The organism is Plantactinospora endophytica (genome assembly GCF_016862915.1).
Lineage (GTDB): Bacteria > Actinomycetota > Actinomycetes > Mycobacteriales > Micromonosporaceae > Plantactinospora > Plantactinospora endophytica.
In genome coordinates, this window is record NZ_BONW01000003.1 from 1 (window position 1) to 57671 (window position 57671).

Sequence of the window (57671 nt, forward strand, 5' to 3'; positions counted from 1 at the left end):
TCTGACATGACGACGCTCCTTGGCCGTGGGGCGGAGACAGCGGGCAGACCGTACGACGGGTCAGCCCGGACGGGTGGGATCGGGCCGGCCGCCCCGACGACGGATCGCCGTCGCGGTATTGGCCAGGGTGGACTCGACGTGCCCGAGGTGCCGTCGCATCGCCACCTCGGCGGCGTCCGGGTCCCGAGCGGCGATCGCCTCGACGATCGCGGTGTGCTCCGCGAAGGACTTCGCCGGCCGGTCGGGTACGAGGATGGTGCGGTACTGGAACCGGACGAGCTGGGCCCGCAGCCCGGTGATCAGCCTGGCCGCGGTCTCGTGCCGGGCCGCCGCGATGATCGCCGCGTGCAGCTTGGCGTTGCCCTCCGAGTAGCCGAGCAGGTCGTCGGAGTCCAGCTTGCGGGCCATCCGGTCGAGCGCCCGGCGGATCATGGCGATTTCCCGGGCGGTGGCGTGCAGTGCCGCCTGCCGCGCGGTTAGCGCCTCCAGCACGGCCCGCACCTGGAGGATCTCGACCGCCTCCTCCTCGCTGACCAGCCTTACGTGCGCCCCCCGGTTCGGGGTGAGTACCACCAGGCCGTCCTGACCGAGCCGGACCAGCACGGTACGCACGACCGCCCGGGTTACCCCCAGCCGGTTCGCCAGCTCGATCTCGATCAGCCGCTCGTTGGGCATCAGCTCGCCCCGGTAGATCTCCTGCCGGAGTTGGTCGTACGCCTCGTCGGCGGAGCGGGCCGGCGCGCGCCGCCCGGTGGCGGGTGGGTCCGAAGTGGACGGCGCCGCTGGGCGGTCGGCGGGTACGGGCGGCGGCGGCGTGGAGTCAGTCATGATCTGGTCACCGACGGCACCCGTGCCCGGTCGGGAAGGGCGGAAATCTGTCCGAGGTCAGGCGTCGGTCAACATTTGGGCGATTTCGGCGGGAGCCGCGACGGAATCGATCGGGGCGGTGAGACTGGAGCGTCGGGTCCGCGGGGTCCACCGTGTCGACGGGGATATACACGCGTGGGACCTTAGCTGGCGTTTGCCCGCCAACGGAGTAGTCCGCCCGGACAGCACGACCCGGGTCGGTCGGGTCGGCCGAGTGCCGGAACCCCGCCAACGCCCAGCTCAGCATCGCTCCCCGCAACATTGCCTCCATGATTATCAACAATGTTGCCGACAGGTTGTCTGCTATGGATGTCGAATGTCAATCGCTGTGACCTGCTGATATCCCTGGTGCGGAAAGCGGTTGGCGGTTGGTTGCCAGAATCTTGACCGGATCTTGTCGATGACATATCGGACAGGGCTCATTTACGATTCTCGACCGAACGAGGGCCGGCGGGCCGGACGTGCGCCGAGGGGTCGCGGCGTGCTGTTTGCGCGGGAGGCGTCGATGCCCGTCCTCGGGTCCGATACCACATGCGGGAGGCATTTGATGATCAGACGTTCACGCCTGCTGTCGGCGGCGTTACTGGCGGCGGCGCTGGCGGTGACGAGCGGGTGCAGCGGCGACTCCGGGTCGGGAGCCGAGGCGTCCAAGAAGGACCCCGACAAGGTCGCCTACATCACCGCCTTCGGGGCGGTCGGCCGCGACGCGTTCGTGTGGGTGGCCAAGGAGAAGGGCTACTTCGCCGAGGCCGGCATCGAGGTCGACATCCAGAAGGGCGCCGGCAACGCGCCCAACCTGACGGCGCTGAAGTCCAACAAGGTGCAGTTCGCCGCCCTCGACTTCACCGGTGCGGTGATCCAGTCGGGCAAGGGCGAGTTCACCGACTGGCGGGCCGTCGCCGCCGTACACCAGCAGACGCTGGTCGCGGTGATGACCACCAAGGACACCAACATCGCCACCCCGAAGGACCTGGAAGGCAAGACGATGGCCACCGGCAAGGGGTCGGTCACCGAACTGCTCTTCCCGGCGTACGCGCGGCTGGCCGGGGTCGACGCCAAGAAGGTGACGATCCAGGGCGTGCAGGCCACCGCGCTGAACGGGCTGATGGCGTCCCGCAAGGTGGACGCGCTCGGCACCTTCCTGCTCAGCCGTACGGCGCTGGCGAACGCCTCGAAGAAGGAGGTGGTGGTGCTGCCGTACAGCGACTACCTCCGGGACCTGTTCGGCAACGCGGTGATCACCACTCCCGGCCTGATCGAGAAGAACCCCGAGCTGGTCCGCCGGTTCACCGGTGCGCTGCTGAAGGGGTTGCAGTACTCGATCGAACACCCCGAGGAGGCCGCGCAGATCCTCAACAAGGCGGAGCCGAGCTACGCCGTACCGTCGGGGGTCGGCGAGATCAAGGCGATGACCCCGTACGTGGCACCGGTCGGGGGTGCGCCGATCGGCTTCATGGACGAGCAGCGGGTGATGCGGACCATCGCGGTGATGCAGGGCGCCGGCCTGATCCCCGCCGGACTGACCCCGGACAAGGTCGTCGACTTCAGCTTCGTACCGAAGACCTGACGGCCGGACCGTCCTCGGAGCCGGACAGCACCGAGAGCCGGAACTGAACGGGCTGGGGCGGCGGTCGGTTTCGACCACCGTCCCAGCCGCCGTCCTTCGTCCTTCTCCGCCGCCGCCGAGATCCACCGTCCGGAGGACGTGATGACCAGTACCGCGACGAACACCCGCCCGGCCCGGGCGTGGGCGAACGCCGGGCTGCCCGCGCTGGGCGCGGTGCTGGCGATCGGCCTGTGGTGGCTGACCACCGAGGTCTTCGGCATCTCGTCGTTCTTCCTGCCGGCACCGCCGGACGTGGTCGACGCGTTCCTCCGGCTACCTGGCTACCTGCTCGCCGAGACCTGGGTGACCCTGCTGGAGACGGTCGTCGGGTTCGGCATCGCCGGCATCGCCGGGCTGCTCGTCGCCCTGCTGCTGGCGGCGTCCCGGACGGTCGAGCGGATGACCATGCCGCTGATGGCGGCGGTCAACGCCGTACCCAAGGTGGCGCTCGCGCCGCTGCTGCTGGTCTGGATGGGGTTCGGCTCGGAACCCAAGATCGTCATGGTGATCCTGGTCTGCTTCTTCCCGATCGTGGTCTCCGCGATGGCCGGGCTGACCTCGACCCCGACCGACCTGCGCGAGCTGGTGCACTCACTCTCCGCGTCGTGGTGGCAGACCTTCCTCAAGGTACGGCTCTCCTGGGCGCTGCCGCAGATCTTCGTCGGTCTGAAGGTGGCGATCTCGCTGGCGATCATCGGCGCGATCATCGGCGAGGTGGTCAACCCCGACCGTGGGCTCGGCGCGGTCATCGTCAATGCCGGTACCTCCGCCGACACGCCGCTGGCGTTCGCCGCGCTGACCCTGCTGGCGGTAATGGGGGCCGTGCTCTTCTACCTGGTGGAGGCGGTCGAGCGGCTGCTCGTACCGTGGGCCAGGGCGATCTCGTCGTAGCCGGAACCGCCCGTCGACCCCTGCCCCGCCGCCCGCCCGGATCGCCGCCCGCCAGGATCGCGGGCCGCCCCGATTCGCGGGGCTGCCCGAGTACGGTGTCGCTCGCTAGTGTTGCCGGGGCGGCTCCGACCGGTCCGGCAGGTGTCGCCGGGGCGGGTGCACCGGGGCGGCCCGGCGCGCTGGTGGTTGGTCGTTCGAGGGGACGAGCGGTGGTGGTTGGTGTGGTGTCGGGAAAGTTGCTCAGGTTCGACGAGGTACGCGGTTACGGGTTCATCGCCCCCGACAGCGGAGGTGAGGACGTCTTCGTGCACGCCAACGACTTCGGCGACGACAAGCATCTGATCCAGCCGGGGATGCGGCTGGAGTACGAGGTCGAGCAGGGCGAGCGGGGACTGAAGGCGGCCACCGTCACGATTGTCGACCGGCCGGCCGTCAAGCCGCGACCGGTCCGGGCGGCCGGCGAGGACGACGGGCTGTGCGACGTGCTCTCCGGTGCCGAGTTCAGTGGCGAGGTCACCGAGCTACTGATCGAGAAGGTGCCGTCGCTTACCGGCGCCCAGATCGGGGTGATCCGGCAGCAGCTCGTCGGTCTGGCCCGGTCGCACGGCTGGGTCGAGCCCTGACCCGTCGCACCCGGAGCCGTGGCGGGCCGGGCCGTCGGGTGCGGGGTCGGGCCGGCCGGTCCGGCGGTCCGGGCCGGTAGGATCGGCCGGTGGCCACCTCCCGTCCCGGCGGCGATCTGCTGGCCGTCAGCGACCTGCACGTCGGATACGCCGAGAACCGGAAGCTGGTCGAGAGCTACCGGCCGGGCTCGGATGACGACTGGCTGCTGGTCGCCGGTGACGTCGGTGAGCGGGTCGAGGACGTCTACTGGGCGCTGCGGCTGCTGAAGGAGCGCTTCCGCACGGTGGTCTGGGTGCCGGGCAACCACGAGCTGTGGACGCCCCGCCAGGACACCGTCCAACTGCGCGGCGTCGCCCGGTACGAGTTGCTGGTGGAGGTGTGCCGGCGGATCGGCGTACTCACCCCGGAGGATCCCTATCCGGTCTGGACCGGGGCGGGCGGCCCGGTCACGGTGGTGCCGCTCTTCCTGCTCTACGACTACACGTTCCGGCCGGAGGGTGCCAGCACCAAGGAGGCCGCGCTCGCCATGGCCCACGAGAGCGGCGTGGTCTGCACCGACGAGTACTTCCTGCACCCGGATCCGTACCCGAGCCGTGAGGACTGGTGCGCCGCCCGGCTGGAGCTGACCGAGCGCCGGCTGGCCGAACTCGCCCCGGGCACCCGTACGGTGCTGGTCAACCACTTTCCGCTGGTCCGGGAGGTGACCGACATTCTCCGCTATCCGGTCTTCGCGCAGTGGTGCGGCACCGTGCACACCGCCGACTGGCACCGGCGCTACCACGCCGCCGCCGTGGTCTACGGGCACCTGCACATCCCCAGGGTGAACTGGTTCGACGGGGTCCGCTTCGAGGAGGTGTCGCTCGGCTATCCGCGCGAGTGGCAGGAGCGGACCAACCCGCCGCGCGGACCCCGGCCGATCCTGCCGACCGGGGCGGAGACCGAGGCCCACCGTTTCCGTTGAGCCGCGCGTCCGCCGGACCGGACCCGGTCGGGGCGTACGCGGGTCAGTCGGTGTGGTCGGGGCGCTCGACGCGGCGCATCCAGAACGCGCCGGTCGGCAGGCCCCGGAGTTCGTCCGGCACCGCGTCCGGGTGGCGGGACCACAGCCACGAGGTGAAGAGCAGCACCTGCCACGCCGCGTTGTCGGTGAGGAAGGCCCGGAGCAGGTAGACCTCGGTCCAGTCCCGGCCCTCCCGGAGCCACCGCTCCGGATATTCGAAGGGCCAGTGGATGTCGTGGATGTGCACGATCACACCCGGGCGCAGTGTGGGCAGTACGTGCAGGAGTAGCCAGACGACGTCCGAGCCGGCCTTGGCGACGTGCGTCGAGTCGATCAGCAGGATGTCGCCGGAGTCGAGCCTGGCGAAGGTGGACAGGTCGACGTCCTGGACCCGGCGCTGGCACAGCTCGACCCGGTCACCGGGGCGCAGCCGGGACCGCAGCCGCTCCGGGTGCGGCTCGACGCAGGTGATCCGAAGCTCCGGCAGGTAGCGGTCGGCGACGTCGAGGGCGACCGCGGTGGAGTATCCGGAGCCGACCTCGATCAGCCGGGCCGGCCGGTGGTGCCGGAGCATCGCGTGCAGTACGGCGGCGTCGGCGCGGCCGTACATGCCGTTGTGGTCGTGCCAGCGGTCGCTGGGCAGTTCCCGCATGAACGGACCGAGTTCGGCGGCCAGCCGGAGCTGCTCCGGCTCGCGCAGGTCCACGCCGACCGGTGCCAGGTCGCGCCAGCCGACCGCCGTACTCCGGTCTGCAGGCGAGGTGGCCGGCGAGTAGAAGTGTCCGGGTTTCACGTACGGCGGTGTGCTGAGGGCGGCGCTGATCCCCCGGGCACGCCGGATGACCTGCGTCTGGAACTCTCCAACAGCCATGCGGGGAATTCTGTCCTTTATCGCGATACTTTCGCTAGTAGCCCGTGAAATCGGAGATTCCGTGCCTATCGGACGAACTGCGAATTGATCAAGTGCGAACTGATCGAGGAGGTCAGACCACCATGGACGACATCACCGCGCTGATCCTGGACGACCATGCCGCGTTCCGTCGGGGATTCGCCCGGCTCGACGACGCCCGGGACGAGGCGGAACTTCGGGCGGTCTGGGAACCGCTGGCGCTGCACCTCGACATCCACGCTGAGGCGGAGGAGGCGATCCTCTACCCGTACCTGGTGCGGCACGGGGGCGACGACGCGAGCGAGGAGACCGACGACGCGATCGGCGACCACAACAAGATCCGGGACGCGATCGCCGAGTCGAAACGGCACGTACCCGGCACCGACGGCTGGTGGGCGGCGATCTGGCAGGCCCGGCGGGAGAACAGCGAGCACCTGGCCGAGGAGGAGGACGGTGCGCTGGCCGACTTCCGGCGGCACGCCTCCACCGAACTGCGGGCCGAACTCGGCGCCCGTTGGCTCACCTTCTACGGCGAGCACCCCGGCGGGCGGAACCTGACCTTCCAGGACAAGGACCCGAAGGCCTACGTCGAGGAGCACCGCTGAGCGGAGTCCCCGATCCACCGGGACCGGCGGCAGGGCGGCGGCGAGGCAGAATGGCGGGGTGACGCTGCGGGCCGTACTGGCACCGCTGACCAGCGGGACGACCTACCGACGAGGGGTGTTCCTGCTGCTCGGCGGAGTGCTGCTGCTGCCGTACCTGCTGCTGGTGACGGTCTTCGCCGAGATGCTGCGGGATTCCGAGCTACCCCGGTCGGCCGTCCTGGTGCTGCTGGCGGTGACGGCGGTGATCGCCGCCCTGCCGCTCTTCCTGCGCGGCGCCCGGGCCCTGGAGATCGCCGCCGCCCGTGCCCTGCTCGGGGTCGAACTGCCCGAGCCGGCCGTCGGCGCCGCCGTCGACCGGGAGACCCGGCTCCGTTCCGCGCTCTGGATCGCCATCCACCTGATCTCCGGCGGCCTGGTCGGGTTCGCGCTGATCGCGGCCCTGCCGATGGCCCTGGTCTTCCTCCTCGCACAGGTCGGCGTCGGCACCGAGGCGCTCGCCGGCCTGCGGCTGGGCCCGCTCGACGAGTCCCACCAGGGCTGGCTCAGCCTGGTCGGGATCGGCATGCTGATGCTGCTCGGCTACGCCGTCGCCGGGCTGGGCGCGCTGGCCGGGCTGATGGCGCCGGTACTGCTCGGCCCGTCGCAGACCGAACGGATCGCCGCGCTGGAACGGCAGGCCGGCCGGCTCGCCGAACGCAACCGGCTGGCCCGGGAACTGCACGACTCGGTCGGACACGCGCTGACCGTCGCCACCCTCCAGGCGGCAGCCGCAGGGGAACTGCTGGACACCGACCGGGAGTTCGTCCGGCGGGCGCTGCGGGCGATCGAGGAGACCGGCCGGGCGGCCATGGCCGACCTGGACCACGTACTCGGGCTGCTCCGCGAGGGTGACGCCGAACGGTCCGGCACCGGTGACGGATCTGTCGGCGGGACGCTGTCGGGGGACGGCGGGCGGGCGCCGCAGCGTACCCTCGACGAACTGGACCGGCTGGTGGCCGACACCCGGGCGACGGGCCTGGCGGTCACCGTCGAGCTGGCCGGCGACCTCGGCGCGGTGCCGGCGGTGGTGGCCCGGGAGGGCTACCGGATCGTCCAGGAGGGACTGACCAACGCGGCCCGGTACGCGGGCCGACGCCCGGTGACGCTGCGCGTCGCGGCCGGCGCCGACGCCCTGGAGATCGAGTTGGTCAACGCGACCGGCGAACCGTCCGGTGCGGCCCGGGGCCGACCCGGTCCGGGGCGTTCGCCGGGGCAGCGGCAGGGACGCGGCCTGGCCGGCATCCGGGAGCGGGCCGTCCTGCTCGGCGGCCGGGTCACCGCCGGCCCCGAGGACGGCAACTGGCGGCTCGCGGTGTGGCTGCCGACCACGACGGTGGAGGGGACGTCTCGGGCGGTGGTCGCCGGGCCGGGCGCGGTGGTGGACGGGGCGCCTCGGGCGGTGGCCGGGCCGGGCGCGGTGGTGGAACAGCGACGGGGAACGGAGCGGACATCATGACCATCGGCGTGCTGGTCGTCGACGACGAGGAACTGATCCGGGTCGGGCTGCGGGCGATCATCGACGCGCAGCCGGACCTGACCGTCGTCGGCGAGGCCGCCGACGGGGCCGAGGTGCCGCCGTTGGTCGCCAAGCTGCGGCCCGACGTGGTGCTGATGGACGTCCGGATGCCCGCCATCGACGGCATCCAGGCGACCCGGCACCTGCTCGCCACGTCGGCCGACCCGCCCCGGATCCTGGTGGTCACCACGTTCGAGAACGACGAGTACGTCTACCAGGCGCTCCGCGCCGGCGCGCACGGCTTCCTGCTCAAACGGGCCCGACCGGCCGAGGTGCTGGACGCGATCCGGGTGGTGGCCCGGGGCGAGTCGCTGCTCTTCCCGGCGGCGATACGTCGACTCGTGGCGGCGTACGCGCCCGGGCCGACCGGGGACGGGCTGAGTCGGGCCCGGCTGACCGACCGGGAGGGGGAGGTGCTGCGGCTGATGGCCGCCGGCCTCTCCAACTCGGAGATCGCCGCCGAACTGGTGCTCGGCGTCGAGACCGTGAAGACGCACGTCGGCAACGTACTGGCCAAGCTCGGGGCACGGGACCGCACCCAGGCCGTGATCGCCGCCTACGAGGCGGGGTTCGTGGTGCCGTCCCCGAACGGCTGAGAATTCCTCGGACATCCGGGCAACCTGTTCCGTCGTCGCCGCGCACCTATCCGGTGAGAGGAGCGGGATGCGAAGCGACGACGAGGATCGGCGCGAGTTCAGCGAGTACTTCGCGGCGCGGCGGGACATGGTGCGGCGGTCCGCGTACCTGATGTGCGGGGACTGGCACTGGGCCGACGATCTGGCCCAGGCCGCGTTCATCCGGCTCGCGTCGGCGTGGCACCGGGTACGCGACCCGCAGGCGCTGGACGCGTTCGTGCGTACCTGCCTGGTCCGGTCGTACCTGGCCGAGACCCGACGGGTGTGGCGACGCCGCGAGCGGATGGTCGCCGATCCGCCGGAACTGGCCGGGGTGGACGACGACGCGGAGAGCGTCACCCGACGGGTGGTCTTTGCCCGGGCACTCCGGGAGGTACCGCCCCGACAGCGGGTGACGCTGATCTGCCGGTACTACCACGAACTGGACGTCGCCGAGACGGCTGCCGTACTCGGTTGCTCGGAGGGCACGGTGAAGAGCCAGACCGCCCGGGGACTGGCCACGCTGCGCCGGGTGCTCGGCGACGCCGTACCGCCGCTCGTCTCGGTGACCGGAGGCAAGGGTATGAGCCAGGAGACGACGATATGACTGAGCTGCGGGAACTCTTCGAAGACGCGACATCGGCACCGCCACCGACCCGGTTGCTCGCCGACGAGGTGTACGCGGCGGGCCGGCGTCGACTGCGCCGCCGACGTACCGCGATGTCCGGTACCGCGTTCGCGGTGACCGCCTGCGCGGTCGCGACCGCCGCGCTGGCGGCGGTACCCGGCACCGCCCCCGGCCCGGCGCCGGTCGACGAGAGGGTGGCGGCGACTGCGGCGCCGACCGACCGTCCGGGGGTGCTTCCGTATCCGGGGCGGATCCAGTGGATGCGGGCGGCCGACTCCCGGCACCTCTACCTGGCGCTGTCGACCTGTCCGGGCGGGCCCTGCAAGACCGACTGGCAACTGGTCGGCTCCGACGACGGCGGTCGGACCTGGACCGAGCGCGGCACCCCGGGCTGGTACGCCACCGCGCTGGTGCTCGGCCCCGAGTTGCTGCTCGTCGACCGGCCGACGCAGCCGCCGGGCGGCGGGGAGTGGCGATTGGCGGCCAGCCGGGACGGCGGACGGAGTTGGCAGCCGACGGGTACCGGTCCGGCGGTGGCGGCGCTGGCGGCCGGCAGCTTCGCCGTCTGCCGTCCCGCCCCGGAGAGGCCGCCGGTGATTCCCGGGGGCGAGCCGTGCCGGTTGCACGCCTTCGACCCGGCCACGAACCGGGTCTCACCGCTGGCCAAACAGCCCCCGCAGACGCTGATCGACCGTCAGGTGGTCGAGGAGTCGGCCGACCGGCTCTGGGTGTCGGGGTACGACCGGAACACCCGCCGTCCGGTGATCGCGACGAGTACCGACCGTGGGCGTAGCTGGTCCAGCCACAACTTCGCCGAGATGTCGGAGTGCGGGGCCGACGACTGTCCACTGGTGCAGCTCTCGGTAGGTCCCGGCGGGGTCGACTACGCGGTGATCACCGACGCGCGGAGCCGCACGGTGTACCGGCACAGCGCGACCGAGGGCTGGCAGCGGCGGCCCGGCGCGGGCGAGATCCCGTCCGGGTGGTCCGATCCGGGATCGTTCGTCACCCCGGACGGCAGCCACGTGATGTACGAGGCGAGCGCCGGTTCCCCCGGCCCGGGCAGCGGCGACTACCGGTTCCGGGCGGCCCGGCGGACCGGTACGAGTTACCAGCCGGTCGAGTTGCACGGGCTGCCGGCGATGTTCAGCCCGGTGCTGCGGGCCAGGGACGGCTGGCTCTACGCCCGGGGCGACGGCGACGTCAGCTACGGCTCGGCCGACGGATGGAACTGGGTACCACTGAACCGCCGCTGAACCGCCGCCGCACCGCCACAGTGCCCTACCGTCATACCGCCGCTGAACAGGGGATTCAAGGTTCTTACAGGCTATGCGCTAGGTCGGTACGGCACACTCGGCGCAGGACCGGTCGGGGGCACGACGACGTGCGACGGGGAACCCGACCGGATCGTAGGAGGGTCGAGCGGTGACGATGAGGCGACCGAGCATGTCGAGCGGACCGACCAACGCCCACGAGCGTGGTCAGGACCCTTGGTGACGTCGATCGGACTGACGGGGGATGGACGCGTCACCCCGTCTTCCCGAGATTGATTGGGGCGGTACGTCCGTCAGACATCGGCTCGCCCTCCGTCCACCGGAGGGCGAGCCGATGTGCGTCAGCCGACCGTGAGGTTCTGGATCGTGATCCCGACCTTCGGCACCCCGCCGCCGGCCGAGATGGAGTTGTCGTGGCCGCCGGCCGCCACCCGGTCCACGACCTCGATGCCGCTGGTGACCGTGCCGAACGGGGTGTAGAGCGGCTGGAGCCCGCTCGAACTGTCCTGGAAGATGATGAAGAACTGGCTGCCGTTGGTGCCCGGCTCCCCGGTGTTCGCCATCGCCACCACGCCCCGGCCGTACCGCGCGCCGGTCAGGTTCTCGTCGGCGAACTTGTAGTCCGGGCCACCCATTCCGGTGCCGGTCGGGTCGCCGCACTGGAGGACGAAGATCCCCTCGGTGACCAGCCGGTGGCAGGTGCTTCCGTCGAAGAACTTCCGTTGGGCGAGGTGCTGGAAGCTCGCCACCGTGCACGGGGTGCGGGCCCGGTCCATGGTGATCTCGATCTGACCGAGGTTGGTGGTCATCCGCATCGTGGCGGTGCCGGTGCCGGACGCACCGTCGAAGTCGGGCAGCCCGACTGCCCTGGTCTGGGCGTGCGCCGGGGTGATGCTGCCGGCACACTGCGCCGACAGGGCCCCCGGGGACAGGCCCGGTTGCGCGTCAGTGGTCGCGGACGGGCCGCCCTCGCTGTCGGATCGCAGGTAGAAGAACAGCACGCCGGCGAAGCCGACGCCGAGGCAGAGCACGACCGCCACGGCCGCCGCGACCAGGCCGATCACGAGCGGGCGCCGGTTCCGGGCCGGTTGCGTTCCCGGCTGGTACGGCGGAGCGGGCTGAACGGGTCCAGCCGGCTGCGGGCCGTACGGCTGCGGCCCGTGGGGTTGTGGCCCGTACGGCTGCTGTCCGGCCGACTGCCCTCCAGCCGAGTACGGTCCGGCCGGCGGTGGCGCGGCTGACGGTGGCCCGGAAGGCGGTGGCCCGGCCGGCATCGGCCCTGGTCGCGGCGGCTCGGACGGTGGCGGTTCGGCAGGTGGCTGACTCACGCGGTCAGCCTACCGACAGGGTTCGATGACCGCCCTGATCGGCAAACGCGTGGCACCGGCACTACCCCCGCGACAGCTCGCTGACAAACGCCCGCCAGGCGTTCGGCTCGAAGGCCAGCACCGGTCCGCCCTGATCCTTGCTGTCCCGTACGGCGACAACGCCCGGCAGGTTGTCGGCAACCTCGACACAGTTACCGCCGGTGCTGTTGCTCCGGCTGCTCTTGCGCCACGATGCCCTGGTCAGCTCCATGTCTCCGCCACCTCCGCGATCAGGTCGAGCGACTGCTGGTGCGGCAGCGCCACGCTTCGGACGGTCTCCCAGACATCGATCATATAGTTCACGTAGTCCGACCGGTCGTCCATCTGGCCGTGCCGGTGCCCGTCGAAGTAGACGACCGGCTCGCCGGCCGGCGGCGTGGCGAGCACGAACGAGCCGTCCAGCCCGGCGTAGGAGCCGGCCGAGGCCGGCACGACATGAATCTTGACCTGCGGCACGCCGCCGCCGACCTTCACCAGGTGCAGCAACTGTTCACGCATCACCGCCCGGTCGCCGATCTGCCGGCGGAGCACGTATTCGTCGAGGACGAACGTGAGCAGCGGCGGCTTCGCCCGGGTCAGAATCTCCTGCCGGTCGAGCCGGGCGGTCACCTGCTCCTCGACCTCCTCGGCGGAGAGCAGCCCCGGCCCGGAGAGGACCGCCCGCGCATACGCCTCGGTCTGCAACAATCCCGGAACGTAGGCCGGCTCGAACGAGCGCAGTGCCTTCGCTTCCTGTTCCACGCCGGCCCATTCCCGGAAGTACTGGACGACGATTTCGCGGCTGATCCGCTTCTGGATGCGTACGAACCTGCCGTCGGTGTTGAACACGGTGTCGCAGCGGCGGGCGAAGTCGAGGCTGGGCCGGCGTTCACAGCCCTCCACTTTGGCGATCATCGGCTGGGAGTAGTTGATTGCCTCGGCGAGAGCGGCCTGGGACATGCCGGTGGCGGCTCGGGCGAGTCGCAGTTCCTCGGCGAAGTGTTCGAGCATCGGTGACCGTTCCATATGACTCCTCCATGACGAAGGGCGTACCAGGCGGGATAAACGGGGATACGCACGGGTCGTACCGATCGAGAAGCTCCTCAGCGTAGTGCCATCCACAGCAGAGTGTCACTAGCGGAACCGCTCGGAGCCATGGCATCGGAAAGGACGGGCGGGACCGCGCGGGGGCCGCCCGGTTTTCTTTCCCCGGCCGATGCGGCCCCCGCTTCCAATCCAGTGGAGGTGGCAGCAGGTGGGCTGGTTTCGACGTACGCCGAGAATTCACCGCCGGGACTGGCGACGGCTCTGGCGGTACTGCCGGTGCGGGCACCGGTGGGGTTGTCTCGGCACGCTCCCGCCGCCGGTGCCGGCGTCGCCGCTGCCGCCCTCGCCGAGGCCGTCGGTGCGCGGACGGGTCCGACCGACGAACCGGGGCCACCTGCGCGACTGGAACTTTCGCTCGGGTGCGAGCGGTGATCGGGCCGGTCGACCCGCCGCCACCGCCGAGCGGGCGGGTGGCTTCCGCTGACGGCGCAGACCAAGGCGGGGAGAACCTGCCCGCCGACGAGCCTTTAGAGCTGGGTGCACAAACGGGGCACGCGGTGGTGTGGAGCGACTGGTCGCGGATGGGTGCACAAGCGGGGCAGCTCGACAGTCTCGCGAGCAGGGTGGCGCTGGCCGGCCCGGACACCCGGGTGATCGCCCAGGTGGCCGCCCTGTTCCCCGGCCAGACCGGTCGGGCCGAGCGTCAGTCGGTCTGAGGGTCAGTCGGGTAGCCGCGCTTCGGACAGGTTCGCCAGGATCTCGTCGACGGTCTCGTCCGGGGTCTGGTCGGAGTTGTCCAGCCAGAGGCCGAGCCGGGGCGTGTCGTCGCGTACCGCCGAGTCGAGCGACTCCACCGTCCAGTCGCCGTAGCCCTGCTTGGCCCGACCCTGTTCGCGCCGGTGGATCACCTCGGGGCGCGGCACGAGCACGACGGCGAAGCGCGGCCGGGCCGTGACCAGGTCGAGGTAGTTGGCCCACGCCGGGCCGAGGATGACGTCCTGGACCACCGCCGTGAAGCCGGCTCGGGCGTAGCCGTCGGCGGTCGCGGCCGAGAGTTGGTACCGGAGCCGCAGTTGCGCCGCCGCCTCGTCGGCCTCCTCGGGGGTGAACTCCTGGCACCCCGAGACGATCATGCGCCGGAACAGGTCGCCACGGACGTGAGCTGCGCGGGGCAGCCGCTCGGCGAGGCGTTGGGCCACGGTGGACTTCCCGGCGGCCATCGCCCCGGTGAGCACGAGGACGGCGGACGACAGATCGATCATCTCGGGATCGAAGGTACCCCACCTTCGTTCGACGGTGGGTGAACAACCACCCGCTCAGGGTGGCGAGGCCGTCCGGGAGCCGGTTAGCTGGTGCACACGAGCCAGCAACCAGGGAATATGCGGGAGGATCTGCCGCCGTGGCACCGTCCGAGGAGGTCATCGCCGGCCAGGCCGTCTACAACCGGGTGGTGCTCGCCGGCTACGACGTGTTCGTGCTCGGCTTCTCCTGCCAGTTCGTCTGGCGGTGCCCCAAACGGCACATGCTCGCCAACTACCAGCGCAACGTCGGCGCCCGACACGTGGAGTTCGGCGCCGGTACGGCGTACTTCCTGGACCGGTGCGACTTTCCGAGCGTGCCGCCGGAACTCACCCTGGTCGACCTGAACCCGACCGTACTGCGGGTCAGCGCGGCGCGGGTGGCCCGGCACTCCCCGGCGACCGTACGCGCCGACGTGCTCCAGCCGTTGCCGTTCGACGACGGCCGGCTCCGGGCCGGTCACTACGACTCGGTCGGGGCGAACTTTCTGCTGCACTGCCTGCCCGGCACCTGGGCGGAGAAGGGCGCCGTCCTCGACAACGCGGCGGCGGCGCTTCGCCCCGGCGGCAGGGTCTTCGGCAGCACCATCCTGTCGTCCGGCGTACCGGTCAGGGCCCCCGCGAGGCGGCTGATGAAGGTCTACAACGCCCGGGGCATCTTCCACAACGCCGACGACGACCTGGCCGGGCTGCGTTGGCAACTCGACCAGCGGTTCACCGACATCGAGATCACCGTACGCGGCTGCGTCGCCCTCTTCGAGGCCACAAAACCGGCGCCGGACCTAGGCCAAGCCGACTGACAGCAATCTGACTTGCCCTACCAGCCTGGAGCAGGGGACTCATAATCCCTCGGCTGCGGATTCGGACCCGTATGCCTCCGCTCGTGGTGTCCAGGTCAGTGTGCTGAAACCGTTCCGTGGCTGACCACGGATCCGTCCGCCCCTTGTACTAGCGTGAGAGATGTGACAGATCGCGCGGCCTACGAGCCCCTGACGGTGGAGCGCTTGGGCGTTCTACTTGGCGGGGCCGACGAAACGCGACGGTGGCGGTTGGTGGCGGAGTTCTTGGAGGAGTACCGCTGGGAACCGGTCGGGACGCGCATTCGTCTGTTGGCCACGGAACCCTCTCCCACTGGGGACGAGCACTGGGACGTGTTTCTCGCGGCTCTGGCGGAGCATCTGGCAGCCCGAGACGGGCAAGGTGCGCCGTCCTGGGTTGAGACGCGATCACTGCGGCGGTTCTGGTTTCCCTTCAATACCCGAGCCGCCCGCGTCGACGCGATGGTGCACGCACCGGCGGCGTTCCGGCGTCGCGGTGTCTACGTTGCTGCCCAGGAACTGAACGTCGCGTGAGCGCCGCCGATCCGCTGCTGGACCGGGCCGCGATCGAGAATGCTTTTCGTCGGCTCGGGGAACGGCTGGCCCGGCGAGGGGTGGTCGCCGTTCCTGGCCGGGCACGGCTCGTTCTCGACGACGTTTTCGACGCCCTGTAGCCCCGCCGTCTGTCGCCCGAGCCATAGCCCGACGTCGACGAGTCGGCCGCACGCGACCTGCCGGCTCGCCAGCATTCCTGCGGGCCGGTGAGTCTCCTCCTTACAACCCGTTTCCCTCCTGGAGGGGACTCGGTTCACCCCGGCACGTGAGGTTCGCGGCGCCGCGCGCCTGGATGGTGTGGGAAGCGGGCCGGCGCCGTACGCCGGGTCGAGGAGTCGAGGAGGGCAAGCGCGATGTCCCACACCCTGCCGGTCGAACGACCGGCTCCCCGTACCAGCACCGACCAGGGTCGGAGTGGCTATCTAGCGGCCGGCACGACCGCGCTGTTCGGTTCGCTGGCGCTGGTCTGGACGATCACCGGCCGGGGTTACCCGTTCGGCACCGCCGACCCGGACGGCTCCGCGAGCCTGCTCTGGCGGGTACCGGCCTGGGTCGGGGCGCCGACCTTCGCGGTACTGCTTCTCGGTGCGGCGGTCACCGCGCTCGCCATGGCCGGCCCGCACGCGGTACGCCTGCGCGGCGCACCCCGGCTCGCCCTGCTCGGCTACGGCTGGCTGGTGGTGGCCGGACTGCTGCTGGTCGTCCCGGACGTGCAGGTGCTCACCTATCTCGGGTACGCGCCGATGCTGCTCGGCGGGCTGCCGTTCGGCTGGCCGCCGGTCGACTACTCCGAACTGTTCACTCTCGCGCTCGGCTACAAGGTGTGCGCGGTCGTCGCCGGGGTGCTGCTGGCCCGGGCGGTACTCGCCTGGCAGTTCCGTACCGTCGGAGCCTGTGGCCGGTGCGGGCGCCGGGCCGGCGGCGACACCTGGACCTCGGCGGACTCGGCGGCCCGTTGGGGGCGCTGGGCGGTCGGGGTGGCGGCGGTGATCCCGGTGCTGTACGCGATCACCCGGCTCGCCTGGGCCGCCGGTATCCCGCTCGGGATCACCGACGAGTTCCTGCGCGAGATGCGGCGCACCGGCCTGGTCTGGGCCGGTGCCGGGCTGGCCGGGTTCGGGCTGCTCGGCGCGGTCCTCACGCTCGGGCTGGTGCAGCGCTGGGGTGAGCGGTTCCCGCGCTGGATGGTCGGGCTGGCCGGCCGGCGGGTGCCGATCAAGCTCGCCGTGGTCCCCGCCACCCTGGTCGCGATCTCGATCACCGCCGCCGGCCTGACCCTCTACGGCCAGCCCGAACTCTTCACCGAGTTGGGTGGCGGCAGCCTGACCGTGATCCCGATGGCGCTCTGGCCGCTCTGGGGGGCCGCCCTCGGTGCCGCCACCCTCGCCTACCACCTGCGCCGCCGGGGCGGCTGCGCCCACTGCGGGGGCGCACACTCCGGCCGCGCCGACTGCGACTGAGCGTCGTGACCCCGGTCACTCCTCCGGGGTGTGGTTGCCGCCTGTGCGGACGCCGGCAAGCGTCCCGAAGATCACCCCGGCCAGGATTCCGAAGGCGATCCCCAGCGCGATGTTGTCGATCACGATGCCGAAGACCACCCCGACGGCCACGCCGAGGGCGATCCCCAGGCTCAGGCTGATGCCCCGTTTCCGCTGGCTCTCCTGAGGTGTACCCGCGTTCTCCTGAGGCGTGCTCATGATCCTCCGATCTTCGGAAGTACGACGGTACGGCCACTGGATCTTGGCCGCACGTCGGCGACCCACGTTCGACACGATCGAGAGCTAGCGTAGGTGCGTGACGGAAACTTCCCAGGTCCCACCGACCCCGCCGGCCGAGCTGCCGGGCACCCTCGGCGAGCTGCGCGCCACCGGGCACCGGTACCGGACCGTCAAGCAGGAACTCCGGGACAACCTGCTGGCCCGGCTCCGGTCCGGCGAGCCCCGCTTTCCCGGCATCGTCGGCTACGACGAGACCGTGCTCCCCGAGGTCGAGCGGGCCCTGTTGGCCGGGCACGACATGGTGCTGCTCGGCGAGCGGGGCCAGGGCAAGACCCGACTGATCCGGGCCCTGGGCCAACTCCTCGACGAGTGGACCCCGGTGATCCGTGGCTCCGAGCTGAACGAGCATCCGATGCACCCGCTGACCCCGGCCTCCCGCCGATCGGTGGAGGAGGCCGGCGACGCGCTGCCGATCGGCTGGCTGCACCGGTCGATGCGGTACGGCGAGAAGCTCGCCACCCCGGACACCAGTGTCGGCGACCTGGTCGGTGACGTCGACCCGATCCGGGTGGCCCAGGGGCGTACCCTCGGCGACCCGGAGACGATCCACTTCGGGCTGGTACCCCGGACCAACCGGGGCATCTTCGCCGTCAACGAGCTGCCCGACCTGGCCGAGCGGATCCAGGTGGCGCTGCTCAACGTGCTGGAGGAACGGGACATCCAGGTACGCGGCTACCAGCTCCGGCTGCCGCTGGACCTGCTGCTGGTGGCGAGCGCCAACCCGGAGGACTACACCAACCGGGGGCGGATCATCACCCCGCTCAAGGACCGGTTCGGCGCCGAGATCCGTACCCACTACCCGCTCGACCTGGAGCTGGAGCTGGAGCTGATCCGGCAGGAGGCGGCGCTGGTCGCGGCCGTGCCGGAGCACGTACTGGAGGTGCTGGCCCGGTTCGCCCGGGCGGTACGCGAGTCCCCGGCCGTCGACCCGCGCTCGGGTGTCTCGGCGCGGTTCGCCATCGCCGCCGCCGAGACCGTCTCGGCCGCCGCGCTGCGCCGGGCTGGACTGCTCGGCGCCGGTGGCCCGGACGGGCAGTCGGCGGCACCGGCCGACACCGAGCCGGTGGCCCGGGTCGGTGACGCCGTCTCGGTGACCAGCACCCTGCGCGGCAAGGTCGAGTTCGAGAGCGGCGAGGAGGGCCGGGAGATCGAGATCCTCGGTCACCTGCTCCGGACCGCCACCGCCGAGACCTTCCGGGCCCGGCTGGCCGGGTTGGACGTCTCCGGCTTCACCGCACTGGTCGCCGACGGTGCGATCGTCGAGACCGGCGAACTGGTCGGCCCGACCGAGCTGCTCCGGCAGGTCGGCACCGTACCGGGGCTGGCCAAGGCACTGGACCGGCTCGGGCTCGGCGACGCGCCCACCCCGGCCGAGGCGGCGGCCGGGATCGAGTTCGTCCTCGAAGGGCTGCACCTGACCCGGCGGCTGGCCAAGGACGTGACCGACGAGGGACGTACCCGCTACGGCGGGCGCAGCCCCGACGGTGGCCGCGGCCCCGGTGAGCGCTCGGCCCGCGACGACGACCGGGCCTGATCGTGGCCGGCGGAAACCGCTTCCGGTACGGCTCCTGGCGCGGCGGCCCCGACCCGCTCGCCCCGCCGTACGACGTCCGGGCCGCGGTCGACTCGGTCGGCGCGGAGGTGCTGGCCGGCGGCAGCCTGCGGGAGGCGCTGCGCAACCTGCTGCGGCGCGGGCCGCAGGGGCGGCGCGGCCTGGACGACCTGGCCGCCCGGGCCCGGCGGATGCGCCGGGACGCGCTGCGCCGGGGTGACCTGGACGGTGCGGTGACCCGGGCTCGGGCCCTGCTCGACCAGGCGCTCGCCGCCGAGCGCGACGAGCTGCGCGGCCGGGACGACGACAACGCCCGGTTCGCCGAGGCGGTGCTGGACAACCTGCCGTCGTCGACCGCGCGGGCGGTGGAGGAACTCTCCGGCTACGAGTGGGCCAGCGACGAGGCGCGGGCCGCCTACCAGCAGATTCTCGACGGGCTGCGCCGGGACGTGCTGGAGCAGCGGTTCAGCGGGCTGCGCGACGCGATGCGGGGCGCTGCCGATCCGCGCGCCCAGCACCAGCTCTCGGAGATGCTGCGCGACCTGAACGACCTGCTGGCCCGGCACGACCGGGGCGAGGACACCACCGACGCGTTCGCCGAGTTCATGCGGCGGCACGGCGAGTTCTTCCCGGAGCAGCCGGAAACGGTGGAGGAGTTGGTCGACGCGCTGGCCCGGCGGGCCGCCGCCGGGGAGCGGCTGATGCGCTCGCTCTCCCCGGCCCAGCGCGAGGAGCTGTCCCGGCTGATGGAGTCGTCGCTCGGCCCGGAACTGGCCGGGCAGCTCTCCGCACTCGACGCCAACCTTCGCTCGCTCCGCCCCGACCTGGCCTGGGACCGCCGGGAGCGGGTCCGGGGCGACCAGCCGCTCGGCTACGGCGAGGCGGCCGGGGCGCTCGGCGAGATCGCCGACCTGGACGACCTGCTGGACCAGCTCGGCCAGGAGCATCCGGGGGCGACCCTGGACGACATCGACGTGGAGTCGGTGCAACGCAACCTGGGCCGGGACGCCGCCGACGACGTACGCCGGCTGCGCGAGCTGGAGCGGGAGCTGCGCCGGCAGGGCTGGGTCACCCGGGACGCCGAAGGGCTGACCCTGAGCCCGAAGGCTCTGCGCCGGCTCGGCGGTACCGCCCTGCGGCGGATCTTCGCCGAGCTGCGGTCCGGTCGGCAGGGGCAGCACGACCTGCGGTCGGCCGGTGCCGCCGGAGAGGTGACCGGCGCGTCCCGCCCCTGGGAGTACGGCGACGAGCAGCCGCTCGACGTGGTGCGTACGCTCGGCCGGGCGGTCCGGCGTGGTGGTGCCGGGGTGCCGGTGGCGCTGGCGGTCGAGGACTTCGAGGTGGTGGAGACCGAGCGGCGGGCCTCGGCGGCGGTGGCGCTCTGTGTCGACCTCTCCTTCTCGATGATCTCGGAGGGCCGCTGGGGGCCGATGAAGCAGACCGCGTTGGCGCTGTCGCACCTGGTCGCCACGAGGTTCCCGCAGGACGCCTTGCAGATCATCGGCTTCGGCCGGGAGGCGATGCCGCTGACCCAGCAGGAGTTGGCCGGGGTGGAGCCGGACATGGTGCAGGGCACCAACCTGCAACACGCGCTGATGCTGGCCGGCCGGCACCTGCGCCGGCACTCCGGCTCCGAGCCGGTGGTGCTGGTGGTGACCGACGGCGAGCCGACCGCACACCTGGATCCGGAGTACGGCGGAGGGGTGTTCAACTGGCCGTCGCTGCCGGAGACGATCCAGTTGACGGTGGCCGAGGTGGACAAGCTGACCCGGTACGGCGCCACGATGAACCTGTTCATGCTCGGCGAGGATCCCGGGCTGCGCCGGTTCGTCGACGCGGTGGCCCGGCGCAGCGGCGGCCGGGTCTTCACCCCGGAGCTCGACGACCTCGGCGAGTACGTCGTCTCCGACTACCTGCGGGCCCGGCGCGGCCGACGCGGTCGCTGACCCCGATCGCGCCGGCCCGTCGGGCACAGCTCGGGCGATAACCGGGTGTACCGGGCGAACTCTTCCTAGACTCGGTCGAATGGAGACGGCCGAGCTGCGCCGGGCGTACGCGGACCTGCTCGCCGTGGTCGACGGCGGCACGTTCGGGCCGCCGCCGCCGGGGGAGTTGACCGTCGAGGAGGTGCTGGTGCACCTCGCCGCCAACGACGAGTTGCTGGCCGAGGCGACCGAGGCGGTGCTGGCCGGCTCACCGTGGGCGTACTACGACGGGCAGTCGACGCTGCGACCGCAGGTGGACGCGATGGTGCCGCGTGACGGCCGGCTGCCGGAGTTGGCCGAGCGGCTGCGGGCCACCAGCGAGCGGCTCTGCGCACTTGTGGACCGGCTGGGGCCGGAGGCGGAGACGCCGGTCGACTCGCATCTGCGGGAGGGCTTCGAGCTGCACGTCGAGGAGTCGCTGCCGTGGGGACGGATGCTCGACATCCACGGCCGGATACACCTGCCGGCGCACCTCGGACAGTTGCGCGGTATGCGTACGGACGTCCGATAGTTGCGGATGGGAGCGTTCCCATGATGCGGGACGTCATGATCTAGCGATCGCTCGCAGCATTACCTTCCTGTTAACCGATGGGAGTAAATATGTTGCGACGTCAATCTGTCGGGCGTCTCTGCCTGGCCGGCGCGGCGGCCCTGATCGCTCCGCTCGTCGCGTTCGGCACCCCGCCCGCCGCCGGCCAGCCCGCCCCGGAGCGGGCCGCGGTGGCCGCGGTGCCGCCCCTGGACGAGCTCACCGTCAGCACCACCCAGGTCGCCTTCGGTCTCCAGCGACCGACCGCCATCTACGCCCCCGACGACGGCAGCGGCCGGCTGCTGATCGCCGAGAAGCAGGGCACGATCCGGGTCTACCACCCGGACACCGGGCTGGCCACCGCCCCACTGCTGGACATCAGGGACCGGGTCGACACCTCCGGCAACGAGCGCGGACTGCTCGGCCTGGTCACCACCTCGAACTTCAGCCAGACCCGGACCCTGTACGTCAGCTACACCGCCCTGCCCGACGGCGCCGTCACGCTCTCCCGGTTCACCCTGGGCACGGCCGGCCAGAACCCGATCCCGCCGACCGGGGAGCAGGTGATCCTGAGCCAGCCGCACTCCGAGTTCTCCAACCACAACGGCGGGCACGTGACCATCGGCCCGGACGGTTACCTCTACTGGGGCATCGGCGACGGCGGCGGCTCGGACGACGTACTCAACTCGGGGCAGAACCTGAACACCCTGCTCGGCAAGATCCTTCGGCTGGACGTCAGCCGTTCCTGCAACGGCCGGCCGTACTGCGTACCGGCGAACAACCCGTTCGTGAACACCGCGAACGCCCGGCCGGAGATCTGGGCGTACGGGCTGCGCAACCCGTGGAAGTTCTCGCACGATCTCGGCGGGGACGGCTCGCTCTGGATCGCCGACGTCGGCCAGGGCACCTTCGAGGAGATCGACAACGTGCCGGCGAACCAGGCCGGCGCCAACTTCGGCTGGTCCTGCCGGGAGGGTCCGCAGGTCTTCAACGCCGCCCGCTGCCAGACCGGCGCCCAGTACGTCGAGCCGGTCTACTCGTACCGCACCTCGACCGACGGCTGCGCCGTGATCGGCGGGTACGTCTACCGGGGCGACGAGTACGCCGACATCGCCGCCGGCACCTACCTGGCCACCGACTACTGCTCCGGTACGGCGTTCGTGGTCCGGCCGCCGGCCAGCACCGGTGGGGCGTACGCCACCCGGGCGCTGACCGAGCTGACCATCCAGCCGACCAGCCTCGGCCAGGACGCCAACGGTGAGCTGTACCTGGTCAACGACCTGCCGGGCCAACTACACAAGATCCAGTTCGGCACCACCGCCCCGCCGGCCGCCTGTCGGATCGCGTACCGGGTCGACCAGCAGTGGGGGACCGGCTTCAACGCCACCGTCACGGTGACCAACACCGGTACCCAGCCGGTCAGCGGCTGGACGGTGAGCTGGACCTGGCCCGCCGCACAGCGGGCCGGCTCGTTCTACAGCGCCCGGGGCAGCCAGTCCGGCGCGGTGGTGACCGCGCAGAACGCCAACTGGAACGGGAACATCCCGGCCGGCGGCACGGTCCAGTTCAGCTTCCTCGCCTCGAACACCGGCCCGAACCCGGCCCCGACCGCCTTCACCCTCAACGGCAACACCTGCGCCTGACCGCCTGCGCGGTCGACGGCACCACCTGTGCCGGACGGCCGGCAGTCCGGCCGCAGCAGCCGGGTCTGAGCGCCTGCACCCGAACGGCAACACGGTCGCCTGACCGCCGAAGCCCGCGATCCGGCGACCCCGGAGCCGGGAACCGGAATCCGGAGGGGCCCCGCCGCACCAGCGGGGCCCCTCCGCTACGCCTGCCCCGGCTCGCCGGTCCCGGCCTCCGCCCGGGGCGGCCGGAAGGTCCGGCGGTAGGCGGACGGGGGTACCCCGATCCGCTGGTGGAGCTGCTGCCGCAGGGTGGCGGCGGTGCCGAAGCCGGAGCGCCGGGCGACCTGGTCGACGCCGAGATCGGTGGTCTCCAGCAGCAGTCGGGCGTGGTCGGTGCGCTGCCGCAGCAGCCACTGCGCCGGACTGAGTCCGGTCTCCTCGCGGAAACGGCGGGTGAAGGTCCGTACGCTCATGCTCGCGTGCGCGGCCATCTGCGGCAGGGTCAGCGGCTCGTGCAGCCGGTGCTGGATCCAGTCCCGGGTCCGGCCGGTACCGCTGTCGGCCGCCTCCGGCAGCGGCCGTTCGATGTACTGCGACTGCCCGCCGTCCCGCCAGGACGGCACCACGCAGCGCCGGGCCGACCGGTTGGCCACCCCGCTGCCGTGGTCCCGCCGGATGACGTGCAGGCACAGGTCGAGTCCGGCCGCCACCCCGGCCGAGGTGAGCAGGTCGCCGTCGTCGACGAAGAGCACCTCCGGATCGAGCCGGACGGCCGGGTGGAACCGGCGGAACCGGTTGGCGTACGCCCAGTGCGTGGTGGCGGGTCGGCCGTCCAGCAGCCCGGCGGCGGCGAGTACGAACGCCCCGGTGCAGATGGACATGATGCGTACGCCCCGCTCGTGCGCCTGGCGCAGCGCCGCGCCGATCTCCGGGTCGACGGTGCCCTCGGTCAGCGCCGATCCGCCGTGTACCCCGGGCACCACGATGGTGTCGGCGTCGGCCAGGATCTCCAGCCCGTGCTCGGGCAGCACCTGGAAGCCGGCGCTGCTGCGTACCGGCAGTCCGCCGGGGGTGCAGACGTCGACCGCGTAGAAGTGCTGGTCCCGGGCGTCCCGGGCGGTGCCGAAGACCTGGGACGGGGTGCCGAGGTCGAGCCCGACCACCGAGTCGAGGGCGAGCACGACGACCCGGTGCGGCCGGGACGGTGCCGGCCGAGTGATGGTGGCCACACGCTGCTCCGTTCTCCCGTGCTGTTGGCCCAATTCTTGCGCATCATGGCTGTCCGGCCACTCGTCCGGGTCCCGGTCGGCCCGCAGACTCGTCGGGTGAGCCTTCGCCGCCTGCATCCCGCCTGGGTGGTGGCCGCCGTCGCGTTCGTCGCGCTGGTCGGCGCCGCCGGGTTCCGCGCTACCCCGTCCGTGCTGCTGCACCCGCTGCACGAGGAGTTCGGCTGGCCGCTGGCCACCATCTCCGTCGCGGTCTCGGTCAACCTGCTGCTGTTCGGGCTGACCGCGCCGTTCGCCGCCGCTCTGATGGACCGGTTCGGCATCCGGCGGGTGGTCGCCGCCGCGCTGACCCTGGTCGCCGCCGGCAGCGGGCTGACCGTCTTCATGCGTACCAGCGCGGAACTGATCCTCTGCTGGGGCGTACTGGTCGGGCTGGGTACCGGGTCGATGGCGCTCGCCTTCGTGGCCACGGTCACCGGGCGGTGGTTCGTGCACCGCCGGGGACTGGTCACCGGAGTGCTCACCGCCGGTGGGGCCGCCGGGCAACTCGTCTTCCTGCCGCTGCTGGCGAACCTGGTCGAGGCGTACGGGTGGCGCACTGCCGCGCTGGTGGTGGCCGGGTCGGCGCTGGCCGTCGTACCCCTGGTGGTGTGGCTGCTGCGGGACCACCCGGCGGATCTCGGCCTGCCGCCGTACGGCGCGACCGAGGTCGTGCCGGCACCGCCCCGGACCGGCGGCGCGGCCTCCCGGGCGGTACGCGCGCTCCGCACGGCGGCCCGGACCCCGGCGTTCTGGCTGCTCGCCGGAGGTTTCGCGATCTGTGGCGCCTCGACGAACGGCCTGGTCGGCACACACTTCATCCCGGCCGCGCACGACCACGGGATGACCGAGACCACCGCCGCCGGCCTGCTCGCCCTGGTCGGGCTCTTCGACATCGCCGGCACCGTGGCGTCGGGCTGGCTGACCGACCGGTTCGACAGCCGGGTGCTGCTGGCGGTCTACTACGCGCTGCGCGGGGCGTCGCTGTTGGTGCTGCCGAGCCTCTTCGCCGACTCGCTGCGGCCGAACATGCTGGTCTTCGTGATCTTCTACGGGCTGGACTGGATCGCCACCGTCCCGCCGACGGTCGCGCTCTGTCGGGAGTACTTCGGGGCCGACGCCGCCGTGGTGTTCGGCTGGGTCTTCGCCGCGCACCAGGTCGGCGCGGCGATCGCCGCCACCGGCGCCGGGCTGGTCCGGGACCAGCTCGGCAACTACGACCTGGCCTGGTACGCCGCCGGAGCGCTCTGCGCCGTCGCGGCGGTCTTCTCGATCCTGTTGCGGCGCCGCCCCGGCCGGACCACAGAGCCGGCCGCCCCGGCTGCCCCGCTCGCCGGCCGCTCCGAGGCGGCGGCAGCACCGGCCGGCTGACCGGTCGCCGGCAGCACCCGAAGTCACTCCCGTCTGCCGACGGCGGGTAGGTTGTCGGCAGGCTGACCGGGCAGTGTCGGCAACCCGACAGGTAATTACTCATAGTTACGACACCATTACTCTATGAATGGTGGTCCGCTCACTCTGGTGGTTTCCGGGCCGGTTCCCGGCAGCGCGCGTGGCGACGCGGAATCCGCCTCCGCGCTGGCCCGGGAACTGCACACCCGGACGATCCTGCACGTCGCCCGGCCCGGTGTCGACGACCCGGCCCCACCGTTCAGCCCTGACGAGCGATCCGAACCCGACGAACAGCAGGCCGAACCCGGCGGCTCCGGCACCAGCCTGCTCGGCCGCAAGGGCGGCGGCGTCGGCTCCATGGCCGAACTGGTGGTCACCGGCCTCTTCTCGGCCACCACCGTCGCCGCGCTCGCCCAGGTCGCGGTCGCCTTCGTCGCGCGCGGCGCCGCCCGCCGGATCACCCTCCGGGACGGCCGGCGCACCCTGACCATCACCGCGCCCAGCGAGGACACCGAGCAGATGGTGGTCGAGTGGCTCGGCGTACCACCGACGCAGAGCGGCACCGGCTCCGGTGCGGATTAACCCGCCGGCCGGCCGTTACGCGCTGCTCGTCGCCGTCGGCGAGTACGACGACCCGTCGCTGGACCAACTCCGGGCCCCGGAGCAGGACGTGGATCGGCTGGCGGCGGTGCTGGAGGACCCCTCGGTGGGCAACTTCACCGTCCGTACCCTCCAGGACGCACCCGACCACGAGGTGCGCCGGGAGATCGAGGACCTGCTCACCGACCGGGTCAACGACGACCTGGTGCTGCTCTACTTCTCCTGCCACGGCATCGTCGACCCGTTCCACCGGCTCTACTTCGCGGCGGCCAACACCGTCCGGACCAGGCCGGCCAGCACCGCCATCTCCCGCTCCTTCGTCAACGAGCAACTGGAGGCGTGCCGGGCCGCCGCCAAGGTCCTGGTACTGGACTGCTGCTTCGCGGGCGCGTTCGCCGAGGGCTTCAAGGGAGCGCCGCAGGGTGCGCTGGACGGCCAGGTCGGTCGGGGGTACGTGGTGATCAGCGCCTGCGACAGCTACGAGTACGCCTTCGAGTCCGACGGCCTGGTCGAGTCCGCCCCGCGCGGCTCGATCTTCACCGACGTACTGCTGGAAGGGCTGGCCACCGGCGGTGCCGACCTGGACGGCGACGGGCGGGTCGGGGTCGACGAGCTGTTCCGGTACGTGCACGACGGGGTGGTCCGTCGCCGGCCGGACCAGAAGCCGAAGTGGAGCGCGTACAACGCCGAGCCGCACATCTACCTGGCCACCGTCCCGCCGACGGCCACTCCGGCCGGCGATGCCGGGGAGGGTCCGGGCAGGGCGGTCACGGCGGCGACCGGCGCCGTAGTACCCCGGCCCACCAACTACAACCGGCACCAGGCGATCGTGGCGCGCGGTTTCCGGGCCGGCGCCGACCTGGTCCGGCGTACCTTCGGGCCGCTCGGCCGGCGGGTGCTGGTCGAGGACGCCTCCGGCGCGTACCACGAGTTGGCCGACGCGGCGAGCGTGGTCCGGCTGTTCACCGCGTACGACACCCGGGACGCGATCGGCGCCAGCTACGTCCGGGAACTGGTCGAGGGGGTACGGCACCGGGTCGGCGACGGCGCGACCACCACCGTGGTACTCGCCCAGGCCATGCTGGACGGTGCCTCGGCGGCGCTGCGGGCCGGCGCCAACCCGGTGGCGCTGTGCCGGGGCATTGAGTCGGCCGCCCTGGCGGTCCTCGCCGAGCTGGGCGACCTGGCGGTGCCGGTGGAGACGAAGGAACAGCTCAAGATGGTCTCCACGATCGCCTCCGGCGACGAGGTGATCGGCGACCTGCTGGCCACCGCGATGGAACGGGTCGGCAAGGACGGCGTGGTGATCGTCGAGGAGAGCAACCTCTTCGGGCTCGAACTCGAACTCACCCGGGGTACGCGGGTGCCGGCCGGACACGTCTCGCCGTACTTCGTGACCGATCCGGAGGAGGCCGAGGCGGTACTCGACGAACCGTCGATCCTCATCGTCGACCAGCGGCTCTCCGCCGTACCGGAGTTGCAGCCGCTGCTGGACGAGGTCGGCCGGTCCGGTCGGCCGCTGGCGGTCTTCGCCCGGGACGTCCGGGACGCCGCCCTGACCGCGCTGATCGTGGGCAAGATGCGGCACACCCTCAACTCGGTGGCGGTTCGGTTGCCCTGGCCGGACGAGGAACGCTGCACCGTGATGGCGGACCTGGCACTGCTCACCGGGGCGCAGGTGGTCGGCGACGCCGACGGCGGGCTGGCCGCCGCCACCGCCCGGGTGCTGGGCGGCGCCCGCAAGGTGATCACCACCCGCCGGGACACCACAGTGGTGGACGGGGCCGGCGACCCGGACCTCGCCCGGCGCCGGGTGCAGGGGCTGCGGGCCGAACTGGACCGGCAGGCGGCCGGACGCGACCGGGAACTGCTGCGGGAACGGCTGGCCCGGCTCGGTGGCGGTGTGGCGGTGATCCGGGTGGGCGAGTCGACCGAGGGGCAGCTCAAGAAGCGCAAGCGGCAGATCGACGACGCGGTACGCAACGCGAAGGCGGCCGTCGAGTGGGGACTGGTGCCGGGCGGCGGTGCGGCGCTGCTCACCGTCGCTGCCCGGATCGGCGCCCGGCTGCCGCCCGGTGGCGACGAGGCGCTCGGGTACGCGGTGGTGGTCGACGCGCTGGTCTCGCCGTACGAGGAGTTGATGCGCAACGCGGGGCGGAATCCGCTGGCCGGCCCGGCCGACCTGTACCGCCGTGGACCCGAGGTCACCTTCGACGTGGTCGCCGGGACGTACGTCACCGCGCTGGACGCCGGCATCGTCGACGCCGCCGCGACGCTGCGCCAGGCGGTGACCGCCGCGGCCGGGGTGGTGACCAGGTACCTGATGATCGGCTGACCGCCCACTGCCGGGTCGACAGGGCGAGGCGGGCGGGGATTGGCGGGTGGCCGGTGCCGGGCAAGCCCGGCACCGGCCCCAGCCCATGCTGCTACGTGGTGCCGCCGACGTGCAGCAGGTCAGCGAGCCGTTCCGCGACCGGTCCCGCCTCCAGGTGCAGCCACGACACGTTCAACCGGTCGTCGCCGAGTACGGCGAGCAGTACCTCGTCGCTCACTCCGTACACCGTGAAGTAGCCCTGGTGGCTGTGGACCGTCAGTTCGCGCAGTGGCCCCTGTTGGAGGGTCAGGCCGCACTGCCGCCCGAGCCCGAAGGTGGTCGCCGCGAGCGCGGCGAGGTCGAGCGGTTCCGGCCCGGCGGTGAGATCGTGTCCGAGCAGCCGCCCGTCGATGCCCGCCAGCACCGTCCCGCGTACGCCCGGCACCCGGTCGCGGAGCACGCCCAACTCGGCGTGTACGGCCGACTGCCCGGGGCGGTGCCGGCCACCGCCTCCGGCGACCGGAACCGGCTGGTCGAGGAGTTCTTCCGGCACCGCCTCGTCGCCCCCGCTCTCCAGCCGGGCGCCCGGGTGACGCCGGGGCAGCGGGGTGTCGAACCCGCTTCTGGCGTCCTGGAACTCGGTCACCGTCATCACCGCTCCTCTACCTGGCGCGCGTGGCGTGGGGTGGATGCGAGGTCAGCCTGGGGGCAGGCCGGAGCAGCAGGGCGGAACGATTCCGTGCCCGCGCGGAAACTCAGCAGCCGGATCAGGTGGTGGTTCGCCACTGACAGCGCCTCCATTCTTGGTGTGAACGTCACTGCCCGTAGTGCCGTCAACGCAAGGCGGCGGGTTGGGGCGGCGGCCGGTCTGACGCGCGAGTTGCTCTTGCGGAAGGTTCGCATGCCGGGGTGCAAGTTGCATCTCGCGAGACAGGTATTTGTCTGTGCAGCTAACTTACTGTTGACCCGTCCGCGATGGAACAGGGCGATACGACCGATGTTACGCGGCATGGGGGGTGGTTCTACGCATCACGTCACTGCGCACAGTAACCAAAACGGAGTGTGATTGCACGTGGCGTCTGCAAACCGCAAATGCACGTGCGCTTCCCAGGTCACCGCAGGGTGCGAGTGGACGGCATCGAGGGGCTGTGTCAGAGTGCAAGGCGAGACATTCACGAACACAACTTTTTGATGCGCTGACACGGGGAGAAGCGCGGTGTTGCCCAGCACGGTCCGACGTGGAACGGGTGAGCGACGTTGATACCGCTCGGAGCGGGGTCGCTACTCGAATACCGGGTGACCGACGCGATGTGGGTCTGCGCGGGGGTCGTACGCGTGGCCCGGTTCTTCTTCGCCCTGACCGACCCCGATCCGCCGCCGCGCTGGCACTGGCAGGCCAACACCCGGGACAACGGCCTGGTCGGGGTGACCGACGGGGCGCTGCTGGTGCGTACCGGCTGCCGCAGCGGGTGGGTCGACCTGACCGTCGAGCTGCGTGTCGAACGACCGGCGGCGGCGACCTCCGGTTGGGACGAGGTGGTCGAGGTCTCCTACCGTTCCGCCGTCGGCCAGTCGCACGTCCGGTCGGCCCGAGGTGGTGGCACCGACTTCCCCCGGATCAGCTTCCGGGGACCGGGCAACTACCGGATTCGGGTGCACGCCCGGGGTAGGCACGGCCCGGCCGGCCGGACCCTCGCCGGCCGGACCGTCGACGACCGGGCGGAGGAGTACCTGTGCCAGGTCTGGCCGGCACCGGCCGGCCGTACCGAGATCCTCCGGCGCGCCGAGGGCTGACCGTCCCGTTCCGACGCATCGACGTCCGGTCCCGACGGTTGACGTGGAGTCCCGGTCCCGCCGCTCCGCGTCCCGTCCCGGCGCCTCGGCGTCCGGTCCCGCCGGTTGACGTCCCGTCCCGCTCCGGCGGCCGAGCAGCGGGTCGGCGTGCGGCTCGGTTCGCCGGCCGGTCCGCCCGGATACCGTGGGGCGGTGACTGATCCCACCTGGACGGCCGTCCGCGCCGCCCGTGCCTGGCTGGACCGGGCGAACGGCACCGACCCGGCCGAGCTGACCTGCCGGATTCTCAAGGTCACCGAGGAGGCCGGCGAGGCGGCCGGGGCGTGGATCGGGCTGGTCGGCCAGAATCCCCGCAAGGGCGTCACGCACAGCCTCGGCGACGTGGCCGACGAACTGGCCGATGTGGCGCTGACCGCCCTGGTCGCGATCGAGAGCCTGGATCTCGACGCCCGTCAGGTGCTGGACGACCGAGCCGCCCGGGTGCACGCCAGGCTCCGGGAGACCCTGCCGGCGACCGAAGTCCGGTCCTGAACCGGCAGCCGGTTTCGGAACAGCCGGACGGATTGTCCGACAGCGGGACCGGGAACGACGACATGCTTCGCTGGTCGGTCCGCCGCGCGACCCGACGCTGGCGGGCCGCCCTCCGCCGGCGTGGCGGTGGACTGGTGGAGGGTCGGCCATCGGCGGCACGTCGCCCGGTGGCCGACCCCGCCGAGGCCCCGGGGCGGGTGCCCGCAGCACGGCCGTCACCTTCCCCCGTAGATGACGGCCGGCCCAGCCCGCCCCGGAGCCAACCCTCTCGAAGGGGGCGGCGCGCCGCCCGCACGCGGCGGATCGCCGGCTGACCCGAATCTCCACCGGCCCGGCTCGATGTCGCGGCGCTGTACCACCACTCCCATGCCGAGACCGCACGATTGTGGATCGCCGCCGAGGATTCGTGTTCGTACCCTGCCGTCCCGTTCCGCATGTACCCTGCGGTCCCGTTCCGCGTGCGCCATGCCGTCCCGTTCCGCAGCGTCCGGTCGGAGATAGGTGCCCCGGGCATCGATGCGCCCCTGCACACCGTGCCGTTCGGGTCACGCATCGTGTCATAACAGATCGTCAACGGTCGCCGGGAGCGTTGCCGGAGGGCGTACGGTCACCAGGAGGTCAAGGTTTGGTTATTGAGGATATCCAGCAGGTCCGTCCGTGCTATACCGTGACCGAGTGAGAGTCGAGCGGCACTGGTGGAACGGCGATCGGGGTCCGCGCTCACGGCGCGACGTCTACATTCGTACGGATGGGCAGCGATGGGAAGTCGAGGCCCAGGTTGGTGGCGCCCAAGGGCGCTCGAAGGTGCAGCAGTGCCCGGGTGAGGCGTCCGCGCGCATTCTGGCGGACGCCTGGCTGGGCGGACGTCCGGGGTGGCGCGAGATGGTGCTCTGAGCCGACCGCTGTCCGGCGCGGTCGCACGGAGCCGTCTCGCCGCTCGCTACGTCGAGCTTCCTGAGATGGTGTCGAACCGAGGGTGATTCCGGCCCTCGGGTCGGTCTCGTGCGCCCGGCCGGGCGGCGGAAGGGCCCCGTTACCGGAACCCGTCCCGGTGGCCAAGGCACTTTCCGCGATCTGCCAAAGGAATTGTGTGCTGTTACGTCACCCGGTTGCGTCAAGTTACCATTTAGACACTCATGGTGATCAATGTCTTGATGTCGATCAGCGGGGTGAGGGTTCGTGGCGCGGGACCTTGACGGGCGATCGGGTGGATTCGGGCGGCGGTTCGGGGATCTCGACCGCAGCCTGCTGCTGCACTGCCGGACCAGCCAGGTCACCCAGGCGGCCGAGACGGCCGGCCGGGCCGGTGGCGGCCTGGTCGTCACCGCCGACCGGGGCAACCTGCGCGGCTGCCTGGGCCGGGCCCGGCACCTGCGGGAGGTGGACCACTACCGGCGTCCGGTGCTGCTCGACGCGGCCCGGTACGTCGGCGACGCCCGGCTGCCCGCCGCCGCCCCGTTCGACCAGCGGTGGATCGACTGCCAGCGGGATCTCGGGCTGCCGGTACTGACCGACTCCGGCTACCTGGCCCGGGACGACACCGCCGGACTGGCCGGGATCCTCGAACGGGCCGCCCGACTCGGCGACGCCATCGCGCTGCTGCCGATGCACCCGTCCTGGCTCGCCGACCGGATCGCCCGACAGACCCTGATCCGGTACGTCGCGGCGGTCGGCGTACCGGTCGCGGTTGTGGTCGAGGAGTCGGCCAACCCCTTCACCCCGGCCAGTACGGTGCCCGGGCTGCTCCAGCTTCTCGGCTGCGGGGTACCGGTGCTGGTTCTCCGGGCCGACCTGCCGGCGCTCGGGATGCTCTGCTCCGGGGCGACCGCCGTGGCGATCGGTACCGAGCCCGCACTACGCCGTCTCGACCCCCGCCGACCCGCCCGGTACCGGCCGCCGACCGGGGTACCCCGCCCGTCGGTGCTGGTGCGGCAGTGCCTGTCGTACGCGCCGCTGGCGGAGATCGAGACGACCATGCGCCGGTACCCGGACAACGGCATGTGGGACTGCGGCTGCGCCACCTGTGCGGGACGGGGCCTGGGCTGGCTGGTGGACCGGCCGGACGGCGAGCGGGGCAGGACGGCGTTCCGGCACTCCGTCGACGTCCTGCTCGACCTGCGCGCCGAGCTGACCGGGCCGTCCGTGCAGCTCAACGAGTGGAGCTGGCGGGCCCGCTGCGCCGCCGCCGCGTCCCGGCGGCGCGAGGTGGGCTGGGATCTGCTGCCCATGTTGGACCACTGGCAGGAGGCGATCGCGCCGCCGACCACGTCCCGGATGCCCGCCCCGACCTCCCGCCGGGCCGGCGGGTCGAGCCGGTTCTCCCGGGCGACCACCCCCCGATCGGCGGCCTGACCAGGGCAGATGGGCACTCCCGCCGCTCGCCCGGTTCATGCCGGCGCTGACGGTCCGACTCTTCCGCTCCGCCCACCCGAAACCAGGCCAGCGCCGGGTGCGCCGCTCGCCCGGAATCAGGCCAGCGCCGGGTGCGCCGCTCGCCCGGAATCAGGTCCGGGTCGGGTGCGCCGTTCGCCGAGTCAGGCCAGGGCCATCCGGGCCCACCGGCTGGGGCTGAGCGTGAGTACCCGGAACGGACAGTTCCGGTCGGTCAGCAGGGTGTACGCCTCGATCGCCCGCTCGGCCGCGTCCTGGGCCTGCTCGGCCGGGGTCATCCCGCGGCCCCGGTTGCGGAACAGTGCGCCGTAGAAGGCGGAACAGAAGACGCCGCTCTCGTGCCAGCCGATCTGTGCCGAGGTGCCGATGTAGGTGACCTCGTCCTGAAGGCAGTCCCGGACCGCCTTCTGCCAGGCACCCGTACCGGTCCGGCAGCCGTCGGCGAGGATCGCGTGCGCCGAGATGCCCCGGCCCCGGGCCGCCGCCTCCTCGCCCAGCGCCTCCAGCGAGATCTTGGTGCGGCCGTCGCTGCTGGCGAAGGTGGGCGTACTGCTGTGGTCGCCGTGCGCCATCACGTGCAGCACGTCGCAGGAGGCGGTGAACGCGGTCAGCACCGTGTCCGGGTCCCGGGACCGGACGAAGTCGATGTCGACGACCGGCTGCTGGTGCTCGGCGTTGATGTTCTGCAAGGTGGACTGGACGAACGTCATCGCCGCGTCGAACGACGAGTCGAGCCCGATGTCCAGCAGACTCACCCGCTTCGCCCTCATCACCATGGCGAACCTCCCCCGGATGCGATCATTCACGCTACCCCGGCCACGCCAGCGCCGCCGGCCCGGCGAAGACGGCCCGACCCACCCCTCTGGACGGCGCCGACCGCCCGGCGGGCAGGGCGGGCGCACCCGACCCGGTGACGACGACGTCAGTCGACCAGGGCGGCGTAGACGAGCTGGCGTAGCTCCGCGCGCAGCGGATAGGTGCTGGACGGTACGAGCTGGGTGAACAGCAGCGTGGTGATCTCGTCGACCGGGTCGACCCAGAACGCCGTACTCGCCATGCCGCCCCAGTAGAACTCGCCCGCGTTGCTCGGCGTCCGGCTCGGCACCGGATCCTGCACCACGGCGAAGCCGAGCCCGAAGCCGATCCCGTCGAACGTGGTCTCGGCGAACCCGCCGGTGGAGAGCCGCCCCAGGTCCTGGCCGCCCGGCAGGTGGTTGCGGGTCATGAACCGGACCGTGCGCGGACCGAGCAGGCGTACCCCGTCGAGTTCACCGCCACGGAGCAGGAACTGGGTGAACCGGTGGTAGTCGGCCGCCGTGGAGAGCAGCCCGCCGCCGCCGGAGAGCAGCGCCGGCTTCTTCAGCGCCAGCGTGCCGACCTGGTCGTACCGGACCGCCTGACCGGTCTGCGGGTGTACGGCGTAGCAGGCGGCCAGCCGGTCGGCGTCGGCACCCTCGGCCCACCAGCCGGTGTCGGTCATGCCGAGCGGTGTGAAGATCCGCTCGGTGAAGAACGTGTCCAGCGACTGGCCGGAGACCACCTCGACCAGCCGACCGAGCACGTCGGTGGCGACCGAGTAGCCCCAGGCCGTGCCGGGCTGGAAGAGCAGCGGCAGCCGGGCCAGCCCCTCGGTGGCGGCGGCCAGGTCGAAGTGCGACGGCGGGTAGAGGTCGTAACCGGCGGCCCGGTACATCCCGTCGACCACCGAGGTCTGGAGGAAGCCGTACGTCAGCCCGGCGGTGTGGGTGAGCAGGTGCCAGACCCGGATCGGCTCGACCGCCGGCACCGTGTACGGCTTGAGCGCCGACCCCCGGTCGTAGACCCGTACGTCGGCGAACTCCGGCAGCCACCGGCTGATCTCGTCGGTGAGCTGGAGCCGCCCCTCCTCCCAGAGCATCATCGCGGCGACCGAGGTGATCGGCTTCGTCATCGAGTAGATCCGCCAGAGGGTGTCCGGCTCCACCGGCAGCCCGGCCTCCCGGTCCCGCGCCCCGTACGTCGAGGCGTGCGCGATCTCGCCGCGCCGGGTCACCACGATCTGCCAACCGGCGAGCTGTCCCGCGTCGACGTACCGGGCGAAGTGGTCGTCGACGCGGGACAGCCTCGCCGGGTCGAAGCCGACCTGGTCGGGGTCGACGCTGCGCTGGAGGCTCATTCGGCGAACCCTACTGCCGGGTCGGAAAGGGCGGCAACGACCGCCGCCTGTCGGACACGGCACATCGCACTCCCGGGTCGGTGCCGCCGCCCCAGGTCAGCCCCGGTCCCCGCCTTCCACCCGACCGTCCGAGGTGTTCGGGGTCCGGCCGGTCGACGCACCCGGAGACTCGCCGGTCGACGCGCCCGAGGACTCATCGTCCGGCCCGTTCCCGGCAGTGCCGACCGGTCGGGTCCGCCGCCAGTGCTGCCGCTTGCCCTCCTCCCGGACCACCACACCGAGCCGGAGCAACTCGGCCCGCAACTCGGCCAGGTCGGGCTTGTCGCCCTTGTCCAGTGCCCGCTGCCGGGCCTTGAGCAGCCCGTTCGCCCCGGCCGGCAGCGCCGGGTCGCGGTCCGTCCAGCGCCGGAAGTCCGCGCCGTACGGGTCGCCGTCGGCGTACCAGCGGTAGCCGTGCGCCTCGAAGGCGGCCCCGAGCCGGTCGGCCGGCAGGCCGGTACGCTCCCGGGCCAGTTCCTCGGCGGCGCGGCCGAGCAGCACGAGCCGCTTGCTGTCCCAGAACGCCCCGGTGATCTCGGTCCGGTCGACCCGTCGGGTGGCGTCGCCCCGGACCAGCGTCACCCCGTCCCCGGCGACGGTGACGGCCAGCCGCTCGGCGGCGGCGATGCCGGCGACGAGCAACCCGCCCAGCGTGCCGAGGAGCAGCGCGCCACCGGTCGCCCACGGCTCGTCCACGGCGTCGATCAGCTTGAACGGGCCGCGCATCGGGATCCAGCGCAGCGACGCGATCCAGCCCGCCGAGGCTTGGACCAGCCAGAACAGGGCGGCGCCGAGTACCGGAGCGAGCAGCCAGACCAGCGCCACGTGGCTGGCCGGCTCGGCCACCACGGTCGGGGCGCCGGAGGCCGCAGCCCGGGAGTCACCGGACGTGCCGCCCCGGGAATCACCGGACGTGGCGTGCCGGGAGTCACCGGACGTGCCGTGCCGGGAGTCACCGGACGTGGCGTGCCGAGAGTCACCAGGCGTGCCGTGCCGGGCGGCACCGGAGGTCGCGCTCCCGGTGGCGTCGGGTGTCGGGGGGCGGGTGCGGTCCGGCGGGGTCGGGTCGGCGGCGGTCATCTCAGGACACCTCCCGGCGTACGGTCCGGACCAGGCCGGCGACCAGCGGCAGCACGACCCAGACCGTGACCGAGACGCCGAGCCGGGCCCACTGGCCGCCGTCCAGATCACCCGGGTTCGGCGGCTCGACCAGTGCGGCGGTGGTGAGCCCGGTGTCCAGCCACTCGGCGGCCCGGTGCAGTCGCTCGATCATGGCGCCCAGTGTGGACCAGGCGATCGGCAGCACCAGGGAGAGCACGATGGCCAGCGGGGTGTTCTGGAACAGCAGGCCGAACGCGATGCCCAGGGCCACGTTGACCACCTGGAAGACCGCCGCGCCGACCAACGCCGACGCGTCTGTCGACCAGGCCCCGCCGTCGCCGGTCAGCCCGGCCAGTACGGTGCCGAGGGCCGCCGTCGCCAGGCTGGTGAGTACCGAGAGCAGTGCCGCGACCACTCCGGCGCCGACCTTCGCGAGGACCACCCGGTGCCGCTGCGGTACCAGGGCGAAGGTGGTGAGCAGGGTGCGCTGGGAGAACTCGCTGGTGACCAGCAGGATGCCGAGGATCGGCAGCAGGATGCCCATCGGGATCTGGGCGAGCGCGAAGAAGTTCTCGAACCGCTGGTCCGGGTCCGGGGCGGTGAACAGCATTACGGCCACGATGACCGCCGAGGCCAGAGCGATGGTGATCAGCAGCCAGTAGCCGGCCCGGGTGTCGGCGAGCTTGCGCAGCTCGACCAGGGTCAGCCGGAGCAGTGTCGGCCGGGCGTACGGGTCCGGCCGGTGGCCGTCCATTCCGGGGGCCCGGTCGGCGGCCGGTGGCGACCCGGTGCGGGTACGCGGGGTGGCGTCGGTGGTCATTTCACGGCCTCCCGTACGGAGTCGCCAGCGGTCAGGGCCAGGAACATCTGCTCCAGCCCGGCGCTCTCCGCCGGTCGGAGTTCCAGCAGCGCGACGCGGGCGTCGGCGGTGGCCTGCCCGACGTCCCCGGGATCGGCTGCGACCAGCAGCCCGCCGTCGGTGCTGGACCGCACCGGCAGCCCGGCCCGGTCCAGGGCGGCCCGCAGCGCCTCCGGGTCGCGGGCGCGGACCAGCGTGCCCGCCCCGGCCAGCAGCTCGTCCCTGGTGCCCTGCGCGACCACCCGGCCGGCGCCGATCACCACCAGCCGGTCCGCCACCGCCTCGACCTCGCGGAGCAGGTGCGAGGAGAGCAGCACCGTGCCGCCCCGGTCGGCGAAGTCGCGCAGCAGGCCGCGCATCCAGTAGATGCCCTCCGGGTCGAGGCCGTTCGCCGGCTCGTCGAGGATCAGCACCCGGGGGTCGCCGAGCAGCGCCTGGGCCAGGCCGAGCCGCTGACGCATGCCCAACGAGTACGCCCGGACCCGCCGCCGGGCCGCGACCGCGTTCAACCCGACCTGGTCGAGGCACTCGTCGACCCGCTGCCGGGACACCCCCATCGTCCGGGCCGAGAGCGTCAACGTCTCCCGACCGGTCCGGCCCGGGTGCTGGGCACCGGCGTCGAGCAGCAGTCCGACCCGCCGGCCCGGGTTCGGCAGCCGGCGGTAGTCGACGTCCTCCACCGTGGCGGTGCCGGCGGTCGGCGGGGTGAAGCCGCAGATCATCCGCATCGTGGTGGACTTGCCGGCCCCGTTCGGGCCCAGGAACCCGGTCACCGTGCCCGGTTCGCAATTGAACGAGACGTCGTCGACCGCCGTGTGCCGGCCGTACCGTTTCGTCAGGTGTGCGACGGTAATCATGGAGTCGAGCGTGCCGGGGCCGGCCGGTCCGGCGCTGCGGTCCACCGGCCATGCTCCGCGACCTTCGGCTACTTCCGGACGTCGACTTTGGTCGGTGTCCGGTGCCGGTGCGGGTTCGTACCCTTGGGTGATGACTGGTGCGCCGGCCCGCCCCGAGCATCCCTGGCTGCTGCCGGCCACCCTGACCGCCGATCTCGCCCCCGGCCCGCGCCGCCCCCGCCGGTCGACCCGGGACTGGGTCGTCGACACGCTCTGCTTCCTGATCGGTGGCGGCTACGCGTTCGTCGCCTTCTGGGACGTGCTCCGACCGCAGCCGACGCTGGTGGCGGACCAGGCCGACTCCGAGCTGGCGGTCGTGATCGACGGGGTACTCACCACCGCGCTCTGCCTCGCGCTCTGGGTACGCCGCCGCTGGCCGGTGGCGCTGGCCGTCGCCGCACTGCCGGTGGCGCTCTTCTCCACCCCGTCCGGGCTCACCACGCTGATCATCCTGCTGACGGTGGTGGTGCACCGCCCGCTGTCGGTGGCCGGCCCGCTGCTCGTGGCCCACCTCGGCATCGCGGTGCTGTACGAGTACCGCAATCCCGATCCGACCGACGGGCCGTGGGTGGGGATGGTGCTCAGCGGGGTACTGACCGCGTCGACGTTGGCCTGGGGGATGTTCATCCGGGCCCGGCGGCAGTTGGTGCTCTCCTGGCGGGACCGGGCGTACCGGGCCGAGGCCGAACAGCGGCTGCGGGTCGAGGCGGCCCGACGGCTGGAGCGGACCAGGATCGCCCGGGAGATGCACGACGTGCTGGCGCACCGGATCTCGCTGCTCAGCCTGCACGCCGGGGCGCTGGAGTTCCGGCCGAACGCGCCGCCGGAGGAGATCGCCCGGGCGGCCGGGGTGATCAGGACCAGCGCACACCAGGCGTTGCAGGACCTGCGCGAGGTGATCAGCGTGCTCCGGGAGGACCCGGAGGAGGGCGCGGCGGCGGAACCCGAGCCGCCGGTCGAGCCGCCGCCGGTCTCCACCGGGTGGGGGTCGGGCGGCACGGCGTACCCGCCGGATCCGCCGTACCCGGCGGTGCCGCTGCCGTCGACCGGGGACTCGGCCGGGGAGTCGGCCGTAGCGGTGCCGCCGCCCCGGACGCCGGAACGGCCGCAGCCGACCCTGGGCGACCTGCCGGCGCTGGTCGCCGAGTCCCGGGAGGCGGGAATGCGGGTGGACCTGCGTACCGAGTTGACAGGTGCGGAGACGGCGCCGGCCGGGGTCGGGCGGGGTGCGTACCGGATCGTGCAGGAGGGGCTGACCAACGCCCGCAAGCACGCCCCGGGGACCAGTGTGCTGGTGACCGCGCGGGGGCGGCCGGGGTTGGGGCTCAGTGTCGAGGTGCGCAACCGGTGGCCGGTCGGCCAGCCGGCCGGGCCCCGGATTCCGGGTACCGGCACCGGACTGGTCGGGCTGACCGAGCGGACCGCGCTGCTCGGCGGGTGGCTGGAGCACGGGCGTACCGACACGGGTGACTTCCGGCTGGCGGCCTGGCTACCGTGGCCACCGTGAGCGGAGCGGACACCGAACCGGTACGGGTGTTGATCGTCGACGACGACGCGCTGGTCCGGGCCGGCCTGTCGATGATCCTCGGCGGAGTGCCCGAGCTGCGGGTGGTCGGCGAGGTGGCGGACGGCAGCGAGGTGCTGGCGGCGGTCGAGGCGTACCGGCCGGACGTGGTGCTGATGGACATCCGGATGCCCCGGATGGACGGGCTGGCCGCCACCGAGGCGCTGCGTCGACTTCAGCACCCGCCCGAGGTGCTGGTGCTGACCACCTTCGACGTCGACGAGTACGTGCTGCGGGCGTTGCGGGCCGGTGCCGGTGGCTTCCTGCTCAAGGACACCCCGCCGGTCGAGATCGTGGCGGCGATCGGGCGGGTCGCGGCCGGCGAGGCGACGCTCTCCCCGACCGTCACCCGCAAGCTCATCGCGCACGTGACCGGTTCGGCAGGTACGCCCGCCCGGCGGGACGCCGACCTGCGGCGGGACCGGGCGGTACGGCTGCTCGCCGGGCTCAGCGACCGGGAGCGGGAGGTGGCGGTGGCGATCGGGCGGGGCTGGTCCAACGCGGAGATCTCCGCCGCGCTGTTCATGAGCGTGGCCACCGTGAAGGCGTACGTCTCCCGGCTGTTGACCAAACTGGAGCTGACCAACCGGGTCCAGGTGGCCCTGCTGGTGCACGACGCCGACCTGGTCTGAGTACCTCCGGGGTCGGCTGCCGGGGTCACCGTTCCCGCAGTCGCAGCGGGTCCAGGCCGCTGGTGTCGACCACCGGGCCGGTCTCGCGCATCCGCTCGGCGACCTGGTGCCACCGGCCGGCCTGCCGGGTGCAGATGCCCTGTGCCTCGTCGCCGCGCAGCGGCTCGCCCCGGAAGTCCAGCCCGACCAGCCGGCGCCGGGCCCGCAGGCTGCCGTCCCCGGCATGCTCGGCGACGGTCTGGTAGATGGCGTTGAGCCGCCGGTCCACCAGCGCGATGTTGTGCCGGGCCAGCCGCTCGATGTTCTCCTCGGGCCGGCTGCCGTCCCCGACCAGCCGCTCGGCGCCGGCCAGGCAGAGGTCGTCGTAGCGCGGGATCGACGGCGGGAACCGGGCCTCGGCGATCCGGACCGGGTCCACCGCCTGGCGCAGCAGCCGGATGAACTCGGCCCGGTCCCGCCAGTACCGGCCGTGGTCGAGGGCGATCCGGCAGAGCGTGTCCCAGGTCTCGGCGTCCAGGTCGAGCCAGCGGATGAACTGGTGCGGGTCGGCGCTCTGCGGCGGCAGGGCCCGGTCGTGCCAGGTCTGTTCGAGGAGTACGGCGCCCTGGCAGAGGAGTTCCTTGGCGTACGCCGACATCCGGGAGTTGATCACCTTGTCGGGGCGGGGCAGCACCACGTTGAGGCTCGGGTAGACCTCCTCCTCGAAGTACCCGAAATCCTGCAACCGCCGCAGCGGCGCCAGGTCCGGCTCGCTGCTCAGGATCCACCGCCGCAACCGGTCGGCGGCGACCCCGCTCTCGGTGCAGGCCAGCGCGGCCCGGAGCTGCTCCACCGCCTTCGCCACCAGCGGTGCCACCGGCGGCGGCAGCGGATGCGGACTCGGCGCCGGATCGGCCGGACCGGTCGGGGTGACCGGCGGCGCGGCCGGTCGGCGGTGCCAGCGGGGCGCGTGGGCCAGCGGCAGCGCGTCGGCGATCAGCCGGCGACCCCGCCACAGCGCCCGGGCGGCCGGCGACAGGTACGCCGGAGCCGGCCGCTCCAGGTCCGCGAAGTAGCCCCGGAGCGCGAAACCGTAGGTGCAGGCGGCGTTGTAGAAGTCGAACGACCGGGGCGGGCGGGCCGGCCAGCGCCGCCGCTGCGCCTGCCGGATCGCCCGGTCCAGCAGTACGCCGCCGCACGGCCACTCCCGGCTCAGCGTCCGGGCGCGCAGCCGGGGACCGCGCCGCCACCAGCCGGCCAGGCAGCCGCCGTCGTCGAAGGGCCCGACCGGTGCCGTCGGTCCCGTACCGCCATCGCCGGAGGCCGCGCCGTCAAGCCGCGCGGGCTGCCAGCCCACGGCCGCCCAGTCGTGCCAGGCGCGGGCCAGCCGCAGCGGCGCCCAGACGTCCCGGAGCAGCAGCAGTGCCGAATGGGTCACCTCGGAGCGGGTGGCCCGGACGAACCGGGCGAGCGCGGCGTCCTCGCGCAGCCGGTACAACTCCTGCGCGGCGGCGATCTGGAACACCACCCGGGTCGCCTCCGGGCACTCCCGCAGCACCCGGCGCAGCCACTCCTTGGCGGCCGGTTCACCGGGACCGTCGGCGAAGGTCACCACCACCGGCCAGTACCGGTCCACGAACGCCTTCTCCAGGCGTTCCCGCATCTGCCGGCGGATCTTCTCGCGGTCGCCGACACCGTCCTGCTTGAACCACTGGTGCACGGTCCGCTCGGTGTAGGCGAGGGTGCAGGCGTACTGGTAGCGGAGCTTGATCGAGTCGGGTCGGCGGCGCAGGTAGCGCAACGTGCCGATCACGTGCCGGGGCAGGTGGCGGAGCCGGTCGGTGCGGGTGGTCCAGACGTGGTCGTCGTACCAGCCGCCCTGCTCGCGCAGCACCAGCGCCGACTGGTACGTGTCCAGCGCGTCCAGGAAGAGTCCCATCTCCTCCTGCACACTGGCCACCATCACCCGCAGGTCGGCGTTGAACGGGTCGAGCCGCAGCGCCTCGCCGTAGTGGCGCAGCGCCTCGTCGAACTGCCTCCGGTCCTGCGACTCCTTCCCCTTGTTGTACGCGGCGAAGAGCGCCGCCGGCAGTTCCCGGCCGCACCAGTTCCGCCACGGGGCGGCCCGGCCGAGCCGGGTCACCGGCAGGATCGTCGCCAGCACCCAGTACGCGGTCCGCCGGGTGGCCTCCTCCCAGGTGGTACCCCACTGGGTGGTCATCGCGCTCCGGCCGCCGCCGAGGAACGAGGTGACGGTGGCGGAGACCCCGTAGCAGGGTTCCTGGGCGCGAACCTGCAACACCCCGGTCACCCGGTAGCCGATCTTCGGCCAGAGCCGGGGCAGCATCTGGAGCAGGATCGCCAGTGGGTTGCCGCTGCGCGGATCGACTCCGCTGGCGACGTCGAGGAAGCTCTCCGGCGGCGGGTCGGCCGGCCCGGCGTACGGGGGGTAGATGTGCGTCTCGGAGAGCCGTTGGCAGAACTGGCTCTTCAGGTCGTCGACCGGGGCGCTGCGGTCCGGGGTGGCGTCGGTGAACTCGTGCACGTCCACCGGGCCGGGCCGGTAGGCGAGCCGGACCCGGCGCCGGTGCCGCCAGGCGGCGAAGCAGATCAGGGCCAGCAGGATCAGCCCGAGCCGTTGCCGCATCGGGTGCGGTCCGTCGGCGCCGAGCGCGCTCGCGAGCCCGTCCAGCGGGCTGAGCAGCCAGGTGTCGGGCCGGCCGGCCCGCAGGTGTGCGCGGCCGATCCAGACCAGCGCGCCGATCAGGGTCAGGGTGGCGACGAGTTGCCAGCCGAGGGCCCGCCAGGTCCGGGGCATCGGCAGCGCGGCGGGCGCGGCCCGAGACTCCCTGCCGATCCGCCGGGGCGTTGGCTGCTCCCACTGCTCGGACCGTTGGATTCCGTGCGACGTTCTTCTGGCTCGATGAGGCATCTCGGCCACCGATGGCTCGGCTCGGTCCCCTTTCGCGGGCTCGGTTCCCCTCTCCTGGTGGGAAGCCGCACTTCCAGGCTAGGGATCGTGGTAACGGCAGTGGTCCGAAATGCCCGTTCCCGAGCGTCTCGCTACTGCTCACCGGCCCCATCCGTACCGGTGGTCACCGGACTCCTGCCGCTCCCTCCGGCGGGGGAGTGCGGCCCGCCGCGCGGGGGATCCCGGCCCGGCCGGCGCCGACGACGCTGGGGACATGACCAGGAGACGGCACGGCATCGACGTACTGTCACGGCGGCCGGGGGCGCCGCCGGCCGGGCCGGCGCCGGGCGGAATCGCGGCGGCCTGGGCGCCGTCGCTGGTCCTGCTCTGGGCGCTCGGGTACGGGGGGCTGCGGGTGCACTGGGCGCTGGGAGGCGCACCGGAGTTTCCGCCGCTGGGCACCGATCTCTTCCCGTTCGCCGGTTGGGGCGCGGTTGCCCTGGTCGGCGCGGCGGCGCCGCTGGCGGTCGCGTTGGTCCGGGTGGACCGCTGGTGGTGGCCGCTGACCGGGGCGGCCTGGGGGGTGAGCGTGGCCCTGATGGCACTCTGTCCGCTGCTGTTGCTGGACGCCGTCGGCCTGCTCATCCCCGGGCTGGGTCTGTCGGTCGACCCGGTCGGCTTCGCCAGCCGGGCCGGTTGCCTGGCCGGCGGGGTGCTGCTCGCGGTCGCCACCGACGGGTACCGGCGCCGGTGCCGGGGTGACCGCCCGCTGTTCGGCGGTCGGCTGGCCGGTACGCCCCGGTGGGCCCGGGTGGCGGCGTACCTGGCGGTCGCCGGTTGCCTGGTCCGGCTGGCCGCCCAGTACGCGGTCGGGATGGCGGAGATCCCGATCGCGACCGGGCCGGCCGTGCTGGCCTTCGAGGCCGGGTTCCTGCTCGCCGGGCTGGTGCTGCCGCTGGCCCTGGTGCACGGCTGGGGGCGGGTGTTCCCGCGCTGGGTGCCGGTGCTGGCCGGTCGGCGGGTGCCCCGCTGGCTGCTGCTCGGTCCGGGCTTCGGGCTCGGCCTCGGGCTGGTCGGCTACTTCGGCGTCGGCACCGGCCAACTGGCGGTGGAGACGGCCACCGGGAGCTGGGATCCCGGCGACGGAACGTACCCACTGTGGTTCTTCTGGGTCTCGATGCCGGCGTACCTGGTCTGGGGCTGCGGCCTCACCGTCGCCGCGCTGGCCTACTGGCGACGTACCCGGAGCTGACGGCCGGCCGCGCGACGCGGGGGGACTCTGCCGCGGAAACTGTCGAGCTGCCCCGTCTGGGCGCCCACCGGTGACCGGGCGCCATAGCGACCCGGCGGGCTACGCCTCCTTGTGCAGGGCGGCCCGGCTCTGTCGGGGTACCCGGCGGACGGCAGCGACCGCCTCGGCGAGGTCGTCGACGGCGAGCCAGACGGCCGGGTCGACCCAGTACCCGGAGTGCCGCGCCGCCGTCGGGGCCGGCTGTCCGTGGATGTACCAGTTGCTGACCGGATCCGGCAGTTCCACGTCGACGCCGGCCGGTCCCCGCCCCGGTCCGAAGACCCGGCCGCCGATGTAGTCGGTCCGGTAGTAGAAGTTCCGCCAGGCGTGCAGCGCCACCCCCGGGGCGCCGCCGGTCGGGGCGAGCCGGCGCAGCACCCGTTCGCCGAAGTAGCCGGGGAACGCCCAGCCGTACAGAGTGGACAGTGGTGAGCCGAAGGTGACCAGGGCGACCACGTCGTCGGCCGGCCGGTTCTCCCGTTGCAGCAGCGCGGCGGCGGCGAGCACGGTGCCCTGGCTGTGTGCGGCCAGCACCACCCGGCCGCCGCTGTCGTGGATCCGCCACAGCCGCTGCTGCAACTCGGGTACGGCGCGTTCGGCGTACGACGGCGGGGCCAGTGGGTGGTAGGCGCGCGGCCAGAAGGTGAGTACGTCCCAGAGCACCCCGATGCGGCGCCGACTGTGCAGGTCCCGCCACCCCTTCCGGAGCACCAGGATGATCGCGAACGGGATGCCGGCCGCCAGGTAGCTGCCGAGGGTCAACGTCCACTGTGTCCCCCAGGGCAGTTTGTCGAAGACCCAGTACCGGACCTGGAGCACGACCACCAGTACGGCGCCGACGGCCGCGATCGCGGTGAGCAGCTTGTCGACGTCCCGGGGCATCCGGGCGACCCGCCGGGCCCGGGCGAGCCGGGCCTCCCAGCCCCGGCCCAGCATCGCATCCCAGAGCCGGGCGATCCGCTGCCGCTCGCGGTCGGCGTCCGCGACCGTGCTGCGCTGCCAGCGCGCCTCCGCCTCCGGCCGGGGCGAGTGTTCCCGGTACCACGCCCGGATCCGGTCCCGCTCCGCCCGGTCCGCACCGGCCCGCCAGTAACCGACCAGTTCGTAGGCGGCGAAGAGCAGGATCAGGGCCAGCGGCAGCAGGGTCAGGTAGTGCACCAGCCGGCCGACCACCGGATAGACGTACAGCTCGGGCCGGTCGGGCGGGCCGTCCGGCAGGTGGACCCGGGTGGACACCTCGGCCGTGACGGCGGCGACCCGGGTCATCAGGCTGACCAGCACCACGTTGAGGGCGAAGACGCTCAGGGTGATCGCGACGAACGGGCCGAAGGCCACGAACGTGCCCCGGCGCCAGCCGCCGGGTACGACGGCCGCGAGCACCAGCAGCAGGGTGCCGAGCACCCCGCCGAGGGTCAGCCCGGCCACCGCGCGCATCCCCGGCAGGTAACCGAACGACTGCTGGTACGCCGGTTGCACCGCCGCGAACCAGCCGGCGCAGCAGACCGCACCACCGGCCGATCCGAGCAGTACGACCGGTACCGCCGCCGGGCAGCGCTCGACGGCGACGAAGACCAGTACCCCGACCAGCACCAGCACGGCGAGGGCGGACGCCACCCGGGCCGGTACCGGGGCCTGCGGCGGTACGCCGGCCAGCCGCGCCGACTCCCGTACGGTGTGCCCGAGTGCCAGTGCGACGAAGGCGAGCCCGGCGGCGATGTGCAGGTAACCCTGCTCCAGGGCGCTGCGCTGGCCGTCCCAGAATCCCGGGTCGGCGAGCCCGACACCACACCGGGCCGCACCCCTCGACCGTCGCGCGCCGACGCCGTCCTCCGCCCCGGCCGGCCGGTCCGCCCCCGGCGACACCGAACCGGCCGCTCCCGAGCCGGGCAGCCGGGGACTCGTCGCCTCGTACCGGCTGATCGTGCGCAGCGCCAGCACCGCCAGCAGCACCAGCACGGCGAGCGGTACCAGTGTGCCGGCCAGGATCCGCCGGGCCGGATGGTCGGCGAGCAGCGGATGGTGCAGCAGGCGTACCGGCCAGGCGTCGTCGGCGCAGCCGGCCTGCCCGCCGCACTGGTAGCCGAGCAGTTCCATCCCGGTCAGCGCGGCGATGAGCAGCAGGTTGAGGGTGAGTCCGAGGCAGGCCCAGCGGACCGCCGCCCGGTGCAGCCGGAACAGCACCGGCCGTTCCTGGGTACGCCGGCTGCACATCCAGCCGGCCACGTTCGCCAACGCGAACGGGAAGAGCAGCAGCCAGAGCACCCGGGCACCGCTGCGCGAGGTCATCCCACCCCAGGAGTACGCCTCGACGTGCCGGTCGGGCAGGTCGGCGGTCCGGTAGAAGCCGGCGATCCGGTCCCCGGAGACGTGCTGCGGAGCCGCGTCGGCGAGCAGGTCCTCCGGAGTGGTGCCACCCACCCCGTGCAGCCGGAGTTCGGTGATCCCGGTCAGTTCGGCGGCCGGCGGGACCAGCCCGGACGGTCGCGGTACCGGGGACGTGTCGTGGCGCTGCAACGGCATGGCGTACCCACCTGGTCGCTCTGGGGTCCGCGGCAGTTGGCGCCGTCACCCGCCGGCCTGGCCGGCGGGCCTCGGGCACCCGGAACGTGATCGGATCCTGACCCTGCACCGTGCTCCGTTGTGGTCAACGGCTTCAGTCGGCTCTCCGACACGGCGCCACCTTCACCCCGATCGGGTGCAACCGCGGCACAGGGACGGATGTGTATGCGGCGACCGGGCAGACGGAAGGGCCCGGAAACGAGCCTTCGAGGGGGAGCGATGCGAAAGATCGGGTTCGGAACCGGCCGGCGGCAGCCGGTGACCACGTCGGCGGTGCTGCTGGCGGCCACGCTGACCGTGGCGCTGGCGGGATGCGGCTCCGAGCGGACGCCGCCCGCCGGACCGGTCGGTGCGCCGACGGTGACCGCCGGGCCGACCGGGGTACCGACGCCGACCGGTGTGCCGGCGACGCCGACGGCGGAGACCGGCACGGGTGCCCCGGCCACGACGGCGCCGACCGGGCCGGCCCGCGGGACCGGCGGCGCGGTGACCACCCCGCGCCGGCCGACCCCGGCCCGCCCGGCCGGTACGCCGAGGCCACCGGCGTCCTACGACCCGGAGGAGGACATCACCGACCTGTCGGCGCAGACGCCCGGCCTGCGACTGCGGGCGCCGGTCAACGGGATCCGGCACGGCGACGTGACGGTGACGATCCGGAACAACGGGCCGAATCCGGTGTGGGGGCTGACCTTCGTCGTGGAGGTGCCGGAGAGCATGACGGCGGACGGCGGCGACTGGTCCGGCTGCACCCCGCTGCGGTCGCGGAAGGCCGGGTTCCCGGCCTGGTCCGAGTGCGACAAGGGCTACCTGGCACCGGGCCAGTCCCGGGTGTACCGGCTCGGCATGAAGTCGCCGGCCGCCAAGGACGGCGCGGACAGCCCGATCTCCCGCTGGCTGGTGGACGTCTGGTCCGGCGGGAAGCGGGGCGAGCAGTACCGGGATTCCGGGCCGGACGACAACCGTCGCTTCTTCCTGGTTTACCGTGCCTGACACTATCGCTCGGGTGACCCCCCGAACCGATCCGCCCCGGGAAGACCGCCGCCCCGTCACGCCGAGCGTGCCGGGCGGCGGTGCCGACCGTACCGCCGGCCGGACCGGTTCGGGAGTCGCCGACTTCCAGGAGTTCTACGCGCTGACCTTCCACCCGCTGACCATGCAGCTCTGGGCGTACACGGGGGATCTGGCCCAGGCGCAGGACGTGGTGCAGGACGCCTTCTGCGCGCTGTTCGAGCGGTGGGACCGGATCTCCCAGTACGACGACCCGACCGCCTGGGTACGCCGGGTCGCCTGGAACCACGCCACCAACCGGTTCCGACGGTCCCGTACGTTCCTGCGGTGGGCGCGGCGACAGCGCGAGAGTCACGTGCCGGAGCCGAGCCCGGACCGGGTGATGCTGGTCGCGGCGCTCGCCGAACTGCCCGCCACCCAGCGCCGTGCGCTTGTCAAGTTCCACCTCGGCGACCTCTCCGTCGCGGAGATCGCACTCCAGGAGGGTGTCTCGGCAGGCACGGTCAAGTCGTGGCTGCACCGGGGCCGGGCGGTCCTCGCCGCCCAACTGGCCGAGCGTGGGGAGGAGCGGCGATGACGGGATTCGACGACGAGCGGGCGGTCGAGGCCGCGTTCGCCGAGTTCGACCTGGTCGGCCGGCCGTTCCTGACGGCGCCGGGGGTGGCCGACGTCCGGGCCCGGGTCCGGCGGCGCCGGGTGGTCCGGCGATCGGCGCTGACCGGTGCGGCCGGGGTGCTGGCGGTCGTCGCCGCGATCTCGGGTACCGCCCTGGTGCAGCGGCCGTCGCCCAGCCCGTCGACCGCGGTCGTGCCGCCGGTCGTACCGGCGACCACGTCCGCCGCGCCGACCCCGACCGCGCCGACCGGTCCGGCCAGTCCGGACAGTTCGGTCGGCCCGACGGGGCCCACGGGGCGGCCCTCGGCGACGCCGACCGGCCGACCGGCCGGTGCGACGCCGCGTGGCAACACCCCGACGGGTTCGGCCGGGGACACGGCGGACGTCTCGGCCAGCAGCACCTATCTGACGTTCGGGCCCGACGACGGCGGCCCGCGCGAGGGGAGCATGTTCGTCATGGTCGAGAACGCCGGCCCGGCCGACGTCGACTCGCTCTCCGTGCTGGTGACCACACCGCCCACTGTGGAACTCGGGGGGCCGGGCAACGGGTGCCGGGTGTCCGGATCCGCCGGCAGCTTCCGGTGTACGGCCGGGCCGCTGGCCGCCGGGGCGAGCGTACGGCTCCGGTTCGACTTCGTCGTACCGCCCGGCCCGGTGGCCAGTTCCCCGGCAACGGTGACGGTACGCGGCACCGGCCGCGACCCCGACCAGTCCAACAACGAGGTCGACTACGTGATCCAGGACTGACCGACCGATCCGGGATTGACCGACCAGGGAGCGTGCTGACAGAGATCGATTATTGCCTACCGGTTTCCGATGGATGACGATTGATGTCCGGGGGGGATCTTTCCCAAGGAGGCGATCCATGGCGGAAGCAACTCAGGTCCCGGACGTCCACTCCTATCCACTCGGTACCAGCCGTCCCCCGCTCGCCGTGGCCGACCTGCCCGAGCCGGAGGAGGTCTTCAAGGTCCGCCGGCTCGGCCCCCGCGAGCTGTTCAAGTACGCCCTCGGGCCCAGCCTGATCGCGCTGGGCATCTCGATCGGCAGCGGCGAGTGGCTGCTCGGCCCGCAGGCGGTCGGCCAGTTCGGCTTCGTCGGAGTCGGCTGGGTCATCCTGGTCTCGGCGGTGCTCCAGACCTTCTACAACGTCGAGTGCTCCCGTTACGTGATGGCCACCGGCGAGGCCCCGGTGGTCGGCTGGGGCCGGGTGCCGCCCGGCTACCTGCTCTGGGTACCGATCTCGGTGTTCCTGGTGATCTTCGCGTTTATCGCCGGCGGCTGGGCGGCCTCGGCCGGCCAGGGCGTCTACGCGTTGGTGCACGGCGAGGTGGCGCCCGCCGGAGCCGAGGAGCCCCGGCTCTGGGCGATCGCCCTGCTGGTGCTGGTCTTCCTGATCGCCGCCGGGGCGAAGCGGATCAGCCGGGCGCTCGAACTCGCCAACTGGGTGATGGTCGGCACCATCCTGGTGGTCCTGCTGCTGGTGGCGCTCTTCGTGGTGCCCTGGGACATCTGGTGGGAGGGGATCCGGGGCTTCGTCACCCCGGCCGCGCCGCCGGACGGGATCACCGCCACCCAGCTCGGCGGGCTGGCCGGGTTCACCGCACTCGCCTCCGGGCTCAACTGGTACGTGATGGGCCACTACCGGGACAAGGGCTACGGGATGGGCCACCGCACCGGCTACATCTCCGGGCTGCGCGGCGACCGGCGGGAACTGCTGGCCAACGGCGTCACGTTCCCGGACGACCCGGCGAACGCGGCCCGCTGGCGGCGCTGGTACCGGCTGCTGCTCACCGACATGTGGGGGATCTTCTTCGTCGGTGCGATGCTCGGGATGCTGCTGCCGACCATCCTGATGGCGCACGCCGTGCAGGTCTCCGGCACGGTACCGACCGCGTCGGACGTACCCACCTTCGTGGCGACCGCGCTCGAACCCGACTACGGGCCGCTGATGTTCTACGGCATGCTGCTGATCGGCGTACTGGTGCTGTTCAGTACGCAGCTCGGCATCTTCGAGGGGATGGTGCGGGTCAGCACCGACGCGGCGCACGCGACCAGTCCCCGGCTGCGCCGACTGCTGGAGGGCGACCCGCGCAAGTTCTACTACCCGTTCATGCTGGTGCTGCTCGTGATCATTTCGGTGGTACTGCACCTGGCGGTGCCGGTCAACCTGGTGCAGTGGTCGGCCAACATGTCGAATCTGGGCGCCCTGCTCTACCCGTTCCTGCTGATCTACCTGAACAGCCGGTTGCCCCGGCCGGCCCGTCCGCGCCCCTGGCACTACGTACTGCTCGTGCTGAACGTGCTGTTCTTCGGCTTCTTCTTCGTCAACTTCATCGCCGACTTCGTCGGTGACCCGCTGGTAACGTTCTGAGGAGCGGAGAAAACGCCCGGCTGAGCTGCGCGGCCGGGCGTTTTCCGTGGTCGGCGATTCAGTCGATCTTCCGGATTGCGGTGCCGCTCCCGACCGAGGCAAACCGCTATATTGTCGACACTGGACACTCGTGATAACTTACGGTCCGGCATGACGGGGTAAGCAGGACTCGCACCTAGATCACAAAATCGGTGTTGAAGTCGTTGCTCGGACGGGGCGAGCAGGGCGATGGCAACCAGACTATTGAGCGGAGCGACCCGTCGGGTCGTGGATGTGCGCCGCCGGACCGCCGTGACCTTTCGGTCGAGTCCGTCGAGGCCGCCAATTACGCATTCATCGGCGCCGTCCTCCCATACGGTTCCGCGCGCAGCCGGACAGGGTCGTCCAGCGGGTTTCCCGGCCGGAGTCGGGCGACCCGCGCGGTCGCTCTCCCACCCGGTATGCGACCACTTCCCGCACCGCCGGGCCACTCCGTCGCCGGACCGCCGCGTCGCCGCCGTCGACCCCGCGAGGGTGGCCGGCCCGGCGGCGATGACGCGTACCTGACGGTCCCTGCCCCGCGCCTCGACGTCGCCACCCCGCCGACCGACCACCGCCGCACGTGTCGACCCGCGTCGGCCACAGGAATGGGGACAAGCCCGTGAACCTTCTTCAACCCGAACCGCGCGGCGCTCACTCCGAGCGTCCGACCTCGCGGTCCGCCGCGCAGGGAAAGGTTGGAAGAGGTTTCCCGAGGACAACCCGGGCAGCCGACGCCGTGCCGGACACCGACCCGGCGGTGCTGGGCTCGCCCGTCTACCGAGCCGCCAAGATACTGGTCGTCACGCTGGGTGTGCTCTACGCGCTCAGTACCCTGATCCCGTTCGGCAACCAGCGACCGGCCTTCCTGGACACCTGGTTCTACTCCGCCGTGCTGGTCGCCACGTCGCTGCTCGCACTGGCCCGGCCACTCCTGGTGCGCCGCAACCGGCTCGCGTGGGCGTGTGTCGGGGCGGGCGTCGCCTCCTGGGCGGTCGGCGACATCTACTGGTCGGTCAACTTCGCCGCCACCCCGCCCGCCGACATTCCCGTCCCGTCGCTGGCGGACGTGTTCTACGTGGGGCTGTACCCGCTCGCGTACATCGGTTTCGTCGTGCTGGCCCGGGCGACCACCCGTCGGCTGCCCGTCTCGGTCTGGCTCGACGGCGTGGTCACCTCGCTGGCGGCCGGCGCGGTCTTCTCCGCCGTGACGCTCGCGGACCTGCTCTCCCCCGGCGCCGGTCAGGCGTTGGCGGAGACGATCACGAACCTCTCGTACCCGATCGGCGACCTGGTGCTGATGGTCGTCGCGGTGGCGGCGCTGGCGATGGTGCGGTGGCGTACCGATCCGGTGTGGTGGCTGCTCGGGCTGGGTGCGGGCGCCTTCGCCGTCGCCGATACCGCCTACCTGTTCGGCCTCGCCAACGACACCTACACCGACGGCACCTGGATCGACGGCTCCTGGATGATCGGCCTGCTGCTGATGGCGCTGGCCGGCTCGACCCTGCGGCGTCGCCCCGTCGACGAGGTACGCGGCTTCGCCGCGCTGCTGGTGCCGATCCTGTTCTCGCTCTGCGCGCTCGGGGTGCTCATCGTCGGCACCTTCGTACCGCTGCACGCGATCTCGATCATCATGGCCAGCGGTTGCCTGGTCGCCGCCGGTATCCGGACCGCGCTCACCTTCGAGCAGACCCGCGAGTTGACCCGGAAACGCGTCGAGGCGACGACCGACGAGTTGAGCGGGTTGGGTAACCGGCGGGTCCTCGACTCGGCGTTGCCCAGCATGCTCGCCGGCCTGCCGCCGGGTGCGGCGCTGCCGCTGACCATCGTGAGCGTCGACCGCCTGCGGGAGTTGAACCGCATCCTCGGGTACACGGCGGGCGACATGATCCTCAGCGCCGTCGGCGCCCGGTTGCGGGAGGCGCTGCCGGTCGGGGCGGTCGCGGTCCGGCTCGGCGGTGCCGAGATCGCCATCCTGCGTACCGTCGCCTCGGGCACGGCCGAGAGCGTCGCCAAGGAGACCGAGGTGCTGCTCCGCCGGTTGGGCAGCCCGGTCGTCGCCGGCCCGGTGCCGGTGCAGATCGAGCTGAGCGCCGGGGTGGCCATCGCGCCGGTGCACGCGACCACCTCGGCCAAGCTGATCCACTGCGCCGCCGACGCGCTGCACGAGGCGAAGACGAACCGCTCCGAGGTCGAGATCTACGACCCGGGCCGGCACGGCGACCTGCCCTCGTACCTGCTGCCGGACCTGTTGCGCGCCGCGGAGAAGGAGCAGTTCTCCGTGTACTACCAACCGATGATCGACCTGACGACGCGTCGACCGGTGGCGCTGGAGGCCCAACTCCGCTGGCACCACCCGGTGCACGGATGGATCGAGGCCGGGCCGCTGCGGCAACTGGCGGCCCAGGTCGGGCTGACCCGGCACCTGACCCGGATCCTGCTGCTCTCCGCCTTGCAGAACTGCGCGGTCTGGCGCCGCAACGGCTACGACCTCGGAGTTGCCGCCGACGTGTCGGTGGCCGGCGTACTCGACTCGCATCTGCCGTACGACGTGGCAAAGATGATCAACAAGGTGGGTGTGCCGGCCGGGGCGCTGACCCTGGAGATCGCCGAGGAGGTGCTGCTGGTCGACGCCCGGCGTACCGCGATGGCGCTCGGCCAGTTCCGGCACTTCGGCGTACGTCTCTCGCTGGACGGCTACGGCCGCTCCGCACCGTCCCTCACCCGCCTGCGCAGCATGCCGGTCGACGAGTTGAAGCTCGACCCGTCGTTCGTCGAGCCCATGGTCAACAGCACCCAGGACGCCGCAGTGGTGCGCTCGACCGTCGAGCTGGCCCGGTCCCTCGGCATCACCACGGTGGTGGAAGGGGTCGCCTCGCACGAGCTGCTGGACGCGGTGACCCTCACCGGCTGCTCCGGTGCCCAGGGCAGCCTGTTCGGCGAGCCGATGAGCGAGGAAGGGCTGCACGCCTGGCTGGCGTCGCTGCAACGGGTACCGGCCGACCACCAGTCGGGCCGTGGGCCGCGCCAGTGACGACCGGACCCGCGAAACCTCTTCTCTACACTTGATCCCATGACGGCACGGGGAGAGTTGTTCGAGATCACGTCCGAGGCGGAGCTGCGCGAGCTGCTCGGCGAGCCGATGCCACGGGCGGTGACCAAGGAACGGGTACGGCTGCACGAGGTCGACCGGGAGTGGCTGGCCGCCTCGCCGTTCTGCCTGGTGGCGACGGCCGACTCGGCGGGCAACTGCGACGTCTCGCCCAAGGGCGACCCACCCGGCTTCACCCTGGTGCTCGACGACACCACCATCGCCATTCCGGAACGGCCCGGGAATCGACGGGCCGACGGTTTCCGCAACGTGCTGTTGAATCCGCATGTCGGGCTGGTCTACCTGATTCCGGGCCGGGGCGAGACCCTGCGGATCAACGGTCGGGCCCGGCTGGTCCGCGAGGCGCCGTTCTTCGACCAGATGGTGGTGAAGGGGCATCGGCCGATCCTGGCGCTGCTCGTCGAGGTCGAACAGATCTTCTTCCACTGCGCCAAGGCGTTCATGCGGTCGTCGCTGTGGCGCCCGGAGACCTGGAACCCGGAGGTCATGCCGACCCAGGCGCAGATCGTCAAGCGGGTCCAGCGGACCGAGGAGACGCTGGAGGACCTGGAGCGCTACTACGGCCCCGAGTACGCCCGCCGGCTCTACCAGGGCTGACCGTACGCCCGGCGGGTGGTCGGGCGGCGGGGAACCGTACCGGAGAATGGAAGTTGCCGGTAGGGAAACATTCTCCACGGTCTACCCCAATGCGTTCGATCAAGGGGCAGCGAATTGATCTCGCGGTTCCGGTTCGGAAATTAGCAGACTTGTCCGGATAGGCACTCCACAGTGGCCGCTGCGTGTAATGATGGCGAGCCACCACCGCGCTGTTCCGAGTGCGGCGATCTCGTCCCGTGGGAGCTTCTCCGTGCAGTTACTGCTGGCGTACGCATTCGACCGGAACGAAGAAATGGCCGACGTGCCGTCCAGGCTCGACCGGGTCGCCGCCCACTACGCGACGATCTGGCCGGAGGGAACGTGCCGGTCCGGAACGGACGCCGGCCGGCTCGGACTGCATCTGTGGGACGTGGCTCCGTCGCCGTGGCGCTGGCCCGCCTGGCAGCAGGAGCCCGACTTGTCGGTCGCCACGCTCTACCTGCCGGTCGACTACCGGCGGGTGGTGGGCCCCGTTGCGGCGGAACTGGCGGCGGTGCCACTGGCCCGGGCGCTGGCCGACCGCCCGCACTCGGTCCTCGACCTGACCGCCCCGTTCGTGCTGGCGTCGCTGGACCCGGGGCGCGGACGGCTGCGACTGCACACCGACGCGGTCGGGCTCGGCCGGCTCTACCAGCTCCGCTTTCCCGGCGGCTGGGTCTGGTCCAACCGGCCCGCCGCCGCGTGCCGGTTCGCCGGGATCCGGGCCGAGCCGGACCGGGACGGCTGGCGTACGTTCGCGGCCACCGGCTGGTTCCAGGGCGACCGGACGCCGTTCGGCAACGTCTACGCCGTGCCGGGCGGGACGACCATCGGCTACGACCTGCCGGCGACGGCCCCGGTGCGGAGCCGGATCGACGCCCTGGCGACCTGGGCGGCGGACGGCGGCGGCGACGCGCTCTCGGCGGAGCGGATCGACGAGGTGGCGGAGGCGCTGCGCGGTGCCATGCTCGCGCTCGACCCGATGTGGTCGGGCAAGGTGAACATCGGGCTCAGCGGCGGCCGGGACTCCCGGCTGTGCGCGGCGGCGGCACTCACCGCCGGCCTGGAGGTGCAGTTCCACACCAACGCCGCCGAGCCGGGCGAGGCCGACGTCGCGGAGCGGCTGGTCGCGGTGCTGCCGGCCGAACTGGCCCGGCGGGTCAGCCACCGGATCGACCGTCCGAAGCCCGGCGGCCCGGCCCAGACCCACGGCCTGGCGCTGACCGCTCCGGTACTGCCGAACGTGCTGGCCTGGCATCGGGTGCAGGAGGGACTGCGGCCGGAGAGCTATCTGCCGTCGGCCGCGCCGAGCCGGTTCGTGCCGGCGACGTACCTCACCGTCAGCGGGGCCGCCGGAGGGATCGCGCACGGGCACTACTATCCGCCGGACCACGCGGAGATCTCGCGGCTGGCGTACCCGGATCGGCTGGACGCCTTCGTCGACCGGCTGGCGGGCCGGATCGTCCGCAAGTCGGGGCTGTCGGCGGCGGCCCGGGCGACCTCGACGGCGCAGGTGCACCGCACCCTGGCGGCGGCGTTCGCCGGCGGACTGAGCGACGCCAAGGTCCTCGACTACTTCCTGGTGGCGGAGCGGGTCCGCCGGTGGGGGACCGCCGCCGACCGGACCGGCACGATTATTCCGCTGCTGGTCCCCGAGTTCGTCCGGGCGGCCTTCGGCATCACTCCCGCGCAACGGCGCGACAACGCGTTGCACCGGGCGGTCACCGAGCGACTGATTCCACAGTGGAGGGGCGAGCCGTACTACGCCCGCCCGGTCGGCCTGGTGCCGCCGGTCTACGCCCCACGGCTCGGCACCGCCGCCGACCGCGACCTGATCAGCGCGGTGGTGGCCGACCCCGAGTCCTGGGCAGACGCGCACCGGCCGGCCGCCGTCGCCGCTGCCTGGCACCGGCTGGTCGCCGGGCGGGGCGGGCCGGGCGACGAGCGGCTGATGCACCGGGTGCTCTGGCGGGCCGTCTTCGCCGACTACCTCGCCGAGGTCAACGGCGAGGAGCCGACAACCAGAACACAGCGGGTACCGGTGCCGGTGCAGTCCGCCCCGTCCCGGATCCTCGCCGGTACGGCGGCCCGGGGGCGGCGGATCGCGGCCCGGGGACTGCGCCGGGTCGCGAAGGTCGTCGACCCGGTCCCGCCCCGGTCGAGTTGACCCACAGCCCAGACCCCCTAGCCGAGCAGGTGTTCCACCGGTAGCCGGCGGATGGAGGCGTCCAGCACCTGTGCGGTGTGCGCCAGCGCGATCCCGCCGCCTCCGGCCGGCCGGGTCGAGGTCGTACCGCCCAGCCGGGGGATGGCGGCGGTGATCTGCATCAGGCAGCCCGGATTGGCGGTCACCAGCAGTCGCGCCCCGGTGGCGAGTACGTCCCGAGCCTTCCGCTCGCCGAGCCGGGCCGCCGGCTCCGGGTTCAGGATGTTCCACACCCCGGCCGAGCCGCAGCACAGTTCCGGATCGGCGATCTCCCGCAACTCCAGCTCGGGGATGGCCCGCAGCAGTTCCCGGGGCTGGCTGCGGATCCCCTGCGCGTGCCCGAGGTGGCAGGCGTCGTGATAGG

The 57671-nt window shown here is 72.4% G+C and carries 51 protein-coding genes (1 of these 51 running past the window's edge); 34 read left to right on the top strand and 17 right to left on the bottom strand.

The genetic code is table 11. The annotated features are described in order from the left end of the window. Positions 1-60: 60 nt before the first annotated feature. Positions 61-828, bottom strand: coding sequence for a GntR family transcriptional regulator (locus tag Pen02_RS05175; RefSeq protein ID WP_203864770.1), 768 nt, complete (start codon positions 826-828; stop codon positions 61-63). A gap of 586 nt (positions 829-1414) precedes the next feature. On the opposite strand from Pen02_RS05175, the gene Pen02_RS05180 reads away from it, so the two are divergent. The 4 genes from Pen02_RS05180 to Pen02_RS05195 all read left to right on the top strand — a co-directional run bounded on the left by Pen02_RS05180 (position 1415) and on the right by Pen02_RS05195 (position 4949). Then, entirely contained in the window at positions 1415-2434 is a 1020-nt protein-coding gene (locus Pen02_RS05180) for an ABC transporter substrate-binding protein (protein WP_203864771.1), read from the top strand. A 141-nt stretch (positions 2435-2575) separates the two neighbouring features. Continuing rightward, positions 2576-3364 carry an ABC transporter permease gene (locus Pen02_RS05185; RefSeq protein WP_203864772.1) on the top strand — a complete coding sequence of 263 codons (789 nt, stop codon included), beginning with the start codon at positions 2576-2578 and terminating at the stop codon, positions 3362-3364. A gap of 221 nt (positions 3365-3585) precedes the next feature. Continuing rightward, positions 3586-3987 carry a cold-shock protein gene (locus Pen02_RS05190; RefSeq protein WP_203864866.1) on the top strand — a complete coding sequence of 134 codons (402 nt, stop codon included), beginning with the start codon at positions 3586-3588 and terminating at the stop codon, positions 3985-3987. Positions 3988-4076: 89 nt separating this feature from the next. After that, positions 4077-4949 carry a metallophosphoesterase family protein gene (locus tag Pen02_RS05195; RefSeq protein WP_203864773.1) on the top strand — a complete coding sequence of 291 codons (873 nt, stop codon included), beginning with the start codon at positions 4077-4079 and terminating at the stop codon, positions 4947-4949. Between the two features lie 43 nt (positions 4950-4992). Here the strand turns inward: Pen02_RS05195 and Pen02_RS05200 are convergent, their stop codons facing one another. Then, entirely contained in the window at positions 4993-5859 is an 867-nt protein-coding gene (locus tag Pen02_RS05200) for a class I SAM-dependent methyltransferase (RefSeq protein ID WP_203864774.1), read from the bottom strand. Positions 5860-5981: 122 nt separating this feature from the next. Here Pen02_RS05200 and Pen02_RS05205 point away from each other — a divergent pair, with 122 nt between their 5' ends. The 5 genes from Pen02_RS05205 (at position 5982) to Pen02_RS05225 (ending at position 10535) form a co-directional block, all read left to right on the top strand. Then, positions 5982-6482, top strand: coding sequence for a hemerythrin domain-containing protein (locus Pen02_RS05205; protein ID WP_203864775.1), 501 nt, complete (start codon positions 5982-5984; stop codon positions 6480-6482). A gap of 58 nt (positions 6483-6540) precedes the next feature. Then, entirely contained in the window at positions 6541-7977 is a 1437-nt protein-coding gene (locus tag Pen02_RS05210; RefSeq protein ID WP_239140102.1) for a sensor histidine kinase, read from the top strand. Next, on the top strand, positions 7974-8633 hold the full coding sequence (locus Pen02_RS05215) for a response regulator (RefSeq protein ID WP_203864776.1): 660 nt from the start codon (positions 7974-7976) through the stop codon (positions 8631-8633). The genes Pen02_RS05210 and Pen02_RS05215 overlap by 4 nt, the downstream gene beginning before the upstream one ends. A gap of 67 nt (positions 8634-8700) precedes the next feature. Further along, on the top strand, positions 8701-9258 hold the full coding sequence (locus Pen02_RS05220; RefSeq protein WP_203864777.1) for a SigE family RNA polymerase sigma factor: 558 nt from the start codon (positions 8701-8703) through the stop codon (positions 9256-9258). Further along, complete coding sequence (locus Pen02_RS05225; protein WP_203864778.1) at positions 9255-10535, top strand: beta propeller repeat protein; 1281 nt, start codon at positions 9255-9257, stop codon at positions 10533-10535. Before Pen02_RS05220 ends, Pen02_RS05225 begins: the two co-directional genes overlap by 4 nt. A 359-nt stretch (positions 10536-10894) precedes the next feature. Here the strand turns inward: Pen02_RS05225 and Pen02_RS05230 are convergent, their stop codons facing one another. From Pen02_RS05230 to Pen02_RS05240, 3 genes are all read right to left on the bottom strand, one after another. Then, positions 10895-11617, bottom strand: a complete 723-nt coding sequence (locus tag Pen02_RS05230) for a peptidylprolyl isomerase (protein WP_203864779.1) — start codon at positions 11615-11617, stop codon at positions 10895-10897. 325 nt (positions 11618-11942) lie between these two features. Continuing rightward, a complete protein-coding gene (locus Pen02_RS05235; RefSeq protein ID WP_203864780.1) occupies positions 11943-12131 on the bottom strand; it encodes a DUF397 domain-containing protein in 189 nt (62 codons plus the stop codon). Beyond that, positions 12122-12925, bottom strand: a complete 804-nt coding sequence (locus tag Pen02_RS05240) for a helix-turn-helix domain-containing protein (RefSeq protein ID WP_239140104.1) — start codon at positions 12923-12925, stop codon at positions 12122-12124. Before Pen02_RS05240 ends, Pen02_RS05235 begins: the two co-directional genes overlap by 10 nt. Before the next feature lie 602 nt (positions 12926-13527). Between Pen02_RS05240 and Pen02_RS42450 the strand changes: the two genes are divergently transcribed. Beyond that, positions 13528-13662, top strand: a complete 135-nt coding sequence (locus Pen02_RS42450) for a hypothetical protein (RefSeq protein ID WP_275413553.1) — start codon at positions 13528-13530, stop codon at positions 13660-13662. Positions 13663-13665: 3 nt separating this feature from the next. Here Pen02_RS42450 and Pen02_RS05245 read toward each other — a convergent pair whose 3' ends face one another. Further along, positions 13666-14208 carry an AAA family ATPase gene (locus tag Pen02_RS05245; RefSeq protein WP_203864781.1) on the bottom strand — a complete coding sequence of 181 codons (543 nt, stop codon included), beginning with the start codon at positions 14206-14208 and terminating at the stop codon, positions 13666-13668. A 137-nt stretch (positions 14209-14345) separates the two neighbouring features. On the opposite strand from Pen02_RS05245, the gene Pen02_RS05250 reads away from it, so the two are divergent. The 4 genes from Pen02_RS05250 to Pen02_RS05265 all read left to right on the top strand — a co-directional run bounded on the left by Pen02_RS05250 (position 14346) and on the right by Pen02_RS05265 (position 17077). After that, entirely contained in the window at positions 14346-15044 is a 699-nt protein-coding gene (locus Pen02_RS05250; RefSeq protein WP_203864782.1) for a class I SAM-dependent methyltransferase, read from the top strand. 252 nt (positions 15045-15296) lie between these two features. Next, positions 15297-15596: a hypothetical protein gene (locus tag Pen02_RS05255; protein ID WP_203864783.1), complete on the top strand. Its 300-nt coding sequence runs from the start codon at positions 15297-15299 to the stop codon at positions 15594-15596. Continuing rightward, on the top strand, positions 15593-15736 hold the full coding sequence (locus tag Pen02_RS05260; RefSeq protein WP_203864784.1) for a hypothetical protein: 144 nt from the start codon (positions 15593-15595) through the stop codon (positions 15734-15736). The genes Pen02_RS05255 and Pen02_RS05260 overlap by 4 nt, the downstream gene beginning before the upstream one ends. A gap of 234 nt (positions 15737-15970) precedes the next feature. Beyond that, on the top strand, positions 15971-17077 hold the full coding sequence (locus Pen02_RS05265) for a hypothetical protein (protein WP_203864785.1): 1107 nt from the start codon (positions 15971-15973) through the stop codon (positions 17075-17077). Between the two features lie 15 nt (positions 17078-17092). Here the strand turns inward: Pen02_RS05265 and Pen02_RS05270 are convergent, their stop codons facing one another. After that, positions 17093-17314, bottom strand: coding sequence for a glycine zipper domain-containing protein (locus Pen02_RS05270; protein ID WP_203864786.1), 222 nt, complete (start codon positions 17312-17314; stop codon positions 17093-17095). Positions 17315-17411: 97 nt separating this feature from the next. Here Pen02_RS05270 and Pen02_RS05275 point away from each other — a divergent pair, with 97 nt between their 5' ends. The 4 genes from Pen02_RS05275 (at position 17412) to Pen02_RS05290 (ending at position 23104) form a co-directional block, all read left to right on the top strand. Next, positions 17412-18929, top strand: coding sequence for a magnesium chelatase ATPase subunit I (locus tag Pen02_RS05275; protein WP_203864787.1), 1518 nt, complete (start codon positions 17412-17414; stop codon positions 18927-18929). Between the two features lie 2 nt (positions 18930-18931). Continuing rightward, positions 18932-20893 (top strand): vWA domain-containing protein, encoded by a 1962-nt coding sequence (locus Pen02_RS05280; RefSeq protein ID WP_203864788.1) that lies wholly within the window; start codon positions 18932-18934, stop codon positions 20891-20893. Between the two features lie 37 nt (positions 20894-20930). Further along, on the top strand, positions 20931-21443 hold the full coding sequence (locus tag Pen02_RS05285; protein ID WP_372445580.1) for a DinB family protein: 513 nt from the start codon (positions 20931-20933) through the stop codon (positions 21441-21443). 89 nt (positions 21444-21532) lie between these two features. Then, the gene (locus Pen02_RS05290) at positions 21533-23104 is read left to right on the top strand and encodes a PQQ-dependent sugar dehydrogenase (RefSeq protein ID WP_203864790.1); all 1572 of its coding nucleotides are present in this window, start codon (positions 21533-21535) and stop codon (positions 23102-23104) included. Between the two features lie 185 nt (positions 23105-23289). Here Pen02_RS05290 and Pen02_RS05295 read toward each other — a convergent pair whose 3' ends face one another. Further along, positions 23290-24318, bottom strand: coding sequence for a GlxA family transcriptional regulator (locus tag Pen02_RS05295; RefSeq protein WP_239140106.1), 1029 nt, complete (start codon positions 24316-24318; stop codon positions 23290-23292). A 96-nt stretch (positions 24319-24414) separates the two neighbouring features. On the opposite strand from Pen02_RS05295, the gene Pen02_RS05300 reads away from it, so the two are divergent. The 3 genes from Pen02_RS05300 (at position 24415) to groEL (ending at position 28678) form a co-directional block, all read left to right on the top strand. Further along, positions 24415-25725, top strand: coding sequence for an MFS transporter (locus Pen02_RS05300; protein ID WP_239140108.1), 1311 nt, complete (start codon positions 24415-24417; stop codon positions 25723-25725). A 123-nt stretch (positions 25726-25848) separates the two neighbouring features. Further along, positions 25849-26325, top strand: coding sequence for a hypothetical protein (locus Pen02_RS05305; RefSeq protein WP_203864793.1), 477 nt, complete (start codon positions 25849-25851; stop codon positions 26323-26325). Next, positions 26315-28678, top strand: coding sequence for a chaperonin GroEL (gene groEL / locus Pen02_RS05310; RefSeq protein ID WP_203864794.1), 2364 nt, complete (start codon positions 26315-26317; stop codon positions 28676-28678). Before Pen02_RS05305 ends, groEL begins: the two co-directional genes overlap by 11 nt. 91 nt (positions 28679-28769) lie before the next feature. Here the strand turns inward: groEL and Pen02_RS05315 are convergent, their stop codons facing one another. Next, complete coding sequence (locus Pen02_RS05315; RefSeq protein ID WP_203864795.1) at positions 28770-29309, bottom strand: roadblock/LC7 domain-containing protein; 540 nt, start codon at positions 29307-29309, stop codon at positions 28770-28772. A gap of 644 nt (positions 29310-29953) precedes the next feature. Here Pen02_RS05315 and Pen02_RS05320 point away from each other — a divergent pair. The 3 genes from Pen02_RS05320 (at position 29954) to Pen02_RS05330 (ending at position 33334) form a co-directional block, all read left to right on the top strand. Continuing rightward, a complete protein-coding gene (locus Pen02_RS05320) occupies positions 29954-30451 on the top strand; it encodes a hypothetical protein (protein WP_203864796.1) in 498 nt (165 codons plus the stop codon). Between the two features lie 192 nt (positions 30452-30643). Continuing rightward, positions 30644-30982: a MazG-like family protein gene (locus Pen02_RS05325; protein ID WP_203864797.1), complete on the top strand. Its 339-nt coding sequence runs from the start codon at positions 30644-30646 to the stop codon at positions 30980-30982. Positions 30983-32161: 1179 nt separating this feature from the next. Beyond that, positions 32162-33334, top strand: a complete 1173-nt coding sequence (locus tag Pen02_RS05330) for a hypothetical protein (protein WP_203864798.1) — start codon at positions 32162-32164, stop codon at positions 33332-33334. A gap of 182 nt (positions 33335-33516) precedes the next feature. On the opposite strand, the gene Pen02_RS05335 is transcribed toward Pen02_RS05330, so the two are convergent. From Pen02_RS05335 to Pen02_RS05355, 5 genes are all read right to left on the bottom strand, one after another. Then, positions 33517-34149 carry a hypothetical protein gene (locus Pen02_RS05335; RefSeq protein ID WP_239140110.1) on the bottom strand — a complete coding sequence of 211 codons (633 nt, stop codon included), beginning with the start codon at positions 34147-34149 and terminating at the stop codon, positions 33517-33519. A 146-nt stretch (positions 34150-34295) separates the two neighbouring features. Then, entirely contained in the window at positions 34296-35528 is a 1233-nt protein-coding gene (locus tag Pen02_RS05340) for a serine hydrolase domain-containing protein (protein WP_203864799.1), read from the bottom strand. 96 nt (positions 35529-35624) lie between these two features. Next, positions 35625-36647 carry a YqeB family protein gene (locus tag Pen02_RS05345; protein WP_203864800.1) on the bottom strand — a complete coding sequence of 341 codons (1023 nt, stop codon included), beginning with the start codon at positions 36645-36647 and terminating at the stop codon, positions 35625-35627. 1 nt (position 36648) lies between these two features. Beyond that, positions 36649-37488, bottom strand: a complete 840-nt coding sequence (locus Pen02_RS05350) for an ABC transporter permease (RefSeq protein ID WP_203864801.1) — start codon at positions 37486-37488, stop codon at positions 36649-36651. Continuing rightward, positions 37485-38384: an ABC transporter ATP-binding protein gene (locus Pen02_RS05355; protein WP_203864802.1), complete on the bottom strand. Its 900-nt coding sequence runs from the start codon at positions 38382-38384 to the stop codon at positions 37485-37487. The genes Pen02_RS05350 and Pen02_RS05355 overlap by 4 nt, the downstream gene beginning before the upstream one ends. A 130-nt stretch (positions 38385-38514) precedes the next feature. Between Pen02_RS05355 and Pen02_RS41555 the strand changes: the two genes are divergently transcribed. Both Pen02_RS41555 and Pen02_RS05365 read left to right on the top strand, forming a co-directional pair. Beyond that, complete coding sequence (locus Pen02_RS41555; RefSeq protein ID WP_239140112.1) at positions 38515-39930, top strand: sensor histidine kinase; 1416 nt, start codon at positions 38515-38517, stop codon at positions 39928-39930. Continuing rightward, positions 39909-40619: a response regulator transcription factor gene (locus tag Pen02_RS05365; protein ID WP_203864869.1), complete on the top strand. Its 711-nt coding sequence runs from the start codon at positions 39909-39911 to the stop codon at positions 40617-40619. Before Pen02_RS41555 ends, Pen02_RS05365 begins: the two co-directional genes overlap by 22 nt. 25 nt (positions 40620-40644) lie before the next feature. Here the strand turns inward: Pen02_RS05365 and Pen02_RS05370 are convergent, their stop codons facing one another. Beyond that, positions 40645-43530, bottom strand: coding sequence for a tetratricopeptide repeat protein (locus Pen02_RS05370; RefSeq protein ID WP_203864803.1), 2886 nt, complete (start codon positions 43528-43530; stop codon positions 40645-40647). A gap of 253 nt (positions 43531-43783) precedes the next feature. On the opposite strand from Pen02_RS05370, the gene Pen02_RS05375 reads away from it, so the two are divergent. Further along, entirely contained in the window at positions 43784-44761 is a 978-nt protein-coding gene (locus Pen02_RS05375; RefSeq protein WP_203864804.1) for a hypothetical protein, read from the top strand. Positions 44762-44860: 99 nt separating this feature from the next. On the opposite strand, the gene Pen02_RS05380 is transcribed toward Pen02_RS05375, so the two are convergent. Next, positions 44861-47320: a hypothetical protein gene (locus tag Pen02_RS05380; protein WP_203864805.1), complete on the bottom strand. Its 2460-nt coding sequence runs from the start codon at positions 47318-47320 to the stop codon at positions 44861-44863. Positions 47321-47578: 258 nt separating this feature from the next. On the opposite strand from Pen02_RS05380, the gene Pen02_RS05385 reads away from it, so the two are divergent. The 7 genes from Pen02_RS05385 to Pen02_RS05415 all read left to right on the top strand — a co-directional run bounded on the left by Pen02_RS05385 (position 47579) and on the right by Pen02_RS05415 (position 57268). After that, positions 47579-48349, top strand: a complete 771-nt coding sequence (locus tag Pen02_RS05385; RefSeq protein ID WP_203864806.1) for a hypothetical protein — start codon at positions 47579-47581, stop codon at positions 48347-48349. Positions 48350-48512: 163 nt separating this feature from the next. Beyond that, the gene (locus Pen02_RS05390) at positions 48513-48944 is read left to right on the top strand and encodes a sigma-70 family RNA polymerase sigma factor (protein ID WP_203864870.1); all 432 of its coding nucleotides are present in this window, start codon (positions 48513-48515) and stop codon (positions 48942-48944) included. Continuing rightward, the gene (locus tag Pen02_RS05395; RefSeq protein ID WP_203864807.1) at positions 48941-49729 is read left to right on the top strand and encodes a RodZ family helix-turn-helix domain-containing protein; all 789 of its coding nucleotides are present in this window, start codon (positions 48941-48943) and stop codon (positions 49727-49729) included. Before Pen02_RS05390 ends, Pen02_RS05395 begins: the two co-directional genes overlap by 4 nt. A 118-nt stretch (positions 49730-49847) precedes the next feature. After that, complete coding sequence (locus tag Pen02_RS05400; RefSeq protein ID WP_203864808.1) at positions 49848-51356, top strand: Nramp family divalent metal transporter; 1509 nt, start codon at positions 49848-49850, stop codon at positions 51354-51356. Positions 51357-52113: 757 nt separating this feature from the next. Next, positions 52114-54408 carry a bifunctional diguanylate cyclase/phosphodiesterase gene (locus Pen02_RS05405; RefSeq protein WP_203864809.1) on the top strand — a complete coding sequence of 765 codons (2295 nt, stop codon included), beginning with the start codon at positions 52114-52116 and terminating at the stop codon, positions 54406-54408. A gap of 39 nt (positions 54409-54447) precedes the next feature. Further along, on the top strand, positions 54448-55083 hold the full coding sequence (locus Pen02_RS05410; protein ID WP_203864810.1) for a pyridoxamine 5'-phosphate oxidase family protein: 636 nt from the start codon (positions 54448-54450) through the stop codon (positions 55081-55083). Positions 55084-55333: 250 nt separating this feature from the next. After that, positions 55334-57268 carry a hypothetical protein gene (locus Pen02_RS05415; protein ID WP_203864811.1) on the top strand — a complete coding sequence of 645 codons (1935 nt, stop codon included), beginning with the start codon at positions 55334-55336 and terminating at the stop codon, positions 57266-57268. A gap of 17 nt (positions 57269-57285) precedes the next feature. On the opposite strand, the gene Pen02_RS05420 is transcribed toward Pen02_RS05415, so the two are convergent. Further along, positions 57286-57671, bottom strand: partial view of a (Fe-S)-binding protein gene (locus Pen02_RS05420; RefSeq protein ID WP_203864812.1) — the final stretch only. Its footprint extends 1147 nt past the window's final position; only the last 386 of its 1533 coding nucleotides appear in the window; its start codon lies off the right edge, out of view — the gene reads right to left on this strand; the stop codon is at positions 57286-57288.

What these genes read in the sequence shown, in the direction of transcription:
- Pen02_RS05175 (WP_203864770.1), bottom strand. Translation starts at nt 828, where the DNA reads ATGACTGACTCCACGCCGCCGCCGCCCGTACCCGCCGACCGCCCAGCG.
- Pen02_RS05180 (WP_203864771.1), top strand. Translation starts at nt 1,415, where the DNA reads ATGATCAGACGTTCACGCCTGCTGTCGGCGGCGTTACTGGCGGCGGCG.
- Pen02_RS05185 (WP_203864772.1), top strand. Translation starts at nt 2,576, where the DNA reads ATGACCAGTACCGCGACGAACACCCGCCCGGCCCGGGCGTGGGCGAAC.
- Pen02_RS05200 (WP_203864774.1), bottom strand. Translation starts at nt 5,859, where the DNA reads ATGGCTGTTGGAGAGTTCCAGACGCAGGTCATCCGGCGTGCCCGGGGG.
- Pen02_RS05205 (WP_203864775.1), top strand. Translation starts at nt 5,982, where the DNA reads ATGGACGACATCACCGCGCTGATCCTGGACGACCATGCCGCGTTCCGT.
- Pen02_RS05215 (WP_203864776.1), top strand. Translation starts at nt 7,974, where the DNA reads ATGACCATCGGCGTGCTGGTCGTCGACGACGAGGAACTGATCCGGGTC.
- Pen02_RS05220 (WP_203864777.1), top strand. Translation starts at nt 8,701, where the DNA reads ATGCGAAGCGACGACGAGGATCGGCGCGAGTTCAGCGAGTACTTCGCG.
- Pen02_RS05225 (WP_203864778.1), top strand. Translation starts at nt 9,255, where the DNA reads ATGACTGAGCTGCGGGAACTCTTCGAAGACGCGACATCGGCACCGCCA.
- Pen02_RS05235 (WP_203864780.1), bottom strand. Translation starts at nt 12,131, where the DNA reads ATGGAGCTGACCAGGGCATCGTGGCGCAAGAGCAGCCGGAGCAACAGC.
- Pen02_RS05240 (WP_239140104.1), bottom strand. Translation starts at nt 12,925, where the DNA reads ATGGAACGGTCACCGATGCTCGAACACTTCGCCGAGGAACTGCGACTC.
- Pen02_RS42450 (WP_275413553.1), top strand. Translation starts at nt 13,528, where the DNA reads ATGGGTGCACAAGCGGGGCAGCTCGACAGTCTCGCGAGCAGGGTGGCG.
- Pen02_RS05245 (WP_203864781.1), bottom strand. Translation starts at nt 14,208, where the DNA reads ATGATCGATCTGTCGTCCGCCGTCCTCGTGCTCACCGGGGCGATGGCC.
- Pen02_RS05265 (WP_203864785.1), top strand. Translation starts at nt 15,971, where the DNA reads ATGTCCCACACCCTGCCGGTCGAACGACCGGCTCCCCGTACCAGCACC.
- Pen02_RS05270 (WP_203864786.1), bottom strand. Translation starts at nt 17,314, where the DNA reads ATGAGCACGCCTCAGGAGAACGCGGGTACACCTCAGGAGAGCCAGCGG.
- Pen02_RS05290 (WP_203864790.1), top strand. Translation starts at nt 21,533, where the DNA reads ATGTTGCGACGTCAATCTGTCGGGCGTCTCTGCCTGGCCGGCGCGGCG.
- Pen02_RS05305 (WP_203864793.1), top strand. Translation starts at nt 25,849, where the DNA reads ATGAATGGTGGTCCGCTCACTCTGGTGGTTTCCGGGCCGGTTCCCGGC.
- Pen02_RS05315 (WP_203864795.1), bottom strand. Translation starts at nt 29,309, where the DNA reads ATGACGGTGACCGAGTTCCAGGACGCCAGAAGCGGGTTCGACACCCCG.
- Pen02_RS05335 (WP_239140110.1), bottom strand. Translation starts at nt 34,149, where the DNA reads ATGGTGATGAGGGCGAAGCGGGTGAGTCTGCTGGACATCGGGCTCGAC.
- Pen02_RS05340 (WP_203864799.1), bottom strand. Translation starts at nt 35,528, where the DNA reads ATGAGCCTCCAGCGCAGCGTCGACCCCGACCAGGTCGGCTTCGACCCG.
- Pen02_RS05345 (WP_203864800.1), bottom strand. Translation starts at nt 36,647, where the DNA reads ATGACCGCCGCCGACCCGACCCCGCCGGACCGCACCCGCCCCCCGACA.
- Pen02_RS05350 (WP_203864801.1), bottom strand. Translation starts at nt 37,488, where the DNA reads ATGACCACCGACGCCACCCCGCGTACCCGCACCGGGTCGCCACCGGCC.
- Pen02_RS05355 (WP_203864802.1), bottom strand. Translation starts at nt 38,384, where the DNA reads ATGATTACCGTCGCACACCTGACGAAACGGTACGGCCGGCACACGGCG.
- Pen02_RS41555 (WP_239140112.1), top strand. Translation starts at nt 38,515, where the DNA reads ATGACTGGTGCGCCGGCCCGCCCCGAGCATCCCTGGCTGCTGCCGGCC.
- Pen02_RS05370 (WP_203864803.1), bottom strand. Translation starts at nt 43,530, where the DNA reads ATGCCTCATCGAGCCAGAAGAACGTCGCACGGAATCCAACGGTCCGAG.
- Pen02_RS05375 (WP_203864804.1), top strand. Translation starts at nt 43,784, where the DNA reads ATGACCAGGAGACGGCACGGCATCGACGTACTGTCACGGCGGCCGGGG.
- Pen02_RS05380 (WP_203864805.1), bottom strand. Translation starts at nt 47,320, where the DNA reads ATGCCGTTGCAGCGCCACGACACGTCCCCGGTACCGCGACCGTCCGGG.
- Pen02_RS05385 (WP_203864806.1), top strand. Translation starts at nt 47,579, where the DNA reads ATGCGAAAGATCGGGTTCGGAACCGGCCGGCGGCAGCCGGTGACCACG.
- Pen02_RS05390 (WP_203864870.1), top strand. Translation starts at nt 48,513, where the DNA reads ATGCAGCTCTGGGCGTACACGGGGGATCTGGCCCAGGCGCAGGACGTG.
- Pen02_RS05395 (WP_203864807.1), top strand. Translation starts at nt 48,941, where the DNA reads ATGACGGGATTCGACGACGAGCGGGCGGTCGAGGCCGCGTTCGCCGAG.
- Pen02_RS05400 (WP_203864808.1), top strand. Translation starts at nt 49,848, where the DNA reads ATGGCGGAAGCAACTCAGGTCCCGGACGTCCACTCCTATCCACTCGGT.
- Pen02_RS05410 (WP_203864810.1), top strand. Translation starts at nt 54,448, where the DNA reads ATGACGGCACGGGGAGAGTTGTTCGAGATCACGTCCGAGGCGGAGCTG.